The organism is Synechococcus sp. Tobar12-5m-g (assembly GCF_024345415.1).
Classification (GTDB): Bacteria; Cyanobacteriota; Cyanobacteriia; order PCC-6307; family Cyanobiaceae; genus Regnicoccus.
Genome location: NZ_JAGQBB010000018.1, coordinates 1 through 55,286, shown reverse-complemented (window position 1 = coordinate 55,286; position 55,286 = coordinate 1). Strand labels below are relative to the sequence as shown.

Annotated in this window: 58 protein-coding genes (1 of these 58 running past the window's edge); 33 read left to right on the top strand and 25 right to left on the bottom strand. The window is 65.0% G+C overall.

Translation table 11 applies throughout. From position 1 onward, the window contains the following. Positions 1–145, top strand: the 3' end of a protein-coding gene (locus KBY66_RS11550; RefSeq protein ID WP_255089669.1) for a DUF805 domain-containing protein. Its footprint begins 173 nt before the window's first position; only the last 145 of its 318 coding nucleotides appear in the window; the start codon falls outside the window, past its left edge; its stop codon occupies positions 143–145. A 45-nt stretch (positions 146–190) separates the two neighbouring features. Here KBY66_RS11550 and acs read toward each other — a convergent pair whose 3' ends face one another. After that, positions 191–2,155 (bottom strand): acetate--CoA ligase, encoded by a 1,965-nt coding sequence (gene acs, locus KBY66_RS11545; RefSeq protein WP_255089668.1) that lies wholly within the window; start codon positions 2,153–2,155, stop codon positions 191–193. Between the two features lie 373 nt (positions 2,156–2,528). Here acs and KBY66_RS11540 point away from each other — a divergent pair, with 373 nt between their 5' ends. Continuing rightward, positions 2,529–2,789 carry a hypothetical protein gene (locus KBY66_RS11540; RefSeq protein ID WP_255089666.1) on the top strand — a complete coding sequence of 87 codons (261 nt, stop codon included), beginning with the start codon at positions 2,529–2,531 and terminating at the stop codon, positions 2,787–2,789. 18 nt (positions 2,790–2,807) lie between these two features. On the opposite strand, the gene KBY66_RS11535 is transcribed toward KBY66_RS11540, so the two are convergent. From KBY66_RS11535 to KBY66_RS11500, 8 genes are all read right to left on the bottom strand, one after another. Continuing rightward, the gene (locus KBY66_RS11535; protein WP_255089665.1) at positions 2,808–3,272 is read right to left on the bottom strand and encodes an ATP-binding protein; all 465 of its coding nucleotides are present in this window, start codon (positions 3,270–3,272) and stop codon (positions 2,808–2,810) included. 2 nt (positions 3,273–3,274) lie between these two features. After that, on the bottom strand, positions 3,275–4,147 hold the full coding sequence (locus tag KBY66_RS11530; RefSeq protein WP_255089663.1) for a sugar transferase: 873 nt from the start codon (positions 4,145–4,147) through the stop codon (positions 3,275–3,277). Positions 4,148–4,290: 143 nt separating this feature from the next. Next, positions 4,291–4,815, bottom strand: a complete 525-nt coding sequence (locus tag KBY66_RS11525; RefSeq protein ID WP_255089662.1) for a glycosyltransferase — start codon at positions 4,813–4,815, stop codon at positions 4,291–4,293. Then, complete coding sequence (locus KBY66_RS11520; protein ID WP_255089660.1) at positions 4,812–5,297, bottom strand: UDP-N-acetylglucosamine transferase subunit ALG14; 486 nt, start codon at positions 5,295–5,297, stop codon at positions 4,812–4,814. Before KBY66_RS11520 ends, KBY66_RS11525 begins: the two co-directional genes overlap by 4 nt. A 4-nt stretch (positions 5,298–5,301) precedes the next feature. After that, positions 5,302–6,417, bottom strand: coding sequence for a glycosyltransferase family 2 protein (locus KBY66_RS11515; protein ID WP_255089659.1), 1,116 nt, complete (start codon positions 6,415–6,417; stop codon positions 5,302–5,304). Between the two features lie 34 nt (positions 6,418–6,451). Then, the gene (locus KBY66_RS11510; protein ID WP_255089658.1) at positions 6,452–7,429 is read right to left on the bottom strand and encodes a glycosyltransferase family 2 protein; all 978 of its coding nucleotides are present in this window, start codon (positions 7,427–7,429) and stop codon (positions 6,452–6,454) included. A 3-nt stretch (positions 7,430–7,432) separates the two neighbouring features. Next, positions 7,433–8,704 carry a lipopolysaccharide biosynthesis protein gene (locus KBY66_RS11505; RefSeq protein ID WP_255089657.1) on the bottom strand — a complete coding sequence of 424 codons (1,272 nt, stop codon included), beginning with the start codon at positions 8,702–8,704 and terminating at the stop codon, positions 7,433–7,435. Continuing rightward, positions 8,704–9,690: a glycosyltransferase family 4 protein gene (locus KBY66_RS11500; protein ID WP_255089656.1), complete on the bottom strand. Its 987-nt coding sequence runs from the start codon at positions 9,688–9,690 to the stop codon at positions 8,704–8,706. The genes KBY66_RS11505 and KBY66_RS11500 overlap by 1 nt, the downstream gene beginning before the upstream one ends. 343 nt (positions 9,691–10,033) lie before the next feature. Between KBY66_RS11500 and KBY66_RS11495 the strand changes: the two genes are divergently transcribed. The 6 genes from KBY66_RS11495 to KBY66_RS11470 all read left to right on the top strand — a co-directional run bounded on the left by KBY66_RS11495 (position 10,034) and on the right by KBY66_RS11470 (position 18,134). Next, positions 10,034–11,101 carry a polysaccharide biosynthesis/export family protein gene (locus KBY66_RS11495; RefSeq protein WP_255089653.1) on the top strand — a complete coding sequence of 356 codons (1,068 nt, stop codon included), beginning with the start codon at positions 10,034–10,036 and terminating at the stop codon, positions 11,099–11,101. A gap of 104 nt (positions 11,102–11,205) precedes the next feature. Continuing rightward, positions 11,206–12,531: a hypothetical protein gene (locus KBY66_RS11490; protein WP_255089652.1), complete on the top strand. Its 1,326-nt coding sequence runs from the start codon at positions 11,206–11,208 to the stop codon at positions 12,529–12,531. Next, complete coding sequence (locus tag KBY66_RS11485; RefSeq protein ID WP_255089650.1) at positions 12,528–13,886, top strand: O-antigen ligase domain-containing protein; 1,359 nt, start codon at positions 12,528–12,530, stop codon at positions 13,884–13,886. The genes KBY66_RS11490 and KBY66_RS11485 overlap by 4 nt, the downstream gene beginning before the upstream one ends. A 155-nt stretch (positions 13,887–14,041) precedes the next feature. After that, a complete protein-coding gene (locus tag KBY66_RS11480; protein ID WP_255089648.1) occupies positions 14,042–14,305 on the top strand; it encodes a heme NO-binding domain-containing protein in 264 nt (87 codons plus the stop codon). Further along, a complete protein-coding gene (locus KBY66_RS11475; RefSeq protein WP_255089647.1) occupies positions 14,283–16,922 on the top strand; it encodes an ATP-binding protein in 2,640 nt (879 codons plus the stop codon). Before KBY66_RS11480 ends, KBY66_RS11475 begins: the two co-directional genes overlap by 23 nt. Before the next feature lie 39 nt (positions 16,923–16,961). Then, entirely contained in the window at positions 16,962–18,134 is a 1,173-nt protein-coding gene (locus KBY66_RS11470) for a PP2C family protein-serine/threonine phosphatase (RefSeq protein ID WP_255089646.1), read from the top strand. Between the two features lie 24 nt (positions 18,135–18,158). Here the strand turns inward: KBY66_RS11470 and KBY66_RS11465 are convergent, their stop codons facing one another. Beyond that, complete coding sequence (locus KBY66_RS11465; RefSeq protein WP_255089645.1) at positions 18,159–18,491, bottom strand: STAS domain-containing protein; 333 nt, start codon at positions 18,489–18,491, stop codon at positions 18,159–18,161. A 329-nt stretch (positions 18,492–18,820) separates the two neighbouring features. Here KBY66_RS11465 and KBY66_RS11460 point away from each other — a divergent pair, with 329 nt between their 5' ends. From KBY66_RS11460 to KBY66_RS11450, 3 genes are all read left to right on the top strand, one after another. Beyond that, on the top strand, positions 18,821–19,168 hold the full coding sequence (locus tag KBY66_RS11460) for a PAS domain S-box protein (RefSeq protein ID WP_255089644.1): 348 nt from the start codon (positions 18,821–18,823) through the stop codon (positions 19,166–19,168). A 7-nt stretch (positions 19,169–19,175) separates the two neighbouring features. Then, entirely contained in the window at positions 19,176–20,804 is a 1,629-nt protein-coding gene (locus KBY66_RS11455) for a response regulator (RefSeq protein WP_255089643.1), read from the top strand. An 86-nt stretch (positions 20,805–20,890) separates the two neighbouring features. Further along, positions 20,891–22,738 carry an ATP-binding protein gene (locus tag KBY66_RS11450; protein ID WP_255089641.1) on the top strand — a complete coding sequence of 616 codons (1,848 nt, stop codon included), beginning with the start codon at positions 20,891–20,893 and terminating at the stop codon, positions 22,736–22,738. Here KBY66_RS11450 and KBY66_RS11445 read toward each other — a convergent pair. Continuing rightward, on the bottom strand, positions 22,692–23,747 hold the full coding sequence (locus tag KBY66_RS11445) for a sensor domain-containing diguanylate cyclase (protein WP_255089640.1): 1,056 nt from the start codon (positions 23,745–23,747) through the stop codon (positions 22,692–22,694). The genes KBY66_RS11450 and KBY66_RS11445 overlap by 47 nt on opposite strands. A 103-nt stretch (positions 23,748–23,850) precedes the next feature. On the opposite strand from KBY66_RS11445, the gene KBY66_RS11440 reads away from it, so the two are divergent. From KBY66_RS11440 to hypA, 8 genes are all read left to right on the top strand, one after another. Next, positions 23,851–24,501, top strand: a complete 651-nt coding sequence (locus KBY66_RS11440; protein ID WP_255089639.1) for an HAD family hydrolase — start codon at positions 23,851–23,853, stop codon at positions 24,499–24,501. A gap of 185 nt (positions 24,502–24,686) precedes the next feature. Beyond that, complete coding sequence (locus KBY66_RS11435) at positions 24,687–25,214, top strand: NAD(P)H-dependent oxidoreductase subunit E (protein WP_255089637.1); 528 nt, start codon at positions 24,687–24,689, stop codon at positions 25,212–25,214. Then, entirely contained in the window at positions 25,211–26,851 is a 1,641-nt protein-coding gene (locus KBY66_RS11430; RefSeq protein WP_255089636.1) for a NuoF family protein, read from the top strand. Before KBY66_RS11435 ends, KBY66_RS11430 begins: the two co-directional genes overlap by 4 nt. Further along, the gene (gene hoxU, locus KBY66_RS11425) at positions 26,848–27,564 is read left to right on the top strand and encodes a bidirectional hydrogenase complex protein HoxU (RefSeq protein ID WP_255089635.1); all 717 of its coding nucleotides are present in this window, start codon (positions 26,848–26,850) and stop codon (positions 27,562–27,564) included. The genes KBY66_RS11430 and hoxU overlap by 4 nt, the downstream gene beginning before the upstream one ends. Next, positions 27,561–28,106, top strand: a complete 546-nt coding sequence (locus KBY66_RS11420; RefSeq protein WP_255089633.1) for an oxidoreductase — start codon at positions 27,561–27,563, stop codon at positions 28,104–28,106. Before hoxU ends, KBY66_RS11420 begins: the two co-directional genes overlap by 4 nt. A gap of 3 nt (positions 28,107–28,109) precedes the next feature. Continuing rightward, complete coding sequence (locus KBY66_RS11415; protein WP_255089632.1) at positions 28,110–29,543, top strand: Ni/Fe hydrogenase subunit alpha; 1,434 nt, start codon at positions 28,110–28,112, stop codon at positions 29,541–29,543. Next, positions 29,540–30,010: a hydrogenase maturation protease gene (locus KBY66_RS11410; protein WP_255089630.1), complete on the top strand. Its 471-nt coding sequence runs from the start codon at positions 29,540–29,542 to the stop codon at positions 30,008–30,010. Before KBY66_RS11415 ends, KBY66_RS11410 begins: the two co-directional genes overlap by 4 nt. Next, positions 30,003–30,344, top strand: a complete 342-nt coding sequence (gene hypA, locus KBY66_RS11405) for a hydrogenase maturation nickel metallochaperone HypA (RefSeq protein WP_255089629.1) — start codon at positions 30,003–30,005, stop codon at positions 30,342–30,344. The genes KBY66_RS11410 and hypA overlap by 8 nt, the downstream gene beginning before the upstream one ends. A 474-nt stretch (positions 30,345–30,818) precedes the next feature. On the opposite strand, the gene KBY66_RS11400 is transcribed toward hypA, so the two are convergent. Next, a complete protein-coding gene (locus KBY66_RS11400) occupies positions 30,819–32,123 on the bottom strand; it encodes an AmpG family muropeptide MFS transporter (RefSeq protein WP_255089628.1) in 1,305 nt (434 codons plus the stop codon). A gap of 63 nt (positions 32,124–32,186) precedes the next feature. On the opposite strand from KBY66_RS11400, the gene KBY66_RS11395 reads away from it, so the two are divergent. From KBY66_RS11395 to KBY66_RS11370, 6 genes are all read left to right on the top strand, one after another. Beyond that, the gene (locus tag KBY66_RS11395) at positions 32,187–32,312 is read left to right on the top strand and encodes a hypothetical protein (RefSeq protein ID WP_255089626.1); all 126 of its coding nucleotides are present in this window, start codon (positions 32,187–32,189) and stop codon (positions 32,310–32,312) included. A 20-nt stretch (positions 32,313–32,332) separates the two neighbouring features. Then, positions 32,333–33,136: a HEAT repeat domain-containing protein gene (locus KBY66_RS11390; protein WP_255089625.1), complete on the top strand. Its 804-nt coding sequence runs from the start codon at positions 32,333–32,335 to the stop codon at positions 33,134–33,136. A 63-nt stretch (positions 33,137–33,199) separates the two neighbouring features. Then, on the top strand, positions 33,200–33,412 hold the full coding sequence (locus KBY66_RS11385) for a DUF2997 domain-containing protein (protein ID WP_255089624.1): 213 nt from the start codon (positions 33,200–33,202) through the stop codon (positions 33,410–33,412). A 28-nt stretch (positions 33,413–33,440) separates the two neighbouring features. Further along, entirely contained in the window at positions 33,441–33,833 is a 393-nt protein-coding gene (locus KBY66_RS11380) for a DUF1257 domain-containing protein (RefSeq protein WP_255089622.1), read from the top strand. A gap of 7 nt (positions 33,834–33,840) precedes the next feature. Next, complete coding sequence (locus KBY66_RS11375; RefSeq protein ID WP_255089620.1) at positions 33,841–34,221, top strand: ferredoxin; 381 nt, start codon at positions 33,841–33,843, stop codon at positions 34,219–34,221. After that, positions 34,221–35,420, top strand: coding sequence for an aldo/keto reductase (locus tag KBY66_RS11370; RefSeq protein ID WP_255089682.1), 1,200 nt, complete (start codon positions 34,221–34,223; stop codon positions 35,418–35,420). The genes KBY66_RS11375 and KBY66_RS11370 overlap by 1 nt, the downstream gene beginning before the upstream one ends. 19 nt (positions 35,421–35,439) lie before the next feature. On the opposite strand, the gene KBY66_RS11365 is transcribed toward KBY66_RS11370, so the two are convergent. Beyond that, positions 35,440–36,228 (bottom strand): 16S rRNA (guanine(527)-N(7))-methyltransferase RsmG, encoded by a 789-nt coding sequence (locus tag KBY66_RS11365; RefSeq protein WP_255089618.1) that lies wholly within the window; start codon positions 36,226–36,228, stop codon positions 35,440–35,442. A gap of 102 nt (positions 36,229–36,330) precedes the next feature. On the opposite strand from KBY66_RS11365, the gene KBY66_RS11360 reads away from it, so the two are divergent. Both KBY66_RS11360 and KBY66_RS11355 read left to right on the top strand, forming a co-directional pair. Further along, positions 36,331–36,819: a J domain-containing protein gene (locus KBY66_RS11360; protein ID WP_255089617.1), complete on the top strand. Its 489-nt coding sequence runs from the start codon at positions 36,331–36,333 to the stop codon at positions 36,817–36,819. Then, the gene (locus KBY66_RS11355; RefSeq protein WP_255089615.1) at positions 36,761–37,027 is read left to right on the top strand and encodes a DUF3143 domain-containing protein; all 267 of its coding nucleotides are present in this window, start codon (positions 36,761–36,763) and stop codon (positions 37,025–37,027) included. Before KBY66_RS11360 ends, KBY66_RS11355 begins: the two co-directional genes overlap by 59 nt. A 38-nt stretch (positions 37,028–37,065) precedes the next feature. Here KBY66_RS11355 and bioA read toward each other — a convergent pair whose 3' ends face one another. The 6 genes from bioA to KBY66_RS11325 are packed head-to-tail and all read right to left on the bottom strand — an operon-like array spanning position 37,066 to position 41,739. After that, on the bottom strand, positions 37,066–38,331 hold the full coding sequence (gene bioA, locus KBY66_RS11350) for an adenosylmethionine--8-amino-7-oxononanoate transaminase (protein WP_255089614.1): 1,266 nt from the start codon (positions 38,329–38,331) through the stop codon (positions 37,066–37,068). Then, on the bottom strand, positions 38,328–38,486 hold the full coding sequence (locus KBY66_RS11345; RefSeq protein WP_255089613.1) for a hypothetical protein: 159 nt from the start codon (positions 38,484–38,486) through the stop codon (positions 38,328–38,330). Before KBY66_RS11345 ends, bioA begins: the two co-directional genes overlap by 4 nt. Further along, positions 38,483–39,136 carry a dethiobiotin synthase gene (gene bioD / locus KBY66_RS11340; protein ID WP_255089611.1) on the bottom strand — a complete coding sequence of 218 codons (654 nt, stop codon included), beginning with the start codon at positions 39,134–39,136 and terminating at the stop codon, positions 38,483–38,485. Before bioD ends, KBY66_RS11345 begins: the two co-directional genes overlap by 4 nt. Before the next feature lie 16 nt (positions 39,137–39,152). Continuing rightward, the gene (locus tag KBY66_RS11335) at positions 39,153–39,953 is read right to left on the bottom strand and encodes a methyltransferase domain-containing protein (protein WP_255089609.1); all 801 of its coding nucleotides are present in this window, start codon (positions 39,951–39,953) and stop codon (positions 39,153–39,155) included. Beyond that, positions 39,950–40,654 (bottom strand): alpha/beta hydrolase, encoded by a 705-nt coding sequence (locus KBY66_RS11330; protein WP_255089608.1) that lies wholly within the window; start codon positions 40,652–40,654, stop codon positions 39,950–39,952. The genes KBY66_RS11335 and KBY66_RS11330 overlap by 4 nt, the downstream gene beginning before the upstream one ends. Continuing rightward, positions 40,651–41,739 carry an aminotransferase class I/II-fold pyridoxal phosphate-dependent enzyme gene (locus KBY66_RS11325; protein ID WP_255089681.1) on the bottom strand — a complete coding sequence of 363 codons (1,089 nt, stop codon included), beginning with the start codon at positions 41,737–41,739 and terminating at the stop codon, positions 40,651–40,653. Before KBY66_RS11325 ends, KBY66_RS11330 begins: the two co-directional genes overlap by 4 nt. 249 nt (positions 41,740–41,988) lie before the next feature. Here KBY66_RS11325 and KBY66_RS11320 point away from each other — a divergent pair, with 249 nt between their 5' ends. Genes KBY66_RS11320 through KBY66_RS11310 form a run of 3 tightly spaced genes read left to right on the top strand, consistent with a single transcriptional unit; the run spans position 41,989 to position 46,889 of the window. Next, positions 41,989–44,826: a DEAD/DEAH box helicase gene (locus KBY66_RS11320; protein ID WP_399225368.1), complete on the top strand. Its 2,838-nt coding sequence runs from the start codon at positions 41,989–41,991 to the stop codon at positions 44,824–44,826. 48 nt (positions 44,827–44,874) lie between these two features. After that, on the top strand, positions 44,875–46,014 hold the full coding sequence (locus KBY66_RS11315) for an iron-containing alcohol dehydrogenase family protein (protein WP_255089606.1): 1,140 nt from the start codon (positions 44,875–44,877) through the stop codon (positions 46,012–46,014). Next, positions 46,011–46,889, top strand: a complete 879-nt coding sequence (locus KBY66_RS11310; protein ID WP_255089604.1) for an alpha/beta fold hydrolase — start codon at positions 46,011–46,013, stop codon at positions 46,887–46,889. Before KBY66_RS11315 ends, KBY66_RS11310 begins: the two co-directional genes overlap by 4 nt. Positions 46,890–46,932: 43 nt before the next feature. On the opposite strand, the gene KBY66_RS11305 is transcribed toward KBY66_RS11310, so the two are convergent. Continuing rightward, complete coding sequence (locus KBY66_RS11305; protein WP_255089603.1) at positions 46,933–47,850, bottom strand: outer membrane protein; 918 nt, start codon at positions 47,848–47,850, stop codon at positions 46,933–46,935. Between the two features lie 160 nt (positions 47,851–48,010). Here KBY66_RS11305 and KBY66_RS11300 point away from each other — a divergent pair, with 160 nt between their 5' ends. After that, on the top strand, positions 48,011–48,655 hold the full coding sequence (locus KBY66_RS11300; RefSeq protein WP_255089602.1) for a DUF2993 domain-containing protein: 645 nt from the start codon (positions 48,011–48,013) through the stop codon (positions 48,653–48,655). A 12-nt stretch (positions 48,656–48,667) separates the two neighbouring features. Here KBY66_RS11300 and KBY66_RS11295 read toward each other — a convergent pair whose 3' ends face one another. The 3 genes from KBY66_RS11295 to KBY66_RS11285 all read right to left on the bottom strand — a co-directional run bounded on the left by KBY66_RS11295 (position 48,668) and on the right by KBY66_RS11285 (position 51,612). Continuing rightward, complete coding sequence (locus KBY66_RS11295) at positions 48,668–49,513, bottom strand: phosphatidate cytidylyltransferase (protein ID WP_255089601.1); 846 nt, start codon at positions 49,511–49,513, stop codon at positions 48,668–48,670. 35 nt (positions 49,514–49,548) lie between these two features. After that, entirely contained in the window at positions 49,549–50,127 is a 579-nt protein-coding gene (cbiT, locus tag KBY66_RS11290) for a precorrin-6Y C5,15-methyltransferase subunit CbiT (protein ID WP_255089599.1), read from the bottom strand. 93 nt (positions 50,128–50,220) lie between these two features. Continuing rightward, positions 50,221–51,612 (bottom strand): lysine decarboxylase, encoded by a 1,392-nt coding sequence (locus tag KBY66_RS11285; protein WP_255089598.1) that lies wholly within the window; start codon positions 51,610–51,612, stop codon positions 50,221–50,223. 64 nt (positions 51,613–51,676) lie between these two features. On the opposite strand from KBY66_RS11285, the gene KBY66_RS11280 reads away from it, so the two are divergent. Both KBY66_RS11280 and KBY66_RS11275 read left to right on the top strand, forming a co-directional pair. Beyond that, the gene (locus KBY66_RS11280) at positions 51,677–53,383 is read left to right on the top strand and encodes an ABC1 kinase family protein (RefSeq protein ID WP_255089680.1); all 1,707 of its coding nucleotides are present in this window, start codon (positions 51,677–51,679) and stop codon (positions 53,381–53,383) included. A 49-nt stretch (positions 53,384–53,432) separates the two neighbouring features. After that, entirely contained in the window at positions 53,433–53,900 is a 468-nt protein-coding gene (locus KBY66_RS11275) for a hypothetical protein (protein WP_255089597.1), read from the top strand. 12 nt (positions 53,901–53,912) lie between these two features. Here KBY66_RS11275 and KBY66_RS11270 read toward each other — a convergent pair whose 3' ends face one another. Continuing rightward, a complete protein-coding gene (locus KBY66_RS11270) occupies positions 53,913–54,989 on the bottom strand; it encodes a radical SAM/SPASM domain-containing protein (protein WP_255089595.1) in 1,077 nt (358 codons plus the stop codon). Positions 54,990–55,023: 34 nt separating this feature from the next. Next, positions 55,024–55,286: sigma factor-like helix-turn-helix DNA-binding protein (locus KBY66_RS11265; protein WP_315855507.1), on the bottom strand; the 263-nt coding region annotated here is incomplete at its 5' end.

Sequence of the window (55,286 nt, the reverse complement as noted above, 5' to 3'; positions counted from 1 at the left end):
GGCGATTGTGCCGGGGTTGCCTCTTGTCATCCGGCGTCTGCGGGACGCCGGCAAAGCCTGGCCATGGATCTTCATCGGCCTGGTGCCAGTCATCGGTGCGATCTGGTTGATCGTGCTGCTGGTGCTCCCCTCTGTCCCCGGCTGAGCGGCACCAGCGACATCCCAAAGATGGAACCTGAGCCCAGCCGGTTCACACCCGCAGGGCGTCGAGCACGGAGCGGTCTTCCAGGGTGCTGGTGTCACCGCTCACCTCCTCGCCGGCCGCCAGGGCCCGCAGGATGCGGCGCATGATCTTGCCGCTGCGGGTTTTCGGCAGGGCGTCGGTGAAGCGGATCTCATCGGGACGGGCGATCGGGCCGATCTCGCTGCCCACATGCTTCTTCAGTGCGGCGATGAGGGCCTCGTCGCCGTTGCTGCCGGCATTGAGGGTGACGAAGGCAACAATCCCTTCGCCCTTGAGCTCATCGGGCCGGCCCACCACCGCCGCTTCGGAGACGGCCGGATGGCTCACCAGGGCCGATTCGACCTCCATGGTGCCGAGCCGGTGGCCCGAGACGTTGATCACATCGTCGACCCGGCCCATCACCCAGAAATAGCCGTCGGCGTCGCGGCGGGCGCCATCCCCGGCGAAGTAAAGCCAGCTGCCATCAGCGGGGCGAATCTCTTCCCAATAACTCTTGCGGAAGCGCTCAGGGTCGCCGTGCACGGTGCGCAGCATCCCCGGCCAGGGGCGGCGGATGGCGAGGTAGCCCCCCTGGTCGGCGCCCTTGGAGTTGCCGTCATGGTCGACCACGTCGGCGGCAATGCCGGGCAGCGGCAGGGTGCAGGAGCCAGGCTTGGTGGGGGTGGCGCCGGGCAGGGGGCTGATCATCACGCCGCCGGTTTCCGTCTGCCACCAGGTGTCCACCACCGGGCAGCGTCCGCCGCCGATCACCTCCCGGTACCACATCCAGGCCTCGGGATTGATCGGTTCCCCCACGGTGCCGAGGATGCGCACCGAGCCCATGTCGTACTGGTCGGGCACGGCGCGACCGTTTTTCATGAAGGCCCGGATCGCCGTGGGCGCCGTGTAGAAGATCGACACCTTGTGCTTCTCGATCACCTCCCAGAAGGCACCGGGTTTGCTCGGGCGCGGCGCCCCCTCGTACATCACCGTGGTGGCGCCGGCCGATAACGGCCCGTAGACGATGTAGCTGTGGCCGGTGATCCAGCCCACATCGGCGGTGCACCAGTGGATGTCGTCCTCGCGAATGTCGAAGATCCACTGGAAGGTGAGCTGGGCCCAGAGGTTGTAGCCGGCGGTGGTGTGCACCACCCCCTTGGGCTTGCCGGTGGAGCCGGAGGTGTAGAGCACGAACAGCCGGTCTTCGCTGGCCATCGGCTCGGCCGAGCACTCGGAGCTCTGGGCCTCCACCAGCTCGTGCCACCAGTGGTCGCGGCCCGCCGTCATCGCGGTGGGTTCGCCAGTGCGCTTCACCACCAGCACCAGCTCAACGCTGGGGCAGCCCTCGGCCAGGGCCTGATCCACGGCGGGCTTGAGGGCCACGGTCTTGCCCTTGCGGAAGCCGCCATCAGCGGTGATCACCGCCTTGACGGCGCCATCGATGAGGCGATCGCGCAGGGCCTCGGCCGAGAAGCCGCCGAACACCACCGAATGGGGCGCGCCGATGCGGGCACACGCCAACATGGCGATCGCCGCTTCGGGCACCATCGGCATGTAAAGGCCCACCAGGTCTCCCTTGCCGATGCCGAGCGCCTTGAGGGCATTGGCCGCTTTGCACACCTCGGCGTGCAGCTCTCGGTAGGTGAAGGTGCGCACATCACCGGGCTCACCCTCCCAGATCAGGGCCGTCTTTTCGGCGCGGGGGCCGCTCAGGTGGCGGTCCAGGCAGTTGTGGGCCACGTTGGTGGTGCCCCCCTCGAACCAGCGGGCGAAGGGGGGATCGCTCCAATCGAGCACCGTGTGGAACGGCTCGAACCAGTCCAGTTGTTCGCGGGCCTGCTTGCCCCAGAAGGCGTCCGGGTCTGCTTCGGCTTCGGCCACCAGGGCGCGGTAGGCCTCCAGGCTGCTGATGCGGGCGGTGGCGGCCAGGGCGGCAGGGGGCTCGAAGACCCGCGCTTCCTGCAGCACCGATTCGATCGTGGCCTCGCTCATCGCGGTGAAGAAAGGGTTGCCTCATTGTGAACGGAGACGATGCGGGCATCCGCGGATCGTGGTCTTTGTGCAGGAAGCATCTGAAGGCAGGGATCCGCTAGGAATGACACCTTCCCTAGGCCGAGGCTTGTCAAGGACCTGCCTGATCGCCGCACTTGTGTTCGCGGCTGGCGCCGTGCAGAACCATCCCCTTCCAGACGCTCCGCGTCCGACGCTTCCCATCGGGGCTCCCCTGGAACGCGCTCGCGGGACTCTGTTCACCACCCACCGGGACCGGCTTGTTGCGGGATGCTCCTGGAGTTTCTGGTACCTCCGGCACAGCAAGAAGGTTTGGTTCAGGCTCGCCGAACCCAGCGTCTCCGGTCTTCGTCCAGTGTTCACCTACGAGGGGCGGCCGATCCTGCACTCGAGTGAGGTCGCTGCCTCCCAGGGCCGAAGCCACTACTCCGGCCGCTCACCTGTGGTGTGGGGAGATTTCCCCGGTATGGGCCGGGGCCAGGGACCACGCGGTACCCAGGTGTATCTGGAACTGTGGACCCGCTGGACCTGGCTGCATCCGCAGGCCTGCGGCCATCCCGAGCGCTTCGGTATCGACTTCTTCCGCTCCGGTCAGACCTCGTCAGGACCGGGCTGATCTCCACTCCCGGGTGGCTCAGGTGAGCGCCCGCTTCAGCATCAGCTCATTGCCGCCCCCAGGGAGGGGGTCGTAGCGGATCACCCAGCCGAAATCCCGGCGGAGCCTGCTCAGCATGATCAGTCCCCAATGGGCTTCACGTTCGGGCAGTTCCGGCCGGCCATCCCCAAGCGGAGGATCTTCAGCGCCGGTCCAGGCGGCGCTGATGTCGAAGGGAGCGCCGCGATCCCGGATGTGGAGCTTCAAGTGCGCCGGCGTGATCTCCAGTGCCACCTCCACCGGCGGTGGGCAGGCGAGGTGAGCGTGGGCATGGCGTACGGCATTGGAGAATCCCTCCACCAGGGCCGTCTGGGCCTGGATCCATAGCATCGGGTCCATGTCGTGGGGCCTGCTGTGCTCAAACCAGTCGAGCAGGGCCCGAGTCTCCTCCAGGCGGCTGGGGAAACTGGCCTGCCCGCCACTCTCCGGGTGGGGGAGGGCCATTGTCAGGCGGCACCCGAGCGCCTGCTGAACATCACAGCGAGGGTCTTGAGAATGAGCCTGAGGTCGTAGTCGAAGCTCCAATTCTCTTGATAGCGCAGGTCAAGCCGGATCACATCCTCGAAGTCGATCACCCTGGAGCGTCCGTTCACCTGCCACTCGCCAGTGAGTCCGGGCCGAACATCCAGCCGTTGCCAGTTGGGAACGGCGTAGCGATCCACCTCATCCGGCGTGGGAGGCCGTGTGCCCACCAGGCTCATGTCGCCGATCAGCACATTCCAGAACTGGGGGAGTTCGTCAAGGCTGGTGCGGCGCAGGAACCTCCCCACCCGGGTGATGCGTGGGTCGTTGGCGTTCTTGAAGAAGGCCCCGGAGGCCTCATTCCGAACCGTCGTGCGCAGCGCTTCGCTGTTCACCACCATCGAGCGCAGTTTCCAGAGCCTGAAGCGCCGCCCCATCCATCCCAGCCGCACCTGGCAGAAAAAGATCGGCCCGGGACTGTCCAGCCGGATCGCCAGGGCGAGGAACGGAAACAGCACCAGGGTGATCGCTAGCCCCACCAGGGCCCCCATGATGTCCAGAAGGCGTTTGGGCAGCGATCGCACCGAGGGGTGAGTGATGGCGGGCCGCTCCTTGGTGTTCACCGCCTGGGCCGGATTCAGCCCCTCGCTGCCGGCCACCACCGGCAGCGCCTGGTCCAGTCCGATCAGCGAGAGGGCCAGTTTCACCTGGGCGCCGGCGCTCCAGGCCTCCATCGGAATCTTTCGGTCGCGAGCCAGCTTCAGGTTGGGGATCAAGGAGCCCAGGCCGCTGCTGTCGATCAGCTCGGTGCGGCTGAAATCCAGCACGATGCGCCGCGTGTCGGGGTGGCTGGGCAAAAGCTATTCCAGACACTGGCGGAAGGCCACGGCCTCCCCCACAGTGAAACGCCTCGGGAAGCCAAGCAGCAGGACACCCCTATGGACAGTCACCGTGACCCCACCGGGTTGGACGGGGATGCTGCCTGTGGTACTAGGGGCGCTCATCGGGTCATGGGAGGGAGGAACGCCGAGTCGGGAGCTGGGGATACGGCTGGAAAGAGTCGCTCCAGGCGGCTGCAGACGGCCTGGGCGGCCGTCACCGACAGCTCCCCGATCGACACCTTGGTGGGCGCCGCCAGGAAGCGCACCAGATCGGCCGGCCCCCAGGCGATCGGCACACCGATCGACGCGAGGGCCAGGGCGAGTTCGACCTGATGGTCGTCCACGTGCTCCTGGTAGCGCTGGCTGCGGGGCACCAGCAGGAACGGGGTCTCCATGCCGTCGAGCAGCAGCACCGTGCCCTCACCGCAGTGGGCAATCACCAGACGGGCCCTGCGTACCAAGTCCTGGAAGTCATGTTCTTTGAGCAGGCGATAGACCTTCGCCCCCCCCGGTAGATCGGTGCAGGTGCCGTACTGCACAACCACCTCCTCGTCCCCGATCAGATCGTCCTCGAGCAGCTGATCCACCCATCGCATCAGGCGGTTGAAGGGAAACTTCTCTGTGCCAACGGTGACGAGGATCATTGGGTAGACCCCTCGAGCTCGGCAGGACGCAGGTCAGCTGTCGCGCTGATCAGTTCCGCCCGTGGATAACGGGCCTGCAGCTGCGGCCAGTGCACGTAGAGAACATCGAGGAAGGGCAGGGCCAGACGGGCCGAGAGGCTGAGGGTTTCGATGCGGGTGATCGATTCGACGAACACGGTGCGGCAACCCAGGAGCTTGCCAAGGATCAAAAAGGGAACCGCCACACCAGCGCCGGTGGAGAGGATTACGTCCGGCCTGGGACGCCTCAGCACCTGCCAGGAAAGGAGGGCGTTGCGGATCAGGTTGGGCAGATTGCGGTTGGTGGGGCTGAAGGCCCAAGTGACCGACTCCCCCTCCAGACCAGCTCGGGTGGTGGAGGTGTCGAAGGTCACCCAGGTGCGCTGGTGCAGGCTCCAGAAGTGTTGCAGCTGGAAAAGACCCTTGAAATGTCCACCTGAGGAGCAGACGAGCAGAAGCCGCATCGCATCAGCCCTCACGGGATCCAGAACCGGGGCAGGGAACCGTATCCTGCCGGTGCGCATGGAGCCCAAGGGTCAGACGCTGCATCAGCCCTGTGATCCGCATCATGGTGTTCTCCAGAAGCCTATAGACCGCCTGCGGCAGCAGCATGCCTAGATAGGCCGCCGCTAATGTGATGAGGGTGCGCCCCGGCTCTTCCCGCAGCAGCCTCGGGTAGCGGAGCAGTGCCTCGTGGACGAGTTTCGCCCCCTGGCGCGGTTGACGTTCGCGGATGCTGCGACGGGCCAGATAACGCAGCTGGTAGGCCCGGGCCCGGTCACCATGGCGGCTGATCAGTTCGGGCGCATAGCCGGCCGTCTTGTCGAGAACCCGCTGCCAACTGGCGAATTGCTTCTCGATGTTGGCCGAGAGACCCCCGCTGCTCACCCGATAGAGGGTGAGCGCCTCCGGGATGCCCTCGATCCGCCACTTCGTCTGCAGGGCGATGCGCAACCAGCATTCGATGTCTTCCGACTGGCGGAAGCTGTCGTCGAACCAGTAGCTCTCGGTGCTGCCGTAGAGGTTCGCCTCGAAGCGGATCCCGTCGAGCACTTCGCGGCGCATCACCACGCACGACCCGTTGCTGATCGGATTACGGCAGAGAATCAGCTCCGGGGTGATGGCGTGCAGCGGTGGGGTTTGGTAGATGCCCAGCGGCCGGCCGTCGGCATCGATGAAGGCGGATCGGGAATAGCTCACCCCCACCCCTGGCGCGGAGCGGAGATGCTCCACATGCCGCTCGATCTTCTGCGGCAGCCAGAGATCGTCGCTGTCGAGAAAGGCCAGGATGACACCCCGGGCCTGGCGGATCCCGGTGTTGCGTGCCCCGGCCAGCCCCCGGTTGCGCTGCTGGACGATCCGGATTCGGGAATCGTCGTAACTGCGGCAGATGGCAGCCCCCTCATCGGTGGAGCCGTCGTCCACCACCAGGATCTCAAGGTGGCGGTAGGTCTGGGCCAGCACCGACTCCAGGCTGGCCCTCACCGTGGTGGCAGAGTTGTACAGCGGCATCACGACCGCTACCAGGGGCGACCCGGCGGCAGAGCCGCTTGGTGCGGCGGAAGAGTGGTCGGCCCGGGTCATGAAGTTCGGCTCAGAAGTTCTGCTCAAGCGGTCTTCATGGGTTCGCATCCGGGTGCTGCCTCGGGAGGCGGCGTGCCGACGGATAGCAGTTCCTGCAGTTGTGCTCCAGCAGTCTGGCGAAGACCGCAAGAGCCGTCAGTCCTGTTCGGCGGGGCTCCCGGATCAGGAGACGCCAGTCCGATCGAAGGGCCCGCAGCAGAAAGTCGGCCCCGGCGGCTGGATCGTCTTGCAGACGAAGGGAGCGTCTTGCCAGGTAGCGAAGGTGAACGGCCTGGGCTGTTGCGAAGTTGCTCTCGACCAGCCCAGGGGCATAGCAGCGAGCTTTGGAGATCAGCCGAAGCCAGCCCTGCTCCATCCTCTGAAGGCTGGAAGAAAGTCCACCCGACGATGTGCGGTAGTAGGTGAGGACCCGATCAATCGGCGCGATCCGCCAGGCGCCGTAACAGGCGACCCGAAGCAGCCATTCCAGGTCTTCCGAATAACTCATCGCTTCATCGAAGCCCCCCACGGTTTCGAAGACCTCCCGCCGCAGGACCCAGTTCGACGTCGTCGTCGTCGGGTTTTCACAGATGAAGTCCACGGGCCTTAGAGCATGTTGCGGATGGGAAGCGACCAAACCGGTGGGCTTCCCATCAGGGGAAAGGAATCCCACCTTGGCAAAGCTCACCCCCAACTCGGCCTGGCGGGCATGACACTCCACATGGAAACGGAGCTTGTCAGGATGCCAGAGGTCATCGGCATCGAGGAAGGCGATGAGGGGAGAATGGGTCTCTGCCACACCGCGATTACGGGCAGCCGATACTCCCCGGTTCGGCACCGAAAGCAGGCGCAGTCGCGAATCTCTCGCCTGGAGTTCGCGAACCAGGGTCGCTGTGCCATCGGTGGAACCGTCGTCGATGATCAGGGCCTCCCAGTCGGTGCAGGTCTGGGCCTGAACGGAGGCGATGGTCTGGGCCAGGGAAGCGAAGGCATTGAAGGCGGGGATGACGACCGATACGGACGGAACAGACATGGTTCAACTGGCCCAGGAAGCAGGGTGAAGCAGAACGACCCGCCATGCCCAGAGGGCGTAAAGGGGTTGAAGCAGCAGATGGGTGGCCATCACGGCCACGGCAACACCGAAGATGCCGTAGTGAGTTCCGACGAAAACCGAGACCGCCAGGCAAAGGGTGAACCCCAGATTCCAGATGAGATCCACCTGGGGCAGGCCGATGGAGCGGAACAACATGGAAGCCGCATTGGCAAAAGGCCTGGAGAGCGCCGATAGGCAAATGACGATCAGGATGGGCACAGCTCCCCGATCGACCCACTTCTGCCCAAAGACGATAGGGACGTACAGCGGCGCAAGCGACGCTTGAAGTGTCACCAGTGGAATGATCACTTTGGCGATCGTGCTGAGATTCCGCTGAAAGCGCTGTTGGAGCAACAACCGGTCGTGGCTGACGTCACAGAGATCTGAATAAAGCGTCAATCCCATCGCATTCACGGCACTTAAGCTCATGCCAAGGCCGGCATTGAAAGCGAAGTAATAGATGCCCAGCTGGCTAACACCGATAAAGCGACCGATCAGCAGATAATCAATGTTCTCACGCAAAGTATTTAGAAGTTCGACGCCAAGAATACGAGATCCGAATCCTAGTATTCGGCGCCAGTGCAATAGCGTGGGTCGCCAGTTCGGCCGCCAGGGATGAAAGCGGTAGACCATGATGACCCAAATCGGAGCAACAAGAAATTTAGGTAGGATAATGGACCACATTCCAAAACCATTGAGGGCAAAGATTGCGATCAGGATATTGTCCGTCATGACGGAAGCCAATTGGGTCATGCCGAAAACATTCATGCGATTCTCCCTGAGAATCAGCGATGTCTGCACGGATCCAAGTGGATAGATCAGATAGGTCAATCCGATCAAGATGATCGGCCGAATCAGTTCGGACTGTCCATAGAAACTGGCAGCGGCGAAAGAGCCAAGGGTTTGGATGAAAAAAAGCAGGATTCCAAGCAGCCAGTTCAAGGTGAAGGCGGTGTTGCACATCTCCTCAACTTCAGAGGCTGGAGCCTGAACGAGTTTCTCGCCAATGCCGTTCCTGGTGAACACCCGGATGAACTCATGCGTCATCATGACCAGGGCGGCGATCCCGTAATCATTGGGACTCAGCAATCTGGCCAATATGACAGTGGCAAGAAGTCTCGAAATCCGAATGCCGAATTCTGAGAGCCCCATCCAGCCGATGTTCCTCAGGAAGCGGTCTTCCGATCGAAAACGCCTCAGGATGTTGAGACGCATCAAGCCAGCTCCCGCAGAAGACTGTCCCAGGAGCGGCAGAATTGATCCCAGCTGTTGAGACTCGACGCGCGAGCCCTGTCGGCCAGGCGGGAGCGATCATCGGCCGAAAGGGCGATGAGTTGCTGAATGGCCGCCGCCAGTTCTGTGGCCGAAGCGGGCGGCACCGCAAAGCCACATCCTTCGATCTGTTCGCTCAAGCCACCGACGGTGCTGACGATCACCGGGAGACCAGCGGCCCGCACTTCGAGACAGACATTCCCCCACGGTTCCCAGAGGGAAGGAATGGCCATGGCATCACAGTCATGGAGGAAGGCAGGCACGTTGGTGATCGGTCCAAGGAAGGTGATGGCTGGATGGCCCGCGGCCAGGCTGCGGAGTTCGGAATCCAACACCCCATCACCCCCCAGTAATAACTGCACGGAGCCGAGCGGCAGCAGCTGGACCGCCTTGATCAGGGTATCGAAACCCTTCTGTTTCACGAAACGACCGAAGGCCCCGAGACGGAGGGGGGTGTGGGGAGAGCGGCCGATGGGCAGCGCCAGAAACTCGTCCAGGGTACGGCTGAAGGGAATGACACGCAGCCTGGAAGCCCGCAGCAGCTTCGAATCCATCATCCAGCGGGCCTGACCGTATGAAACGGAAACGACACGATCGAAAAGTGAATACCCGAGCCGTAGCATCATTCGGAATCTCAGCCGATTGGGAACCTGGTACGTCTCAAATCCCTGGCAATAGTGATGTTCGACAAGGACACTCGGAATGCCGTTCAGTCTTAACTGATCAGGCAGCCCTCTCCAGGAGCAGGCCGGGTGCCAGATGACCACATCGGGACGCCAGCTGCGAAGGGTTTCCACCGCAAATTCGAGCGGCACCTGCCGGAAGGAAACCCACTGCAACTGGGGCGACTCGGCCAGGCTGAAGAGGGTGGCAGGAATGCCCCCACCCCAGGTTGTCCCGCCAGGTGGAAGCAGATGAAGGGCCTTCATGGGCGGAAGAACAGTGCTCGGCTGAGCATCAACGATGGCCCCCAGGCTGGCAGATCATGGTTGAGCGAGATCAGAAAGGAAGAAGATCTTCCACCCGTTCATGCGTCCATGAGAATAACCTATCGAGGATAGGCCTGTCAGCTTGTGCATGTTGCTGCACTGAACTGAGCATTACTGGAGACTCATCCTCTGGGAAGACTCCCAGGGCTGTGGAATCCCCATGGAGAGCCCTGCAGCGGAGGAGCTGGATCCCTGGTTCTCTCTGACGAAGATGTGAATCACGGATCCTTGCCGGAGTGAGGGGCTACGCTAAATTAGGTTTCACGTTAGACAACCCTGGAAAATGGCAGATCCCGGCAGGAATCTAATGGGAATCATTGGTGGCCTCAGCCTGGCATTGCTTCAGGTCGTTGTCTGCACGCCCTCTGCCAAGGCCTTGCCTTTATCACCGGGAGACCGGATACGGGTCACCATCCTGGACGGCGAAGAATTCAACGGCACATATGATGTAAATATAGATGGAAAGATCGATATTCCCTATCTTCCATCAGTTGAGGTGGTTGGCAAGGAGCCTGATGTCTTGCGCGCTGAACTGCGAAGCATGCTGATCAATGGCGGCTTTTTCCAGCCATCATTTTTGCAACTGAGCGTCAACGTCGTCAGCTGGGCACCGATCAATGTCTTTGTCGCCGGAGATGTCTTTTTCCCAGGACGAGTCTTGATTAATGAAAAGTCAGCAGATCGACCCGACGAAGCTCCAGTCACCGTATCGGGTCAATATCCACCTAATCGTTTTTTATCGGTCGCTCTCAAGTCGTCCGGAGGAGTAATGCCTACAGCTGATGTTTCCACTATTAAGCTGATCAGGGGTGGCAAGGAAAGTTTTCACGACTTCACAGGAATCTTCACTGGACAGCCATTGCAGGATGTCGCCTTGATCGCCGGCGATCAGGTCATCGTACAGGCTACTGAAAAGGTCAACCCCCTGATTGTTCGTCCCTCCCCTATCACCTTGGCGGGAGTCAAGGTATTCCTTTCCAACCTAACTGTTCCTGCCACGGGCAATGCCCCGTCAGGGATCAGTCGTGATGCCACGTCATTCACGTACGGAAACCGATTTTCACAGGCCGTGGTTGCCGCCAACTGTGCCGGAGGAACGCGCTTCACCAATGCGGGCCGAAAGGCGATTCTTGTACGCACTGATGAAAGCACAGGCAAGACAAACTATCTGGAGAGAAAGGTCGATGACCTGCTGATGAACTCCAACAATGATCGTGTCAATCCTTACCTGATGCCCAACGATGCAGTCGCCTGCTACGACTCCATTATTACAACTTTTCGAGATGTGATCAAGTCGATTTCCGACGTGCTGACACCAGCCGCGTTGATCCTTAACGTGTGGAATCCGTGACTAATCCACAACTTCTCTACTCAAAGCTGCGGAAGCAATACGCCAGCCTACCCGATCAGCTTCGGCTCCTCTCTAAGAAGAGATCGAATCGCTATTTCCTTCTAATGTTATTTGCCAATGGATTCATCTGGACTTCTGCGATTCTTTATCTTTTTGTCACCAAGCCAATCTACACCAGCAAGTGGGCATTGATCCTGCCAAGCACGAGCTCGGCCACGAATCTTAATTTACCAGAAATCGGCCAAGCCACCTCCTCCTCTGGTGCAGGAATAAGCGGATCTACCTATGACACCCGAGCGAATTATGAATATATCTTTATGAGCGATCAGGTGATCAGCGAAGCATCCAGGCTCAGCAATGTGGATCCCGCCAAGTTTGGTAAACCGAAAATCAAACTGATCGATAATACAACAATGATGCAGTTTGAAATTACGGGTCGATCGCCCGAAGAAGCTCAGCAGAAGTCGATTGCCCTCTACCGTTCAGCACAGAAGAGACTGAACGAACTGCGCGAAAAGGAAATGAGGGAACGGGAGATTCCAGCGGAGTCGATCCTCATGTCTGTTCAGAACAAGCTGCAGGAAGCTCAGCAGAAAGTCACGAATTTTAAATTCAGCTCAGGTTTGAGTTCATCTGATCAGGTGAGGGATCTCTCTGGGAACATTGAGCAACTGCGACGACAACGTGCGGAAGTATTGGCTAATGAACAGTCGGCAGCTAGGCGCCTTGCCCAGTTGAGCTTAAGCCTCGGGCTCTCGTCTTCCCAAGCCGCTGATGCCTTTCAGCTTCAGGTTGACCAGGTTTTTCAGCAGCATCTCAAAGACTACAGCGAAGCGACCAGTTCGCTTCGACTGCTTACAGGCAAGTTTGGACCACGGAATCCAAGGGTGATAAGGGAAAGTAACAAGCAGAACTCTGCCCTAAAAAACTTGCTGCAAAGAAGCAAGCAGATTCTTGGCAAAGATCTGCCCCTACTTGCTATCAGCAAGCTGGCACTTTCAACGGTGGCCAGCAACTCTGGCCGCGATTCATTGCTGCAGAATCTCGTCAACGTCCAGGCTGACCAGCGCGCCCTTGACGGCCAGGCCATTGCTCTCGAAACACAGATCAAGAGCCTGGAAAAGCGTCTCAGGGGCATTGCCAAACCGCTGTCCACACTGGAAGCGCTGTTGCGGAATGAACAGATCGCCCAGGCGGTCTTCGCCTCAACGCTGGCCAAGCTTGATCTGGGCCAGGGTGATCTGTTTTCGGCTTATCCACTGATTCAGATGGCCGTAGAACCTACGTTGCCCACCAAACCAAGTGCACCGAAAACCAGCTTTGTTCTCGCAGGCGCTGTGGCCGGCTCCATATTCTCGAGCCTCGGTCTCTGGATTCTGTGGATTCGCAAGCCCTGGATTAAGAAGATCTCGGCCCGGATCTCTCCATGAGCGATTCCCTGCAGTCGGCCCATGCGCCGAACGAAAAACGACCGTCTGACAAGATCTGTCCTGAAAACATTCCAGAACATATCGTCTGGTTGGCCATCACCTGGACATACCCCCTCTGGTTGATCGGTGGGCTTTACATTGTTGGCTCCATCCTGGGATGGGTACTTCTTGCGCTTCTGCTGGTTAAAATCCTCGCTCAGGATGCCTCCACCCCCAAAACAGACAGAATCAGCATCTCCTGGGTCATCTGGTTCTGGATCATCGGCATGGTGACCATGGAAGTTGCCCTGTTGGCGGGGCACCTTGACTACAATCTCGGCGTTGACATGATCGTTAAATCCAGCATCGGCTGGGCTAAAGGCTGGGCTGCTCTGGCACTGTATCCCCTGGCTGGAAACCTTCGAATCAGGCCAGAAATCATCATCCGGGCCGTCTGCATCATTGGCTTCCAGACCCTCCTGATTACGCCATTATTGTTGATCACGCCTTATCTGCACCTGCCTGAAATTCTTTACGTATCACCCCTGAAGGCCATCGGTGGACCAGGACCGGAGTTCTTCGATGTGAGGCTTTTTGAAATCGATCCAACCACTGATCAGTTGAGATGGCGGCTGTTTACGCCCTGGGCACCGGCCCTGGGATTTGTTGGAAATATCTACTTCATGCTTTCACTTCAGGAGAAGGACAAGAAATGGAAAGTCTTTGGGTTGGCAGGCGCTATCTTGTTGTGCCTTATATGTAAATCGCGACTTGCTCAGTTGTCTCTGTTTCTGATCCCACTCATTACCATGTTGCTAACCAGCCTTGGCCGTCCCATGGTGTTGATCGGTCTTGGCGTGATCAGTTATCTAAGCGGTCTTTTTGCACCTAGCGTGATCGCATTTCTCGACAACTTCTGGGAGTCCTTCAAATCGGCTCGCGCTGATTCCACCCGGGTACGAATGGCCTTGAAACGCATTGCCATTTATCGCTGGGAAACAGAGGCACCGATGTGGGGTCACGGAGTCGTCGAAAGGGGGAGCCATGTCGTGGAATGGATGCCGATCGGTTCCCATCACACCTGGGCAGGTCTTTTATTTGTTAAGGGGATTGTTGGTTTTCTTGCCTTGGCGGTGCCGATGCTGGCCACAGTAGTTACTCTGATGTGGCGTGCCTCGAATCCCAGATACCGACTTGGCTCCGTGGGCTTCAGCATGATCGTGATCCTATTCCTTTATACATTTGGTGAGAACCTGGAGATTCTTGTCTATCTTTATTGGCCTGGAATGATTATCTTAGGGTTGGCCTTGCAGGAGAAACAGTCTCCGAGGCTGGATGTCATGGTGGAGCCTGGACTCCTGCCACAGCCCCCCTGAGGCCGCATGCACCACTCTGAGTGTGCTTGACACGAGATCCAGGGGGCGAAGCTGGCGGTGAAAGCTGCGGATCAGTCGAAGGATCAGGGACCCTCAGACTCCGGCTGGGGCGATGGGCTGGTGGGATTAGATTCCTGGCAAAGCAGCTTTCGATGATGTACGGACTTGTCGACCGGGCAATCCATCAGATGGTGACCAACCATCACGGCGAAGATACGTGGCAGCGCAACAGGGAGAGAGCTGACCTCCAGGATCTTGACTTCTTCTCCGCATACCAGGCCTATTCCGATGACGTGACCCATCGACTGGTGGCGGCTGCTTCCGACGAACTCGACCTGTCGGGCGATCAGATCATGCATGCCTTCGGCGAATACTGGATCACCCACGCGGCTGTGAATGCAGCCAGGAGTCCAGGATGACTGGGGGGTGGCGCTGATGGCTCCTTCGGTTCAATTGCCTGCTGAGCACTTCGACCGGCTGTTTCCCTTTCATCTCGTTCTCGATGATGGTCTCAGGATCCAGGCTGCCGGCTCGGCCCTTCGCCGCATTCTCCCTGCTGGTGCCTCCCTGCTGGGAGAACCGCTGGACCAGCATTTTCTGCTGCGGCGACCTGAAGTCCCACTTAGCTTTGAAAGCCTGCAGCGATCCATCAACCAGCTGCTGATCCTGGAAGCTCGCTCGCTTCCTCTGCAATTGAAGGGCCAGATCTGCTCGCTGGTGAAACAGGAACTGCTGCTTTTTGTCGGAACACCCTGGGTGGTTCATCTGGAGGATTTGGATTCCCTAGGCCTGAAGATCAACGACTTCCCATTGCAGGACGCCCACGTTGACTATCTCTTTCTGCTTCAGGCCAGGAATGTCGCTCTCGAAGAAAGCCAGATGCTCAACGAGATCCTGATTTTGCAGCGATCTGAGCTGCGTGAATCCACCCAACGGCTGTCTGCCTTGAACGAGGAGCTCGTGGCCGCCAGGCAAGCGGCTGAAGCGGCCAACGCCGCCAAGGACGCCTTCCTGGCCACGATGAGTCATGAGATCAGAACGCCGATGAACGCGATCATCGGCATGGCTGGTCTCCTCCAGGAAGCACAGTTGGATCCGGTCGAGCGGGAGTATGTCGACATCATCAACAGCAGTACGGACTCACTTCTGGCCATCATCAATGACATCCTCGATTTCTCGAAGATCGAATCCGGTGCCATGCATCTGGATGAGCAACGCTTCGACCTCAGGATCTGCATCGAGGAGGCTCTCGATCTGATGGTTTCCCGCGTGATGGCCAAGGATGTGGAATTGATCCTGGAAATCGATGCCGGTCTTCCTACCGCCGTGATTGGCGATCTCACCCGTCTGCGCCAGATCCTCTGGAATCTGCTGAGCAATGCCGTCAAGTTCACGCCCGCCGGCCAGATCGTCGTCTCGGTTTCTGCGAAACCCCTGGGCACTGAATCCGGCCAACCCACTCCCTGCCGCTTTACGTTCCAGGTCTGTGACAGTGGCATCGGCATCCCCCATGAGTTGATTCCCCATCTCTTCGAGCCATTCCATCAGGCCGATCCATCCACGGCTCGGCGCTACGGGGGTACGGGCCTCGGTCTGGCGATCACTCGCCGGCTGTGTGAATTGATGGGGGGCACGATCGAGGTGGTCAGCACGGAAGGTGATGGCAGTGCCTTCACCTTCACCCTGCTGCTGCATCTCGATCCCGCGGCCTCCACGCACTCCCTCACATCAGATCTCCTGCCGCCCGCCCCGGTCGGCGCCACGACTCTGCTGCTGATCCCCAGTCCCGCGCTCCGCAGCAGCCTGGAGCGGCAACTGCGGCAGCTGGGACTCAACGTGAAGGCCCTGGACCCCGCTCAGGAGGGCTGGCTGTTCATGCTCCCCGACCCCGCTGCGGGCAGCCATGTTGTGGTCGTCATCGACGGCCAGCTGCTCGGCAGCTCCCGTGCGCCTGAGCATTCGCCACTTGCGCAGGACCCCGTTCTGAGCCGATTTCCCTGGATCGTTCTTGCTGACAGGAGCCAGGGGTCGGTGCTGGGTCCGCTGCCCGACACGCTTCCGGTGGTGATCAGCAAGCCCGTGAGGTTTGATCAGCTCCGATCGGCCCTGGTTCAGCAGCTGCAGCGCACATCGGATCGATTGGAGTTGAACGGCCCCTCTTCGACGACTCAGGCACCTCATCCCACCGGTATGCCCGCCTCCACTGCCGGCTCCACCGCCACGCACCGCCTCGCCGGCCGTCTTCCGCTCCGCATTCTTGTGGTCGACGACATACCGGTGAACCGCAAGCTGGCCCTCCAGCTGCTCCATCGCCTCGGCTACCGGGCCGACGTTGCCGCTTCCAGTGCAGACGCGGTTCGCGCTGTGCAGGAGAGCCACTACGACGTGATCTTCATGGACGTTCAGATGCCCGACCTTGACGGCTACGAGACCACGCGGGCCATCCGCAGGCTGTCCGCTCCGGTGGTTCAACCCTGGATCATCGCCATGACCGCTCATGTGCGTCCAGAGGACCGGCAGGCCTGTCAGCGTGCCGGCATGGACGACTTTCTCGGCAAGCCGATCGTGCCGGCGGAGCTGACCCACGCCCTGGAGCACTACCAACCCCGCGAGAATCTCAGGCATGTTGACGGTGTGGAGATGGCTACCCTTTCCGGTGCGGAATCCTGTGGGGACGAAGTGGATCCGATCGATGTCGCGGCCTGGGGGGAGTTGCAACAGGTGCTCGGTGACGAGGCCGATGCCATGCTCAGGGAGCTGATTGATCTCTATCTCGATGACGCGATGCGCCTGGTCTCAACGGTCGTGATGGCCCACCAATACCACGATTCGCAAGGGATGATCACGGCCTCCCATTCGCTGCGTTCTCCCAGTGCGAGCCTCGGTGCGCTTCGGCTGGCCTCGCTGTGCGGTCAGGTCGAGGAGGCCCTTCGCTCCGATCCGGGTCAGTGGCCGCAGGACACGGTCGATCACCTGCTTGTTGAGGCCGGAAGGGTGAGTCAGGCCCTGCGTCACCGCCGCCCCGTTGAGCGCTGATTCGCAGCTGCTTTCGCGATTCGCTCCTCCCTCACTCCCATGGACGTTGGTTCCGCCCAGATCACGATCCTGCTGGTGGATGACGACCGCATCCATTCCCGCATACTCGAGGCCCGACTTAAGTCGCAGGGCTATCACATCCTGGTGGTCGATTCGGGTGAGAGCGCTCTGCAGCAGGCACGCCTCAGCCCACCCACGGTGATCCTCTGCGACTGGCTGATGGAGGGCATGGATGGTCTGGAGGTCTGCCGGGCGGTCAAGGCTGATCCGGTCCTGGAGGCGGCCCATTTCATCCTGCTGACTTCACGCTCCCGGGTGGAGGATCGCGTGACCGGGCTGGATTGTGGCGCCGATGATTTCCTCAGCAAGCCGGTCGATCCCGAGGAGTTGCTGGCACGCGTTCGGTCTGGCATTCGCCTCCACCAGGCCAACGAACGCCTCAAGGACCTGGCCGATGAGCTGCAGCGCCAGAAGGCACGCCTGGATCAGGAGCTGGCCGAGGCGGCCAGCTATGTGCGCTCGTTGCTCCCGAAGGCGATCAGTGGTGCTGTGACTGTGGATTCCTGTTTCGTTCCTTCCCATGAGCTGGGCGGCGATTCGTTCGACTACTTCTGGCTCGACGAGGATCACTTCGTGGTTTACCTCGCTGATGCCTCCGGTCATGGACTGGCGGCGGCCTTCCCTTCGATCTCGGTGCACAACCAGCTGCGTTCCCGCTCGCTGCCCGTCGATCTCCGTGAGCCGGCTGCTGTGCTCAAGGCCCTCAACGCCGGCTTTCAGATGGAGCAGCACCAAGGCCGCTACCTGACCCTGTGGTACGGGGTGTATCAACCCTCAACCAGGACACTGCGCTTCGCCAGCGCGGGCCATCCCCCTGCCATGCTCTGGTCCAGAGGCGGCGCGTTCCCCGCTCGCTGGCTTCAAGGACAGGGAATGGGCATTGGTTTGTTCGAAGAGGCGACTTACATCACCGAGAGCCTTCCGGTGGGGGAGGGGGCCTGCTTGCTGGTCTACAGCGATGGGCTCTACGAAGTGCCCCTTCCCGGCGGAACGATGTGGTCGCTGCCCGAATTCATGGATGTGGTGGAGGAGTGCCGAGGCCTTCTGGGGGCCACAGATGGACTGGATCACTTACTGGGTCGGATTCAAGTCATCACGGCAGATGCACCCTTCACGGATGACTACTCGGTGATCCTGGCCCTCCTGTCCTGACCCGTTTCACAGCCCGGGCGGGATTCAGGAATCGGACTGGCGTTGTGACACAAAGGTGAAGCAATCGTGGCTGTTCGCAAAGATAGAGAATACCCGGTCAGTTCCGGTGAGCTCGAGAACGACGCGCAGCTGGCTGTTGAGGCTGCATAGGAACAACTGCTTGCCATGCTCTCTCACCCGTTTGAGCGCGGAGACCAAGGCGCCGAATCCACTGCTGTCCATAAACTCAACATCCTGGCAATCGATCAGGATGTCCCTTGGCTTCTCGGCGAGCACAGACCCGATTCTGTCCCGTAGGTCCCTGCCATTCTGAGCATCGATGAAACCAGTAGGCCTGAGGATGTAGAGATCATTCATTAGTGCGCCTCGTACGTTATTGATCGTACCATTGGTTGAGTGCGAGCTTGTGGCATCTGGCAATCCATACTGATCGGCCCGCACGCAAGGGCGATCAGGGATGGTTCCGCTTTCTTGATACGATCCACTCCTTGGGCCATGCACTGCGGCACCGAGGGCATCGACCCGCTGAGCCGTGCAAGGACCCAACGGCCGCTGCAGGCATGAACCGACACTGAGGCGAGGGTCCCGGGAGCGCGATCGTGGGTTAGGTCCTTGTGCCATGGCCAGCGGGTGGAACCACCCAGCTACAATCGATTAATCTGTTGGCGACATCAGGGATGAAGTCCATGGTCACAATTGAAGAGTTGCGTCAGCAAGCTCTGCCCTTCGTCGCTGCAGATCAGGAAGGGATGATCGAAGAGATCAACGACTTGTTCCAGTCTGTCTATGGATGGACTCTGGAAGACCTGAGGGGCCAGTCGCTTTCCATGATTCTCCCCGCCTCCTTTCAGGATGCTCACCACCTGGGATTCTCTCGCTTTCAGATCATTGGAGAATCCCAGATCCTCAACCATCCCCTGGAGTTGATGACGGTCTGCAAGGATCATCGGGAGATCAACTCAGAACATTTCATCGTGGCTGAACGCCGGGGAGCGAGCTGGGCCTTCGCGGCGACGCTGCGCCCGCTTCCGTGAGCTTCGGATGGCGGATCTGAATCTCGTCACCCAACTCCGAACCACCCTGGGGCGACTGGAGGCGGCGCTGGGAGTCGTTGAGGAAGGCCTTGCCTTCACTGATCTGGATGGGATCGTGGAGTGGACCAATGCGTCCTTCGATCGATTCGTTGGACGATCACGTTTACAGTGCCTGGGGAACTCCTTGACCAAGCTTCTACCCCAACGCTACCAAGCCGGACGCACCGAGCCTGCGGATTGTCTGTTGTTCTGGGCGAGAAGCGGCGCAGGAAAAGTCACATGGGAACTGACTCCCACCCGTCCGCGCAGGGTCATCGAAGTTTGCTGGGCTACGGTCAATATACCGAACAAGCCTTCACTGGTCTTCACTTTCAGGGATCAGAGCGCGATCGTGCAGGCTCAGGATAAGTTGATCGAGGCTCGTGATCAGTTAGAGATACAGGTGGGTGAAAGAACCCACGAGCTGCTGCTGGCACGAGATGTGGCCCAGTCTGCCAGTCAGTCAAAGACAAGATTCCTATCGAGCATGAGCCATGAGATCCGAACCCCATTGAATGCGGTTCTCGGAATGACTGAGCTGTTACTCGATAGCCCCTTGAGTGAGAACCAGAGGGAGATGGTCGATACCATTCACGACAGTGGCGAGCATCTGCTTGGCTTAATCAATGACATCCTCGACATTTCTCAGATCGAGACTGGTCGCCTGAAGCTTAATTCCAGGAAATTCGACCTTCATGCTTTACTCGATGACTGCTTGAGACTGTTTCAGCATCAAGCAGCCATCAGGAGCATCAAGCTGGAGTTTTCCGTCGCGCCAGACATGCCGAGATGGTTGGTTGGGGATGATCTGAAACTGCGTCAAATCCTCTTCAACTTACTTGGAAATGCCTGTAAGTATACAAATCAGGGAACGATCTGTCTCTCGATCGAGCTGGCACCGGCGGTGGGCAGCGAACAGGAGTTACTGTTTCGTGTCACCGATACGGGGATCGGCATTCCCGCCGATGTTCTGCCTTTCATTTTTGAGGAATTCATCCGGCACTCCAATCCAGCACAGACCTCACAGAGTGCCGGTCTCGGCCTTGCCATCTGCTTCCGGCTCTGCAAGCTGATGGGAGGGCATATCTCTGTTGAATCGATCCTTGGGGAAGGGAGCTGCTTTGCGGTGAAGTTACCTTTCGGGTTGACGATTCAGCCTCAGCGCGAGGATGCCAAGGCGCAATCCACAGGCGAATTCGGTGACTTGATCGGGATTCTAGTTGCCGATGATAGCCGCGTCAATCAACGGGTGCTGGAATTGATGCTGGCCAAGTTGGACCTGAAAGCGGAGTTGGTAGGCGACGGTCAGGCGGCCATCGATCGCATCGAGGCTGGCGACATTGATCTGGTCTTCATGGACATCGAAATGCCCAAGCTCGACGGAATGGCGGCGACACGTCGCTTGCGTTCCCAAGGGTATTCTGGGCTTTATGTGATTGCCCTCACAGCCTATTCGTTCAATTCCCATCGCCAGGACTGTCAAGCCGCCGGAATGAATGACTTTCTGTCCAAACCCCTTCGCCACGATGACCTCTGCGCTGCCTTGAGTCGTTTCCGAGAATGGCGTAGACACAGGGCTGCCGGAGAATTGACATGAGGCTTGGCATGCTTAATCCTGCGCACGCCACTGAGGAGGTCTCCATGCCGAAAGGCAAGCTGGTCCGAGAGGCGTGTTGCATGGCCTTGGCAGTCTTTGCAATCGCCAGTACGGCGCTGATCGTCACCTATCGGACGGCCAATCAGTCGCTCCATAGAAACATTCAGGATCGGTTGCGGGATCTTGCCGTGATCACGGCATCGGAAATGAGTCCTGAGCTTCACGGATCGATCACCACCCCAAAGCAGATGGGCAGTGAGGCCTATCGCCGGGCCGCCCAGCCCCTGCTCCAACTGCGGAAGGCGGTACCGGATGTCTATTACGCCTACACGCTCCGGGCCCGTCTGCAGGATCTCCTCTTCGTGCTGGATAGCTCCTACTACATCAGGAACCAGGGTGACGCCACCGTTGTGGCTTCGACAGGGCAGCGCTATGCCGATGCTCCTACTGCTGCCCTGACCGCCGTTCGGACCGGTCGTGTCGCCGTGAGCTCCACTCCCTACACCGACAAGTGGGGAACGTTTCTGAGCAGTTTCGCTCCCTTCCGCGACGAGGATGGCAAGACCATCGCTCTCGTGGGAGTCGACCTGTCCCTGGCCAGCCTCAACCGACAGCTTTTCCCCCTGCGCCTGGCCCTGGGACTGTCTCTTGCGGGGAGTGGCCTCCTCTCCGCTCTGATCGGTTTCCTCCATTGGCGTTCCTTGCAATCGCGCGCAATCGCCCTCGAAGACATCCGGAATGCGCGTGACCTGGCCCGCCAGGCGGCAGCCGAATCGGAGGCGGCCAACCTTGCCAAGAGCATCTTCCTGGCGACGATCAGCCATGAGATCCGCACACCGCTGAATGGGGTGATCGGGCTCACTGACATCCTGCTGAGTAGCCGCCTGACAACCCAGCAGCACTCGTGCTTGCAGACGGTTAAGAACTCAGCCGAATCCCTGCTTCTTCTGCTCAATCAACTTCTCGACTTCTCGACGATCGATAGTGGTAAACTGGTCGTGGAGGTAGCGCCCTGTCGGCTCCGCCCTCTGTTCGAGGATGTGCTGGGCCTTTTCGCCCAGCAGGCTCAATCGAAGGGTTTGCGTACAACACTCGAGATCGATGCCGGCGTTCCCGAGCTCTTGAGCACCGACCCCTTCCGCCTCCGGCAGATCCTCGTGAATCTGGTCAGTAACGCGATCAAGTTCACCTCCAGTGGCGGGGTGGGTGTGGCCGTTTCGGTTCAGCCTTGCCAACCCGATGGGATGGTTCCCCTGATTATCCGCGTTCGTGATTCCGGACCAGGGCTGAGCGAGACCGGGAGGGAGGCCCTGTTCCAGCCCTTCACGCAGGGTGACTCCTCCAGCACCCGTGTCCATGGCGGCACCGGTCTGGGTTTGGCCATCTGCCAGAGCCTCGCGAAGGCCCTGGGCGGCGGGATTCAGTTGGAAAGCGAACTCGGTCAGGGCAGCACCTTCACGGTCACGCTCCCGGTGGAGCTTCTGGAGGATGCCGCCATGACTCGCCTCGCGGCAGCGGCCACTCCCGAGGCGTCCACGTTTGCTGCACAGCATCCCTTGCGCATTCTCCTGGCCGAAGACAATCTTGTGAATGCCCGCGTCTGCGAGCTGATGTTGCAACGGCTCGGCTATGGCGTCAGCGTGGCCCGCGACGGGGAAGAGGCCCTGGTGCAGCAGCGCAGCCTCGATCCTGACATCATCCTGATGGATCTGCGGATGCCCAACCTTGATGGGCTCGAAGCCACGCGCAGAATCCGGCAGGATGGCGGGAGCGATCGTCGTCCGTGGATCGTGGCGGTCACGGCCAACATTCTGGAGAGCGATCGTGTCCAGGCTTTCGAGAGCGGTATGAACGACTTTCTCGGCAAACCCATCCAGGTGGAGACGCTTAGAGCGGCCCTTTCCCGGGCTTATGTCTCGGTTCAGAGAGGCTAGATCGTCGTTTGATGTCGTCCGTCTGGGCCCGTCCCGACAGCCTGGCCTGGTTCAGAGCCGAGTCAGCGCGACGGAACAGATCGATGAACCCACGGTCATCGGGGATGAGAGAGGCGACTCCGCAACTGAGGGTCAGAGGATGACGTGCTCCATCCACTACCCATCCATTCAGAGCGATCCCGGAGCGAATCCGCTCCGCCAGTCCCATGGCCTCCTGGCGTTCCAGACCCGTTAGCAACGCACCGAACTCATCTCCGGCCACCCGCCCCAGCAGGGCGCTCTCCCCCAGCACGGACCGGAGTGTTTCGGTCACCTCGCGAAGCACCCTTTCCCCTTGCCTGTTACCGAAACGCTCGTTCATCGCCGGGAAATCGTCGATGCCGAAGAGCAGAAGCGTCAGCGGCTCAGTCTTCTGGCTGACCCGCAGGAACTCCCGCAGGCCCGCTTCGAAGAAGGGCCGACGGTTCTGGAGGGCCGTGATCGGGCACAAGTAGCTGTTCCGCCGCGCCTCCAGGTGCTGGATCACCAGGCCGGCAAGGTCTGCCAGCAGCTGGTGCTCGCTTCCCGAGAGCCGCCTCGGTTCAGGACTGATCACGCACAGGGTACCGAGGTTGTGACCTTCGCGGGTCTGCAACAACGCGCCCGCATAGAACCGGATGTGGGGGTCGCCACTGACCAGCGGGTTGTCCTTGAAGCGATCGTCATGGAGCGCGTCTTCAACAACCATCAGCTCATCGCTGCAGATGGCATGGGCGCAGAAAGCCACATCCCGGTTCGTCTGCGTTGCGTCAAGGCCGACGCGGGAGAGGAACCACTGCCGGTCGTGGTCGACCAGGGAAATCAGAGCGATCGGCACCCCCAGCATTTGGCTGGCCAGTCGAGTGAGCCGATCGAAGTCGTCGTCCGGGTCCACGTCGAGAATGTGGAGGTCGTCAAGGGCCTGCTGACGTGCCACCTCGTCCTCCGGCACCGGATAGGCGGGGGACTCCGCCGGGGGAAGGGCAGGCATGGCGCTATGGCGAGTGGGGGCCTGGCCGGCCACTGAAAGGCCTTCACCCTAAGGAGTACCTCATGGCAGCTGGCCTGATCCCGCCCACTGAGAGGATGCCGCCATGATCCGCCCGGCCGCCTGCCTGTTCGATCTCGATGGCCTGCTGCTCGACACGGAGCCGCTGCACGGGCGAGCCTGGCGCCAGGCGGCCGATCGGTTCGGTGTGGCCCTGGACGATGCCCAACTTCTGCAGCTCAGGGGCCGCCGCCGCCTCGACAACGCCCGGCAGGTGATCGCCTGGATCGCGGCGGCGGGTGTGGTGGCCCCAACGGCCGAGCAGTTGCTGGCGGTGCAGCAGCCGATCGCCCGACGCTTGCTGCCATCGGCGGCCGCGATGGAGGGGGCGCCCGAGCTGCTGGCCCGCTGCCGCGAGTTGGCGATCCCGATGGCGCTGGTCACCAGCAGCAGCCGGGATGCGGTGGCGCTCAAGTGCGCCCCCCACCCCTGGATAGAGCTGCTGGAGATCCGGGTTCACGGCGATGATCCCGGATTGGTGAGCGGCAAGCCCGCCCCGGACGGATTCAAGCTGGCGGCCCGCCGCCTCGGCGTTGAACCCGCAGGCTGCTGGGCCTTCGAGGATTCCCAGGCCGGCACGGAGGCAGCCCTGGCGGCCGGTTGCCTGGTCTATGTGCTCCTGCCGAAGGGGGAGGGGTGCGAGAACTATCCGCCCCAGGCGCGTTGTCTGCGCTCCCTGCGGGAGGTTCGGCTTTGATGGGCTGAGGCCCTGGTAGAGCGAGCAGCCAAGGGCTTTCCCCAGCACCGTCCAGAACGGGACGAAGTGATCGGGAACCTTGGGCAGCTTGAGGTGGTTCATCGGAACGGATGACGAAGAAATGCCTTCGTCACAGCCCAAACGGCTGTTGCTTCCTACGGTGCAACCACGGGTGGGACCAAGCGATGCCCAGCGCGATTCCCAGCGCAATGCTGTCCAGCGCAACCTTCGAGGCCCTGGAGCCGATGCTGCGCCGGCATCACCGCAGCCCCGACAGCCTGATCGAGATCCTCAACCAGTCCCAGGAGCTCTACGGCTATCTCGGCGACGATCTGCTGCGCCACGTCGCCCGCAGCCTCGAGTTGCCGCTCAGCCGCGTTTATGGCACGGCTTCGTTTTATCACCTGTTCCGTTTCCGCCCGCCGGCGCGGCACAGCTGCGTCGTCTGCAACGGCACGGCCTGTGCGGTGAAGGGGGCGGCCCCCTTGATCGAGGCCCTGGAGCAGGAGTTGCAGATCGATCTGGGCGCCTGCCGGGCCGATGGCTGGGTGAGCCTGGGATCGGTGCGCTGCCTGGGCACCTGCAGCGCCGCGCCGGTGGTGGTGATCGACGGGGAGGTTCGCAAACACCAGACCGTCGGCTCCGTCCTGGCGGCGGTGCGTGGCCTCGATGCAGAGCACGAGCTTGAGCGCGGATCGGAACCACAGCCATGACCACCCACTCTCCGCCCCCCTCCTCCGTTCTGCGGGTGCGCTGCTGCAGCTCCGCCGGCTGCTTGGCCGGCGGCGCCGCCGAGCTGCGGCAGGCGCTGACCACCGCTGTGGCCCGGCGGGAGCTGCAGGAACGCCTGGCCATCACCGGGGTGGGCTGCCTCGGTCCCTGCAGCCAGGGCCCGCTGCTGGCGGTTGATCCCGATGGCGCCCTGTTCGCCGGCGTGACGGCCGCCGATGCCGACGGGCTGATCACGGCCCTGGCCCACCGTTTGCAGGCAGCCTCGTCCGCCGAGCGGGAGGCCCCCCTGGCCTGGACCCCTGCTGCGGGGGAGCAGGTCGACACCGAGCGGCCCTTCTTCACGCGCCAGCGGCGCATCGTTCTGGAGCACTGCGGCCTGATCGACCCGGAGCGGATCGAAGCGGCGATCGAGCGCGGCGCCTACGAGCAGCTGCGCCGCGCCGTGCAGGAGTGCACCCCGGCCGAGGTGGTGGAGACGATCCGCCGCAGCGGCCTGCGCGGCCGGGGTGGTGCGGGCTATCCCACCGGTCTGAAATGGGCGACGGTGGCCAAGATGCCTGGTGAGCGCAAGGTGGTGGTCTGCAACGCCGATGAGGGCGACCCCGGCGCCTTCATGGACCGCAGCGTGCTGGAGGGGGATCCCCACCGCGTGCTGGAGGGCATGGCGATCGCCGCCTACGCAGTGGGGGCCGATCGGGGCTTCATCTACATCCGCGCCGAATACAAGCTGGCGATCGTCAACCTGCGGCGGGCGATCGAGCAGGCCCGTCGCCGCCACCTGCTCGGAGCGGGGCTGTTCGGCTCCCCCTTCGGCTTCACGGTGGAGTTGCGGGTCGGCGCCGGTGCCTATGTCTGCGGCGAGGAAACGGCGTTGATCCACTCGATCGAGGGCCAGCGCGGCACACCGCGGCCGCGCCCCCCCTACCCCGCCGAAGCGGGGGTGTGGGGACTCCCGACCCTGATCAACAACGTGGAAACGTTCGCCAACGTGGTGCCGATCCTGCGGGAGGGCGCCGATTGGTTCGCCGCCATCGGCACGGAGGGCAGCAAGGGCACCAAGGTGTTTTGCCTCACCGGCAATGTCCGCCGTGGCGGGCTGGTGGAAGTGCCGATGGGCACCAGCCTGGCCACGATCGTGGCCGAGATGGGGGAGGGCTGCCCGGATGGAGCCGGGATCAAGGCCGTGCAGACCGGTGGCCCCTCCGGCGGCTGCGTGCCGGCCTCCCTGCTCGACACGTCGGTGGATTACGAGAGCCTGAAGGAGCTGGGCACGATCATGGGCTCCGGCGGCATGGTGGTGATGGACCACTCCACCGACATGGTGGCGATCGCCGCCTTCTTCATGGCCTTCTGCCGGGATGAATCCTGCGGCAAGTGCGTGCCCTGCCGCGCCGGCACCGTGCAGCTGCATGGTTTGCTGCAGAAGCACCTGGGCGGCGACGCCACGGCCGCCGATCTGGCCCAGCTCGAAGCCCTCTGCCACATGGTCGTGGACACCAGCCTCTGCGGTCTGGGCCAGAGCGCTCCCAAACCGGTGCTCAGCACCCTGCGCTTCTTCCGCGACGAGTACGTGGCTCGCTTGAGGCCCCAGCCCACGGCAGCGGCAGCCGGCCGATGAGCGTCCGCACCCTGACCATCGACGGCCGCGACGTGGCGATGGCCACGGGCGCCACCCTGCTGGCGGCGGCCCGGGAGGTGGGGGTGTCCATCCCCACCCTCTGCCACCTGGAGGGGCTGAGCCCGGTGGCCGCCTGCCGGCTCTGCCTGGTGGAGATCGAGGGCAGCGGCAAGCTGCAGCCCGCCTGCCTCACCCCGGTGGCGGAGGGGATGGTGGTGCACACCGACACCCCCAGGCTGCAGGACTACCGGCGCACGCTGATCGAGATGCTCTTCACCGAGGGGAACCACGTCTGCGCGGTGTGCGTGGCCAACGGCCACTGCGAGCTGCAGGACCGGGCCGTGGAGGTGGGTATGGACCATTCCCGGCTGCCCTACCGCCATCCGGATCGTCCCGTCGACCTGACCCATCACCTGTTCGGGCTCGACCACAACCGCTGCATCCTCTGCACCCGCTGCGTGCGGGTCTGTGACGAGGTGGAGGGGGCCCATGTCTGGGATGTGGGCTGGCGCGGCGAGCACTGCCGGATCATCGCCGGGCTGAATCAGCCCTGGGGGGCGGTGGACGCCTGCACTGACTGCGGCAAGTGCGTGCAGGTCTGCCCCACCGGCGCCCTGTTCGACAAGGCCGACACCACCGGCGAGAAGCACGCCGACCCCGCCCGGCTGTGGACGTTGGTGCGGGCCCGCGCCAGGGGGCAGCAGACGCCATGAAGCTGCGCCTTGCCACCGTCTGGCTGGCCGGCTGCTCCGGCTGCCACATGTCGTTCCTCGATCTCGACGAGTGGCTGATCGAGCTGGCCGAGCAGGTTGATGTGGTGTTCAGCCCGGTGGCGTCCGACATCAAGGGCTTCCCCGAGAACGTGGATGTCTGCCTGGTGGAGGGAGGCGTCGCCAACGGCGACAACCTGGAGCTGATCCTTCAGGTGCGCGCGCGCACCCGTTTGCTGGTGTCGTTCGGGGATTGCGCGATCACCGCGAACGTGCCGGGCATGCGCAACAGGCTGGATGGAGCGGAGCCGGTGCTGCGCCGCGGCTACCTGGAGCTGGCCGATGGCAGCGGCCAGCTGCCCCATGCCCCGGGCCTGGTGCCTGATCTGCTGGAGCGGGTGCTGCCGCTGCACGAGGTGGTGCCGGTGGATCTCTACCTGCCAGGCTGCCCGCCTTCGGCCGCGCGCATCCGCGCCTTCCTCGAGCCGCTGCTGCGGGGCGAGCGGCCGGTGATGGAGGGGGCGGCGATGATCCGCTTCGGCTGAGCCATGACCCGCACGATCCTGATCGATCCGGTGACGCGGATCGAGGGCCACGCCAAGATCACCATCCACCTGAACGGGGCCGGCGCCGTGGAGGGTGCCCGCTTCCACGTGGTCGAGTACCGGGGCTTCGAGAAGTTCTGCGAGGGGCGGCCGTTCACCGAGATGGCGGCGATCACCGCCCGCATCTGCGGCATCTGCCCGGTGAGCCACCTGCTGGCCTCGGCCAAGACGGGCGATCGGATCCTGGCGGTGACGATCCCGCCGGCAGCCGAGAAACTGCGGCGGCTGCTGAACCTGGCCCAGATCACCCAGTCCCATGCGCTGTCGTTCTTTCACCTGAGCAGCCCCGATTTCCTGCTGGGCTGGGACAGCGATCCGGCCAAGCGCAACATCTTCGGCCTGATTGCCGCCGACCCGGAGCTGGCCCGCGGCGGCATCCGCCTGCGCCAGTTCGGCCAGGACCTGATCGAGCGCCTGGGGGGCCGCAAGATCCACGCCGCCTGGGCCGTGCCGGGAGGGGTGCGTACCCCCCTGGATCCAGCGGATCGCGAGGCCATCCGTGCGCGTCTGCCGGAAGCCTTCGCCACCACCAACGCGGCGCTGGAACGGTTCAAGGGGCTGCTGGATGGCCCGCTGGCGACGGAGGCCAGCACGTTCGGCTGTTTCCCGTCGCTGTTCATGGGCCTGGTGGGGGCTGATGGCCGCTGGGAGCACTACGACGGCCAGCTGCGCCTGATCGACTCCGACGGCGCCGTGCTGGCCGAGGCGCTGCCACAGCAACAGATCAGCGAGGCGCTGGCGGAGGCGGTGGAACCCTGGACCTACCTGAAATTTCCCTACTACAAGCCGCTGGGGCCAGAAGCGGGCAGCTACCGGGTGGGGCCGCTGGCACGGCTGAACGTGTGCGAGCACATCGGCACCGAGCGGGCCGATGCCGAACTGCTGGAGCTGCGGGAGCGCGGCGGCCGTGTGGTGACCAGCTCCTTCCACTACCACCTGGCCCGCCTGATCGAAATCCTGGCGGCGCTCGAAGCGATCGAGCTGCTGTTGAACGACCCCGAGATCTGCGCAACCCACGTGCGCGCCCACGCCGGGGTGAACGCCTTCGAGGCGGTGGGCGTGAGCGAGGCGCCGCGCGGCACCCTGTTCCACCACTACAAGGTGGATGCCAACGGCCTGATCGAGGCGGTGAACCTGATCATCGCCACCGGCCAGAACAACCGGGCGATGAACCGCACCATCACCCAGATCGCCCGGCAATGGATCCCGCCGGGGGCGGCCGAGATCAGCGAGGGCCTGCTCAACCGGGTGGAGGCGGGCATCCGCTGCTTCGATCCCTGTCTGTCGTGCTCCACCCATGCGGCGGGCCAGATGCCCTTGCATGTGCAGCTGATCGGCCCCGACGGGGGAATGCTGCAGGAGCGGTGGCGGCAGTGAGCGGCGATCTGCTGATCGGCTGGGGCAACGGCCTGCGCCAGGACGATGGCGTGGGACGCGCCATCGCCGCCGAAGTGGAGCGCTGGGAGCTCCCCAGCCTGGCGGTGATCGAACGGACCCAGCTCACACCCGAGCTGGCGCCGCAGCTGGCCGCCGCCCGGCGTGTGCTCTTCGTGGATGCGGAAGCGGAAGCGGCGGCGGGCCCAGGCGGTTGGCGGCTGGAGCCGCTCCTGCCCCCGGAAAGCGGGGGAGCCGATGCGGCGGGCCCTGCTGGGCTGTTCAGCCACCACGCCAGCACGGGCACGCTGCTGCAGCTGGCCGAAACCCTCTATGGCCGCCGTCCGCCGGCCTGGCAACTGCTGGTGGCGGCCCACGGCTGCGGCTTCAGCACGCGGCTCACGCTCGCCACCAGGGCCGTGCTGCCCGAGGTGCTGGCGGCGGTGCGCCGCTGGTGCGGCGATGCATGAACTGGCGCTGATGGAGGAGCTGCACCGCATCGCCCTGGCGGCGGCGACGGCCCAGGGTGCCAACCGGATTCACGCCGTGAAGCTCCGGGTGGGGCGGCTCTCGGGCGTGGACCCCGACGCCCTCGCCTTCGCCTTCGAGGTGGTGATGGCGGGCGGAATCAGCCAAGGGGCAACGCTGGAGCTGGAGGTGGTGCCCACGGTGTGCCGCTGCGGAGGTTGCGGGCAGCGGTTCGAGCCGGTGGATGTGATCTTTGCCTGCCCGTGCTGTGGCGAGCTGTCGGCGGACGTGCTGGGGGGGCGGGAGTTGGAGATGACGGGGTTGGAGGTGTCGTGACGTGGGATGGTGGGTCGTACCTTGGTGATGGGCGGGGAGCACTCCAGGAGAGAAACGGGAAGACTGGATCTCGAAGTATCTGATGGGTTGAATGAACAACCCTGCTTGGTCTCAATACTCTGGATCAAACGAGATAAACCAGTTTCAGCATGCTTGAACGGCTGTAGCCTTATCATCATTATTACTATGTCAACGAGTCGGTCATTTCATGCCCCCGGGGAAATGGTGCCGGTGCCCTGGCGACCCTCAGGACGGCGCCCCTCAACCTGCTCCGGCTGGCTGGATTTCAGCAGATCCGCGCCGGCCTACAGACCGAGTCCCACGACATCAATGAGCTTCTGGTGATGGCGCGGCGAAAGCCGTAGCTAAGCCCTTGCTGACACTTTGAATCAACCCTGGCGTGCTGGCCAACAGCCTCTGTGACAACCCGCTGCCTGCTGACGCTCTCGGTGCAGGCCTTGCCGACCCATCGCCTCAAGTCGGATCGCGCGCGGGATCAAAGGCGCCGATCACCCCTTTGCCGTTCCAGGGAGTGAGTCGCAGCATCAACATAAATGCCGGCAGCGCCGCCGCCACGGTGAACAGGAAGAAGCTGGGCCAGCCCACCTGCTCGGCCACCACCCCCGCCGGCGCCGCCAGCACCGATCGGCTCAGGGCATACACCCCCGAGAGCAGGGCGTACTGGGTGGCGGAGAAGCGTGGGTTGCACAGGCTCATCAGCAGGGCCACGAACACAGCCCCCACCATCCCGCCGGCCAGGTTCTCCAGGCTCACCGCCACCAGCAGCCCCGCCACCCCGCCGCCGAACCGGGCCAGCGCCCAGTAACTCAGGTTGCCGATCGCCCCGGCAACGGCGAACAGCCAGAGCGAGCGGTTCATCCCCAGCCTTGGGAACAGCACGCCCCCCAGCACTGTGCCGGCGATGGTGGCAGCGATGCCCCAGCCGCCCTGCACCGTACCGATCAGCGCCGGCTCGAAGCCCTTCTGGATCAGAAACGGCACCGCCATCAGCCCCAGCAGCCCGTCGGGCCAGCGGTAGAGCAGCACCAGCAGGAGTATCAGCAGGGCCCGGCCGCCGCCGGTGCGGCGCAGAAACTCCTTCGCCGGCCCCACCACCGCCTGGCGCAGGCTCGTCACCGGATGGACGATCGGTGCCAACCGCGGTGCCGCCAGGGTGAACGGCACCACCGCCAGCAGCAGCACGGCGGCCGCTAGAAAGGCCATCGGCCAGCCGAAGCGTCCGGCCAGCATGAAGCCTCCGGCGCCGATCGCCAGCATCGCTCCCCGATAGCCCAGCGAGGCGGCGGCGGCACCGCCACCGCGCTCCCCAGCCGGCAGCAGGTCGGTGCGGTAGGCATCCACGGCGATGTCCTGGGTGGCGCTGACCACCGCCAGCAGCACGGCCATCGCTCCGATCGCCGTGAGGCTGGCCGGATCGGTGCTGGGCCGCAGCAGCGCCATCCCCCCGATCACTGCCACCAGGGTCAGCTGCAGCACCAGCAGCCAGCCCCGCCGCCGATCGGGCCAGGGCAGGGGCCAGCGGTCCAGCAGCGGCGCCCAGACCATCTTGAGGGTGTAGGGCAGCTCCGCCAGCCCCAGCAGTCCAATCAGCCCCAGGGGCACGGCGCTGGCGGTAAGCCAGCCCTGCAACAGCTTGCTGCCCACCATGTAGGGGGTGCCGCTGGCCACCCCCTGGGCCGCCACGGCCACCAGCCGGCGCCACCCTGCTGAATCCAGGCCAGCCTGGGGTGCGGAGCCAGGGAGGGTTTCGGGCGGCAAGGTCCGGCGGCGACTGGCCGAACCCTATGCCTTCAGAATGGCTCCCAAACCTGCAGGCGGTCCGTGTCCTTTCTTCGCTCCACCGTCCTGCCGGCCGCGATCGTGTTGTTGTTCGGCTTCGCGCTGTTCGTGGTGAGTGCCCGGCTCTGGCTGCCCGGCGACATGCTGGCCCCGGCGCCACTCCACTGAGCCGGAGAAGGGAGAAGCCCATGGCGGAGTCCATCCCCCCGTTTTCCTCCAGCCCGGCTGAGCTTGGTTTTGATCCGGAACTGCTGGCCGGCGAGCTGGCCGAGGAATTGGCCGTCGATCCCCTCGATGCCCTCGACGCCACCGAGCCCACCGACGCAGACATTGCCGTTGAATGCGATCTCGGCCTGGAACTGCTTGGCTCAGGCGGCAAGGACGATCGCCTCCAGGGTCTGCGGATTTTCTGTGAACACCGGGATCCCCGCGCCATCCCCCAGCTGCTCCCCTTGTTGGAGGCCAGCTGCCCGATCGTGCGGATGAGCGCCGTCTACGCCCTCGGCCGCAACCCCGATCGGCGGGCCGTGGAGCCGCTGCTCGCTCTGTTGCGGCAGGACAGCAATGGCTATGTGCGCAAGGCGGTGGCCTGGAGCCTGGGCAATTACCCGGACGCGCCTGTGCTGAACCCGTTGATCCGCTCGCTGCAGGTGGACATCGCGGCGGTTCGGCTCTGGGCGGCCGGCTCCCTGGCCGATGCGGGGGGCACCGGCCTGGCCAAGGCGGATCAGGCGGCCGGCCAGCTCCTGGTCAGCCTCCGCATCGACAGCGAGCCGGCGGTGCGCAGCAACTGCGCCTGGTCCCTGGGGAGGCTCTTCGACCATCTGGTGGAACCGCGTCAGCGGGATCTGGTTGAAGCCCTGGTGCTGGTGATGCTTCACGACATCGATGCCACCGTGCGCGATGAGGCGCGGGTGGCCCTCGAGCAGCTTGAAAGCCCCGCCGTTCTCGATCGGATCCAGACCCTGGTGGAAGAAGGCCTGGTCTGCTGAGCAGGACCGGGCCTCGGCAGCCAGTCAGGCCAGCTATTGTTGACATCCACGATTGATCTCGTGATGTCCCAGCACACCATTCGCTTTCGCATTCGGCCCGACGGCCGCGTGGAAGAGGTGGTGGAAGGGGTCCAAGGGACGGGCTGCTCGCAGCTCACCGAGCGGATCGAAGCCCGGCTTGGCACTGTCCAGCAGCGCCGCAACACGGCGGAAGCGTTCCAATCCGAGCCTCAGGTCGTGGTTCCAGCCCTGCATCTCCAGCAGTCCAGCTCCTGAATTCCGTTCGCTCTTCGCCTCGCATCCGATGTCCCACTTCAGCACTGTCAAAACCGAACTTCGCGACCGTGGGGCCCTGCTCGATGCCCTCCGCGACCTCGGGCATGAGCCCGAGCTGGGTGAGCGTCCGGTTCGGGGCTATCGCGGTCAGACGGTGATGGCCCAGCTGGCCCTGCCCCAGGCCCAGGGCGGGGATATCGGCTTCCGCTGGAATCAGGAGAGCGGCAGCTACGAACTGGTCACCGACCTGGACCTCTGGAAACAGCCGGTTCCGGTCGAGCGCTTTCTTGCCCAGCTCACCCAGCGGTACGCCCTGCACACCATCCTCTCGGCCTCGGCCCAGGAAGGCTTTCAGCTCAGCGCCCAGACCCAGCACAACGACGGAAGCATTGAACTGGTGGTCACCCGCTGGGACGGCTGAGCCGCCGATGGACCCATCCCTGGCCTACACCACACCGGTTCGGGCCGATCCCCGGCCCACCGGCTCGGAACCCCTGCTGGGCGGCAGCCTGCGGGAGCAGGCGGTGTGGGTCGATGAAGCCGTCTGCATCGGCTGCCGCTACTGCGCCCACGTGGCCTCCAACACCTTTCTGGTCGAGCCGCTCTGGGGCCGCTCCCGCGCCATCCGCCAGGACGGTGACAGCACCGAAACGATCCAGGAGGCGATCGACACCTGTCCGGTGGACTGCATCCATTGGGTGGCCTATGAAGACGTGGGGGCCCTGCAGGAGCGCCTGCAGACCCAGGAACTCCAGCCACTTGGCCTGCCCTCCCCCTCCCGGCTGAAGCGCACCCTGCCCCGCCGGTGATCCTGCCGACCCGGCGGTTCGGGCGCACGGGCCTGGCCATGCCCCTGCTCTCTCTGGGCGGCATGCGTTATCAGCAGAGTTGGAGTGACGTGCCCGCCGATCAGATCACCGCCGCGAGCCAGGCGACGGTGCGAGCCACCCTGGAGCGGGCCACTGCCGCCGGCCTGCACCACATCGAAACGGCCCGCTACTACGGCAGCTCCGAACGTCAGCTGGGCTGGCTGCTTCCCCAGGTCGCCGATCCGCGGCGGATCCTCCAGACCAAGGTTCCCCCCAACCCGGATTCAGCCCTGTTCGAGGCCGAACTGGAGCGCAGCTTCGAGAGGCTGGCGGTGGAGCGGATCGACCTGCTGGCCATCCATGGCCTGAACCTGGCGGAGCATCTGGAGCAGACCCTGCGGCCGGGCGGCTGCCTGGCGGTGGTGCGCCGCTGGCAGGCGCAGGGTCGCATCGGCCACGTGGGCTTCTCCACCCACGCGCCGCTTCCCCTGATCCTTGAGGCGATCGCATCCGACGCCTTCGATTACATCAACCTGCACTGGTACTTCATTCGGCAGCAGAACCGCCCGGCGATCGAGGCCGCCCGCGCCCATGACATGGGCGTGTTCGTGATCAGCCCCACCGACAAGGGCGGCCATCTGCACACTCCATCGGCACGCATCAGGGAGCTCTGCGCGCCGCTCCATCCGATTGTCTTCAACGACCTGTACTGCCTGACGGCACCGGGCATCCACACGATCAGCGTCGGGGCGGCGAACCCGGCCGATCTGGACCTGCACCTGGAGGCCGTGGCCCTGCTGCCCCAGGCCACCAGGTTGTTGCCGCCGATTCTCAAGCGGTTGGAGCGCGCCAGGGTTCAGAGCCTGGGGGAACCCTGGCTCAGCAGCTGGCAGCAGGGGTTGCCGGAGTGGCATCACACCCCAGGCGGCATCAACCTGCCGGTACTGCTCTGGCTCCACAACCTGCTGGAAGCCTGGGATCTGGAGGGCTATGGCCGGGCCCGCTATGGCCTGCTGGGCCAGGGCGACCACTGGTTCCCCGGGGCCAACGCCGATGCCCTCGACGACACGGTCAGCGAGGCCGACCTGCTCAAGGTGCTGGGGGGGAGCCCGTGGGCGGAGCGGATCCCTGACCTGCTGCGTCGCCTGCGCCAGCGGCTGGGGGGCGCAGCCTCCCAGAGACTGATGGCGGCCGACTGAGCGGCCCTGGCCGACGTTCTCAGGCCGCCCCCAGCGGCAGCTTGGCGGGCACCCCTACCGGCCGGGGATAGGCGGGCGGACAGGCGGCCAGGGGTTTGAGCACCACGGCATGGCGCACCCCCCGGCCAGTGGGAAGTTCCCGTCGCTCCACCCGCTCAACGGCACCCAGCAGTGGCCGCAGGGCCCGCTCCAGGGCCTGCTGATCCCCGGGCTCCCACTGGCCGCGGTAGAGCAGGGCTCTGCCGTCCGAGGGCCGCACCAGGGGCAGCAGGTACTCCGCCACCACCGGCGCGGCCGCGACCGCCCGTGCCAGGGCCCAGTCGAAGCGGCCGCGGCAGGCAGGATTTCGGCCGGTGCTCTCGACCCGCTCGCAGCGGACCGTGACCCGATGGCCCAGGCCAAGGTCCTGGGCCATTGCCCGCACGGCTTCGGCCTTGCGGCCCACGGAATCCACCAGGGTGATGTGCGCCTCGGGCAGGGCGATCGCCAGGGCCAGGCCGGGGAACCCACCGCCGGTTCCCACATCGATCAGGGAGTGGGCGGTGGGAGGCTGCCGCAGCAGCGGCTGCCAGGGCCACAGGCTGTCGAGCAGCTGGGCGATCCAGTAATCGTTTCCCTCCACCAGGCGGCTGAGGTTGAGGCGACCGTTCCAGTGGCGCAACGCCTCCTGGAGGGCCCGGAACTGGGCCAGCTGTCCGGGGGCCGGCCACCAGCCCAGGTCCTGCCAGACCGCCTCCGCCTGCCCCTGGGATGGTTCGGTTCCGATCCGGTCATCCGGTCCGATGGTGAAGTCCGGCTCAGCAGCCATCCACGCTGTCATTGAGGTCTGGGATCTCTAGGATCTCGCAACGTCCGTGCGTGGTTGGTGGCAGGTTGCGAAACGGCATCGACGGGCCCGAATCACTACCAATTGCTGCGCCTCCCCCCAACGGCCTCGGCCCAGGATCTGCGGCAGGCCTTTCGTTCGCTCAGCAAGCTGTACCACCCGGACACCACGCTCCTTCCGGCGCCGCAGGCCGAGGAGCAGTTCCGGCAGCTGCAGTTGGCTTACCTCACCCTCAACGACCCCGAGCGCCGCAGGGCCTACGACAGCCAGCTCCAGGCGGTGCCGCTCCAGCCCGCTCCGGTGCGGAGGCTGGAGCGCAGCCTGTCAGTGCGCCGGGCGCTCTCGGGCGGGGAATGGTTTGCCCTGGTGCTGCTGGGCGTGGCCCTGGTACTCAGCCTGGTGCTGGGGCTGAGCCTGGCCTGGTGGCGTGGTCTGGAGCTGGTCACGCCTCCGACGAGCTGGCTCGACGCCCCAGCCGTGCAGACTGCTGGTACCTCAGGAGCCGAAACCGGGCATGAACGCCCTGCCCCCTCAGCAGACCCCGCTCTACAACCATCCCTTGCCGTCTCTTGAGCAGTGGCTGGTCGAACTCGGCGCAGCCAGGGACAAGGCCGATCCCTGCCGCTGGGATCTGCATCAAGCCTTCTGGAGTGCCCTGATCGAGCTGGACATCGAGGAGCTCAAGGTGAGCTGGCACCAGGAGGGCCGCACCACAGTGCGGCTGTTCTCCTACGGGCTCTCCAGGGCAGATGTGGAAGCTGCCATCTTCGCCGGCCCCTGAGCCGGATTGGTTGGACTACCGATTGGTTGGACTTCTGGTCAGAGCTGATCCAACCCGGCACGAATCACGCCATAGCAACGTTCCAGCTGGGCCTCGCTCAGGCAGAGCGGTGGCAGCAGGTAGACCACCTGGCCGAGGGGCCTGATGAACACGCCTTGGCTGAGGGCAAGGCGCTGCAGCTGCCGGCCTGCGCTGTTGAGGTAGCCCGGCGCGTCCACCACCAGATCGAAGGCGGCGATGGTGCCCATGAGCCGCGGCCGGCAGACTCGGGGGTGGCGGGCCAGCTCGGCGAGGTGGGGGCGATGGCGCGCCTCGAAGCCCTGATGGCGATCGGGGGTGGCGCCGAGCAGGGCCAGGCTGGCGTTGGCGGCGGCGCAGCCGAGGGGGTTCGCCGTGAAACTGTGGCCGTGATACAGGGTGTGGTCCGGGTTGTCGCTGATGAATCCCCGGTAGAGCGCCTCGCTGGCCAGGGTCACCCCCATCGGCAGAAAGCCGCCGGTGAGGCCCTTCGAGAGGGCGACCAGGTCTGGTTGGAGGCCGGCCCCCTGGCAGGCGAACAGGGAGCCGGTGCGGCCGAAGCCGGTCATCACCTCATCGGCGATCAACAGGGCACCGGCCTGCCGCACCCGCTCCTGAACCTGCCGCAGGAACTCAGGGCGCACCATCGCCATACCGCTGGCTCCCTGCACCAGCGGCTCCAGGATCACCGCGGCGGTCGGCACAGCCAGCAGAGCTTCGAGGTGGTTCAGGGCCACGGCCTCCTTCGCCTCCACGTCCCCGTCGTTCCACCAGGTGGAGGGCCAGGGAGCCCGGGCCACCGGGCAGAGCAGGGGCTCGAACGGGGCGGAGAAGAGCCCGCGTTCGCCCAGGGCCATGGCGCCGAAGGTGTCGCCGTGATAGGCCCCCTCGAAGGCGATCATCTGACGCCGGGGGCTGCCCTGGTTCCGCCACCACTGCCAGGCGATCTTGAGGGCCACCTCCACGGCGGTGGAGCCGTCATCGGAGAAGAACAGCCTCTCCAGCCCGCTGGCAGCACTGAGGCGCTCCGCCAGTCGCTCGGCCTGGGGATGGCGGAAGTTGGCGAAGATCACCTGCTCCAGTTCCATGGCCTGGGCGGCGATCGCCGCGGCGATGCTGGGCTCGCCGTGGCCATGCAGGGTGACCCACCAGCTGCTGATCGCGTCGATCAACTGGCGGCCATCGGCCAGCTCCAGCAGGGCGCCCTGGCCCCGCAGCACCTGCAGCGGGGGATCGCTGCGGGCCACCTGGGTGGTGGGATGCCAGAGGTTGGGATGCCAGGTCAAGGGCGGCAGCGCTTCTCGAGCCGGGCGGCCTCGGAGGCGAGGGGGCCGCAGTTCACCCAACGCACCAGCGTGATTTCGAGATCGGTGAACACCACCAGGATCACCCCGCAGATCAGGGCGACGACGGCGCTGACCACCAGGTTGGAGCGTGTCATTGGCCCAGGCTACGGGCCAGGCCATCGGCCAGGCCTGAGCCCTGCCAGGCGATGGCGAGGGTCCGGGCCGTGAGCTCGGGCAGGGGGGGCAGACAGGCCAGCACCGGGGCGTCGGTGAGGGTGGCCAGGGTGCCGGGGTTGTCGGCATGGGGCGGCCCGTTCAGCACCAGGCCGAGCAGGGGAATCTGGCGCCGACGCAGGGCCTCCACCGACAGCAGGGTGTGGTTCAAGGTGCCCAGGCCGCTGCGAGCCACCAGCAGCACCGGCAAGCCCCAGCGGCGGATCTGCTCGATCTGGAGCAGGTCGCGTCGCAGGGGCACCAGCAGCCCCCCCGCCGTTTCCACCACCAGGGGGCCATCCCCGCCGGGAAGCGTCAACCGATCCGGATCAAGCGGCCGTTCCTCCAGTTCGGCGGCCCAGTGGGGAGAAACCGGGTGGGTGTAGCGGTAGGCCTCGGGCAGGATCCGCGCTTCGGCCTCCGCAGCGCTCAGCCCCAGCATCCGGCGCACCCGGACGCTGTCCCCGCCACCGTCGAGTCCGCACTGGACCGGCTTCCAGTAGCGCGCGCCCAGGCCCAGCACCAACAGGGCGCTCAGCACCGTCTTGCCCACATCGGTGTCGGTGCCGCAGACCACGAGCTGCGGGCTCATCGCGGTTGTCCTCGGGTCATGGCGGCGGTTTCCGGCCCAGCAGCAGCAGCATCTCCCAACGCAGGAGCTTGCCGCCACCCCCCAGGCCGGGCTGGCTGGGCCAGTGGGCCTCAAGCCGCCGCCATTCCCCCGGCCTGAGCGGTGGGCTGGGGCTGGCCCCCGCCCCCAGGTCCCGCATCCGGCGCAGGAAGGAAAGCCCGGATTCAGCGTGTTGGCTGAAGCGGAGCCGCTCGGCCCGGTGCAGGTCGAGATGCTGCTCGGCGGCTGCCACCAGGGCGCTGGCCTCCGGCAGGGGCAGGGCGGTGCAGGCCACCCCGGCGCGCGCAGCGGCCTGGCGCCATTGCGGAAAGCTGCCGGCGGTGGGCAGGGCCAGGGCCAGCCAGCCGTCGGGTCGCAGTTCCTGGCACCAGTGCTCCATTTGCTCCACGGGATGATTCAGCCAGTGCAGGGCAAAACTCGAAGCCAGCAGGGATGCCTGCTGCAGCTCGGGAGGCAGACCCTGGTTCAGGTCCCAGATCAGGCTCGCAGGGGGCGTGGCTGCCATCGCCAGGGCAGCGGCCCCTTCCTGGCTCAGCAGGGCCGGGCAGGCATCAAGGCGGAGCAGGTCCAATTCCGGCCGTTGCTGGGCGATGGCGCGGCTGAGCAGGCCCGTTCCCGACCCCAGATCGGCGCAGGGTCCCTCCAGCAGCGGCAAGCTGCAGCAGTGGTGGGCCAGGCGCCAGGCCACGGAACGCTGCAGGGCCGCCCCCTGCTCATAGCTGGAGACGCGGCGCTCGAAGCCGCCCCGCACCAGCTCCAGGGAGGGACTCGAGATCATCGCTCAGCCTCCAGCCAATCCAGAACCGGCTCCACCAGGTTGGCGCTCAGCAGGCTGTGGCCAGCCGCTTCGATCCTCCAATGTTCGGCTGCCGGCAGGGCCTGCACCAACTGCCCCCGTGCCAGCGGGGCAACGATCCGGTCGGCGCCGGCTTCCACGATCAGCACCCTGGCGCCGGCTGGAAAGCCCGGCGGCAAGCCGGAGGTGCCCTCCAGCCGGAGAAGATCCTGCCGGAGGCGTTCCACCGCGCTTGCCGGCAGCGGCCCCTGGCCGGGACCTGGCGGCAGCAGGCCAGCCGGGTCCGGGGCGGCCGCCTCGCGCAGAAAGTCCGCAAGCATCGCCTCGCCATCCCCGGCTTCGAGTCGGGCCGCCATGCCCTGCAGGGCCGCCCGCCAGGGGCGCCCGGCGGCACCCTTCGGAACGAAACGGCCGAAACTGGCCAGAAGCACCACCGCATCGGCCCGCTCCAGCACGGCCGCCGGCAGCAGATGCAGGCCGAGGGAGTGGACGATCACGGCGCGGCGGCCCGGGCCCGGCGGCCAGGCGGGGGAGCGGGGTGCCAGGGTCCCGTAGCCACGCTCGCCGCTCTGCCAGTGCCAGCCCCGCTCCTGGGCGCTGGCCTGCCAGGGCTGCCAGGCGAGGCTGTCGCCGCCCCAGCCGTGCATGGCGATCACGTGCCAAGTGGGTGTTGGGTCCGTCATGCCACCGACGGGGCAGGGGGTGGGCCAAGGGCCACCAGGAGTCGGCTCAGGCTGCCTGGGGGGAGGTCACGGCGCAGCACCAACCGCAACCGGGCGCCGCCGGCCGGCACGGTGGGGGGGCGGATCGCCACGCTCAGCAAGCCGCCGTGCTCCAGCTGCCGCTGAAGGGCCATGGCGGCGGCCTCGCCCCCCACGGGCAGGGGCAGGATCGGGCCCGTCCCGGCAGGGCGGCACCAGCCCGCCTGCTCCAAGCGATCACGCCATCGCATCGCACGGAACTGCAGGCCCAGGCCCATCGCCGGATCGGCCTCGATCAGGTCGAGGGCCGCCAGGGCGGCGGCGGCCAGGGGCGGGGCCAGGGCGGTGGAGTAGCGAAAGGCGCCGGAGCTCTGCAGCAACCAGTCCCCCACCGGCCCATCCCCGGTCAGAAAGGCGCCGCCGCTCCCGAAGGCCTTACCAAAGGTGCCGCTGATCAGGCTGATCCCCTTGAGGCCAAAGGCCAGGCCCCGGCCGCCGGGGCCCAGCACCCCGAGGGCGTGGGCCTCGTCGACGAGCAACAGGGCCCCATGCGCTTGGCAGAGGGCAGCGATAGCAGTGAGGTCGGGGCTGGTGCCCTCCATGCTGAACAGGCTCTCGGTGATCACCAGCAACCGGCGCCTGGGATCCTGCCGGCGCTGGCGTTGCAGCCGCCGTTCCAGATCGGTGCTGTCGTTGTGGCGGAAGCGCTCCAGCGCGGCGCCGCTGGCCTGCACCCCCACCAGCAGGGAGTGGTGGATCAGCCGGTCGGCGAGCACCAGGCTGCGCCGATCGGCCAGGGCCACCACCGCCGCCAGGTTGGCCTGAAAGCCACTGGGGAAGAGCAACACCGTGTGCCGTCCCAGCCAGGCGGCCAGGCGCTCCTCCAGCTCGGCGTGCACAGGCCGACTTCCACTGATCAACCGCGAGGCGCCCGCTCCAACCCCAACCGCCTCGATCGCAGCCCGGGCCGCCGCCCGCACCCGGGCGTGGCCGCCCAGACCGAGGTAGTCGTTGCTGGCCAGATCGAGAAGAACGGCGGCACCGGCCGGATCCGTGGCCCTGAGCATCCCGGGACCGCAGGGGCTGAAGCCCCGCAGCCCGCGCCGGCGCTCCTTAGGAAGCCGGGCGAGGGCCTGGCTCAGGGGTGCGAGGGGATCGATGGGTTTGAGGGGATCGATGGGTTCGAGGGGATCCCCACTGACGCGGTGGGCCGCCATGCGCCGCTGGCCCCAGGACTCCCCCACTCTGCCCAATCGGCGCGCAACCCATAGGATTCGACCATGCTCACCGCCGGTCCAGACGCTCTTCCCACCGCGATGGCCGGTGCGAACGCCGTGGCGCCAGTTGATGACCCTCAACCAGATGATGCCCCTCTAACCGATGCGGAGCCACCCGAAGGCGGGACCGTGTCGGCCGTGCTTCCTTTGGAGGCGTTGTTTCCATTCCCGCTCGATCCGTTCCAGCTCGAAGCGATCGACGCCCTCAACCAGGGCCATTCGGTGGTGGTGAGCGCCCCCACCGGCTCGGGCAAGACCCTGGTGGGCGAATACGCCATTCACCGCGCCCTGGCCCATGGCCAGAAGGTGTTCTACACCACGCCGCTCAAGGCACTCTCCAACCAGAAGCTGCGTGATTTCCGCGAGCAGTTCGGCGCCGAGAAGGTGGGGCTGATGACCGGTGATCTCAGCGTCAACCGCGAGGCGCCGATCGTGGTGATGACCACCGAGATCTTCCGCAACATGCTCTACGCGGAGGCGGATCGGGGCGACGATCCTCTTGCCGGCGTGGAAGCGGTGGTGCTCGATGAGTGCCACTACATGAACGACAGCCAGCGGGGCACGGTCTGGGAGGAGTCGATCATCCATTGCCCGCCGCCCGTGCAGCTCGTGGCGCTCTCGGCCACGGTGGCCAATGCGGGCCAGCTCACCGACTGGATCGAGCGGGTGCACGGCCCCACCACTCTGGTGTTGAGCGACCACCGGCCCGTTCCGCTGGACTTCAGCTTCTGCAGTGCCAAGGGTCTCCATCCCCTGCTCAATGACGAGGGCACCGGGCTCCATCCCAACTGCAAGGTGTGGCGGGCTCCCAAGGGCGACCGTCGCAAGGGCAAGAGCCCGAAGCCGCCCCAGCCGGAGGCGGCGCCGCTGCCCTTCGTGGTGGCCCAGCTGGCGGAGCGGGACATGCTGCCGGCCATCTATTTCATCTTTTCCCGCCGGGCCTGTGACAAGGCGGTTCGTGACCTCGGCCGCATCTGCCTGGTGAACGAGCAGGAGCAGGCGGTGATCCGGGCCAGCCTCGACGCCTTCGTGGCGGCCACGCCTGAGGCCGTGCGGGAAGGGGGCCATGCCGATGCCCTGCTGCGAGGCATCGCCGCCCACCATGCCGGTGTGCTGCCTGCCTGGAAGGAGCTGATCGAGGGGCTGTTCCAGCAGGGGCTGGTGAAGGTGGTGTTCGCCACAGAAACCCTGGCGGCGGGCATCAACATGCCGGCCCGCACCACGGTGATCTCGGCCCTTTCCAAGCGCACCGAGCGGGGCCACCGGCCGCTGATGGGCAGCGAGTTCCTGCAGATGGCCGGCCGGGCCGGCCGCCGCGGCCTCGATGTGCAGGGCTACGTGGTGACGGTGCAGAGCCGATTCGAGGGGGTGCGGGAAGCGGGGCAACTGGCCACCAGCCCCGCCGATCCCCTGGTGAGCCAGTTCACGCCCAGCTACGGCATGGTGCTGAACCTGCTGCAGCGCTACGAGCTGCCCAAGGCGAAACAACTGGTGGAGCGCAGCTTCGGCCGCTATCTCGCCACCCTCGACCTGCTCGAGGATGAAACCCGCATCGCCGAGTTGCGCTGCCAGCTGGACACCCTCACCGGACCGGCGGCCGATGTGCCCTGGGACGATTTCGAGGTCTACGAGAAGCAGAGGGAGCGGCTGCGGGAAGAGCGGCGCTTGCTGCGGATCCTCCAGCAACAGGCCGAGGAAACCCTGGCCCATGAGCTCACCCTGGCCCTGCAGTTCGCCAGCGAGGGAAGCCTGGTGAGCCTCAAGGCGCCCCAGCTCAAGGGGCGGGTCACCCCGGCGGTGATCGTCGAGAAGCTTCCGGGCCCGGGCCAGTTCCCCCTGTTGCTCTGCCTCACCGATGAGAACCTCTGGATCCTGGTGCCCTGCCAGGGGGTGGTGAGCCTGCATGCCGAGCTCAGCTGCCTGCAGGTGGCTCAGCTCTCGGCGCCCGAGCTTCGCCATCCCGGCGAGCTGCGCCATGGCGATCAGCTCAGTGGCGGCCTGGCTCTGGCGGTGGGCTCGATGGCCAGCCGCCATGACATGGTCACCCCCCAGTACGACCTGGCCGGCGAGGTGCGGGGCCAGGCCGAGCTGGTGCGGCAGCTGGAAGAGGAGCTGGAGCTGCATCCGGCCCACCGCTGGGGGGACCGCCGCCAACTCAAGAAGCAACGGCGGCGCATGGAGGAGCTGGATCTGGAGATCGAGGAGCGTCAGCGGCTGCTGCACCACCGCTCCAACCGCCACTGGGACACGTTTCTTTCGCTGATCGAGATCCTGCGCTTCTTCGGTGCCCTCGATGGTCCCCAGGGGCTGGAGCCCACCGAGGTGGGCCGCACCGTGGCTGCCCTGCGCGGCGACAACGAGCTCTGGCTGGGCCTGGCCCTGATGAGCGGCCACCTCGATGGCCTCGATCCGGCCGAACTGGCCGCCGTGTTCGAGGCGATCAGCACCGAGGTGAACCGGCCGGATCTCTGGAGTGGCTTCCCGCCGCCCGCCAGGGCGGAGGAGGCCTTGCACGATCTGGGCGGCCTGCGGCGAGAGCTGCTGCGGCAGCAGGAAAGTGCTGGGGTGGTGGTGCCGGCCTGGTGGGAGCCGGAGCTGATGGGTCTGGTTCAGGCCTGGGCCAAGGGCACCGGCTGGAGCGATCTGATCGCCAACACCTCCCTCGATGAGGGCGATGTGGTGCGGATCCTGCGCCGCACCGTGGATCTGCTGGCCCAGGTGCCCTACGCCGAAGCGATCAGTGAACGGCTGCGGTCCACAGCCCGAGCGGCCCTCAAGGCGATCAACCGCTTTCCCGTGTGCGAGGTGCAGGATCTACTGGCGATGACGAGCGAAGCAACAAGCCATCAGCCGCAGGAGATCACCCCCCATTCTTGATCGCCGGCCTTTTCAAGCGCCTGGTTGCGGAGCTTTTAGACTCAAACGATGAGCAGCACGGTCAACCTGCACGCCATCGCCCCCGCCCAGGTGCTGCGGGGGGCCGGGGCCTGGCAGGAGTCCTTGCCAAGGATATCGGCTCTTTGCCAACGCCCCTTGGTGCTGGGCCGCAGTTCCAACACCGCCGCCTTGCGCGACAGGCTCCTGGCCGATCTGCGCCGCGGGGGACTGGCGCCGCTGGCTGGGGAGCTGCGCTTCGATTGTTGCGAGGCGGACCTCACCCGGTTGGCCGCAGAGGCTGCTGCAGGCGCAGGCACCGATGCCGTGGTTGCGATCGGTGGGGGCAAGGTGCTCGATGCCGGCAAGCTGCTGGCCCATCGCCTGGGTCTCGCCTGCATCACCGTTCCCACCAGTGCGGCCACCTGTGCCGGCTGGACCGCCCTGGCCAATCTGTACTCCCCCCAGGGCGCCTTTCAAGGGGATGTGGCCCTGGATCGCTGCCCCGATCTGCTGGTCTTCGACCATGGACTGGTGCGTCAGGCGCCGGCCCGCACCCTGGCCAGTGGGATCGCCGATGCCATGGCCAAGTGGTACGAAGCGTCGGTGAGCAGCGGCGGCAGCGGCGATGGGCTGGTCCAGCAGGCGGTCCAGCAGGCCCGGGTGCTCCGCGATCAGCTCCTGCTCGATGGGGTGGAGGCGATGGCTGCGCCCAGCAGCGAAGCCTGGGTGCGGGTTGCCGAAGCCTCCGCCCTCACGGCCGGACTGATCGGCGGTGTCGGCGGGGCCGGCTGCCGCACCGTTGCCGCCCATGCCGTCCACAACGGCCTCACCCAGTTGGCCGCCTGCCATGGGGCCCTCCACGGGGAGAAGGTGGGCTTCGGTGTGCTGGTGCAGCTGAGGCTGGAGGAACTGCTGCGTGCCAACCATCTAGCCGCCCAGGCCCGGCGCCAGCTGATCGCCTTGTTTCGCTCGCTGGCGCTGCCGGTCAACCTCGACGATCTTGGTCTGGCGGCCTCCAGCCTGGGCGAGTTGCGGCAGGTCTGCGCCTTTGCCTGCCGGCCTGGCTCCGACCTGCACCGCCTGCCCTTCCCCGTCAGTGAAACCGACCTGCTGGCTGCCCTGGTGAGCACAATGGCAGGAGTGCCGGTTCCCCCAGCGCTCTCCCCGTCCCGCGAGTCCGGTTCTTGAGCGGCGAAAACGGAACTGAGAGGCGCTCGGGCCGGCAACTGCTGGAGTGGGCGTCGCAATCCCTGCGAGATCGCCAGGGGCGGGAGCTGGCCGCCAGCGTGCAGTGGTGGGACCTGCTGGGCTACCCCGACCCATGGCCGGTGGCCGTGCTCGGCAGGGGGGAACCGCTGCTGCTTCTGCATGGCTTTGACAGCTCCCTGCTGGAGTTCCGGCGGCTGGCCCCGTTGCTGGCCGGGCGGGCCCAGCTGTTCATCCCCGATCTGTTCGGGTTTGGCTTCGGTCCCCGTCGCCTCGATGCGGCCTACAGCCCGGCCGGGGTGCTCGACCACCTCGCGGCCCTGCTGGAGGTCATCGCCAGCCGCAACGACCGGCCCGTGGGTGTGGTCGGAGCCTCGATGGGCGGTTCGGTGGCGATGGAACTTGCCCGACGCTTTCCCTGCCGGATCAACCGCCTGCTGCTGCTCTCTCCCGCTGGGCTGACCGGCCAGCCGATGCCCCTGCCACCGCTGCTGGATCGCCTGGGGGTGTGGTTCCTGGGCCTGGCGGCGGTGCGCCGCGGCCTCTGCCGCCAGGCCTTCGCCGATCCCGCCACCGATGTGGGGCCAGCAGAGGAGGAAATCGCCTCCTTGCATCTGCGGGTGCCCCTCTGGGGCGCTTCCTTGGCTCGGTTCGCCCGCAGCGGCGGCTTCGCTGGCTGTGGCTCCCCCTTGCCTTCCCAGCCGATCACCGTGCTGTGGGGGGAGAACGATCGCATTCTCAGGGCTTCCCAAAAAAAAGCGGCGGTCGCCCTGCTCGGCGACCGCCTGAACCTGCTCCCCAACTGTGGGCATCTGCCCCATCTCGATCAGGTGGAGCGGGTAGCCGCCGCCTGGTGAGTGGCCGCCCTGCCGGGCACAACGCCGCCGCGTCGAAGCTCGATCACCAGAGGCCGCGGATGGGTTCTACGGGCTGGGGAGCTGGCTGAGGTGTGAACACCTCGGGAGCGGGCCGGGGGGCGGGAGCAGGTACGGGTTGTTCCACAACCACCACCGGACGGGATCCGAAGCGATAGCGTAAGCCCAACTTGGCTCCGAAGTCGTTGTAGGAGTCGTAGCGGACGTTGCTGGTGCTGAAGCCCTCGGTACCGGAATAGGTGCCTTCAGCGTAGACGTCGAAGTTGTAGCTGGCGGCATAGCTCACGCCCACCTTGGCCTGCCAGCCGAACAGCCCCCTGTTGCTGCTACCGGTGCGGAATCCACCCACGCTGAAGCTGGGCGTGCTGAGGTTGGTGTAGCCGAGCCCACCACCGATGTAGGGGGTCCATCGTCCGGTGGGAATGATGTCCCAGTAGGCACTGGCGAAGATGTCGTTCTTGTTGATGATGCCCGAGGCTCCCGGATTGAAGTCGCTCACGGAAATCTCGTTAAGGCTGGCTGCGGTATAGCCATAGGTCAGTTCGGCACGGATCGCACCGAAGTCGTAGCCGAGGCCGCCATCAACGGAGAAGCCACCGCCGAACTGCAAGTCGCCATTGAGGTTGTCGTCGAAGTTGCGAGTGCGGAAACCTACATCAGAAGGCCAGGCAGCGCCCGCACCCACCGTGAGGTACCAGCCAGGTGCCTGCTCGAACTCGCCGGAGGCGTTCACCTCGATCGCCTGGGCCTGGGCGACCGGGGTTTGGGGGGCAGTCGGGGCGACCAGGGGTTCACCGGCGGCCAAGGTGAGGTCCGCTGCTTTTCCTTCTGTCGGTAATGATCCGGTGGCGGGGGCTTCGACAGCCCTGGCGGGGGTGATGAGGGTGGCACTGCCGAGGGCCGTTACGGTTGCTCCGGCCAGCAACAAGCGTTTGAAATTCATTTCGATGACCGATCAACTCTTTGATCCTAGCCAACAGAGATGGGCGTGAAACTCAAGAGTTAAGTCAGCTGGCGAACTGTCTGATTTTCTTCCGGTTGAATCTGTTAAAAGTTTCTGCGTTTTCTGACAATGCTGATCTCAAAATGATTAGAGTCTCACGATGACGGGCTCGGACCCAGCCGCCAGTGGTGGAGGACCGCTGCTGCAGTTGATCGCAGCGGGTCTCCAGCTCTGGATCCGCAGCCAGTGCGAAGCGGTGGAGAGCCTGGATCTGCAACTGCACGGCACGGCCCTGCAGATGCTGCGCGGCCAGCTGCAGGGCCTCACCCTGATGGCCCGCCGGGTGGTGTACCAGGACCTCCAGATCGAGCAGGTGCAGCTGAGCAGCGGAGCGTTGCAGGTCAGGGTCGGCAAGCTGCTCAGGGGTCAGTCGTTCCAGCTTGACCATCCTCTCCAGGTGCAAGGCCAGGTGGCCTTCACCGCCGACGGCCTGACCGGCTCACTGGCGCGGCCGCGCTGGCAGGGTCTGGCCGACACCCTTGGCGAGCAACTGCTGGGGCTGACCCCCCTGAAGGAGCTGCGCATCGTCGGAGATGCGCTGATCTTCGCGGCCCAGGCGGCAGGGGAAAGCCGGTTGATGGAGCTGGAAACCTGTCCCAGGGCTGTGGATGGCAGCCTCGGCCTCCTGTCCCCCGAAGGCGAACTGAGACTCCGTCTGCCGATGGATGGGGCTATCCACATCACCACGGCCAAACTCGAGGGGGGCATGCTTCAGCTCCATGGCGAAGCAAGGGTGACGCCCTGACCTCCCTCCCCTTCAGCTCACCAGGGGCAGCACCAAGGTCAGGTAATAGAACACCACCGCCGGGGTGAACAGATAGCTGTCAATGCGATCCAGGATGCCCCCATGGCCGGGGATGGCGTCGCCGGAGTCTTTAACGCCCGCATCCCGCTTCATCATCGATTCGGTGAGGTCCCCCACCAGGGCGAACACGGACACCAAACCGCCGAGCACCCCTCCCACGGCCCAGCCCCAGGGCCAGCCCAGCAGGACCCCGCCGAGGCCCCCCACCAGCAGGGAGCAGGCCAGCCCGCCCAGGGCGCCCTCGACGGTCTTGGCCGGTGAGATCGGCGAAAGCGGATGCCGTCCCAGGCGGCGACCGATCACATAGGAGCCGATGTCGGTGGCGACCACCAGCAGGCAGGCCAGCAGGGTGAGCACCATGCCTGGGCTGAACGGCCAGTCAGCGGTCCCCAGCTGGGGTGCCAGGGAGCTGGCGGTGAGGTCCCGCAGCCGCAGCCAATGGCTGGGCAGGAACCCCAGATAGAACAGGCCAAAGATGGAAGCGGCGATGTCGGCGATCGTGCCGGTGACCGGCTGCAGCAGCAGCCAGGCGCAGATGGCCGCACCCGACACCGGCAGCACGGCCGCCGCCAGCGCCGCGGCCGTGCCGCCGCCGCTGGCCCATTGGGTGGCGATCAGCAGCAGCTGACAGACCACCAGGGTGGTTTTTGTGGCGGGCCTGATGCCCTTGAACTGGGCAAGCCGAAAGAATTCCAGCAGGGCCAGGTGCACGATCACCCCGACCGCCAGGGTGAACCACCAGCCGCCCAGGCCCACCACCACCAGGCCGAAGCCCCCGGCCGCCAGACCGCTGGCCACCCGTGGCTGAGAGGTGGGCGCTCGGCTGGGTTCGTTCACCCGTGACGCTCGGCCGCGATCAGGAAGAGGGGTTCCGCCGCCGCCAACCGGGCCTGGCTGCCCCGGCGCTGCATCCTGTGCACCGTGGCCTGCACCACCTGCAGGTCCAGGGCCTCCAACTGACCCAGGGTGTTGGTGGCATCCACCAGGCCCTCCAGGTTCGCGGTACTGATCACCAGGCGGCCGCCGGGTTGGAGTGCGCTCCAGACGGCGTTCAACACGGTGGGCAAGGGGCGGCCCACCTCCAGCAGCACCCGGTCGGGTCGGGCCGGCAACAGGTGGAGGTCGTCGGGGGCCTGGCCGGCGTGGATGTGGAGATTGCCGATCGCGAAGCGCCGCCGATTCTTCTCCAGCAGCTCGATCGCCTCAGGATCCCGCTCCAGGGTGTGAACTGTGCCAGAAGGCATCAGCCGGGCGATTTCAAGGGCCAGGGCCCCGGTTCCCCCGCCCACGTCCCACACCACGGAATCCCTGCGGGGCCGCAGGTGCGCCAGCAGCATCACCCGCAGCTCCAACGGCGTCGGGCTGAATCCCGGTGCATCCTCGAAGGCGCCATCCGGCAGCCCTGGGGTCACGAAGTCCCATTCGAAGCTTGTTCCAGTCTTGGGACCACTTGACCAAGATCCAGAACTGCCGCCCTGCCCGGAAGCGCCCATTCGCAGCGCCAATCAGGCCACAACCTTCAAGCTATCAGCGATCTGATCGGGCCAGAGCTGCCGCTGCCGCGCCAGCCAGGCGGCCCGGGGTGGGTCGATCCGCTCGCCTGGGATCAGCAGGGGGATGCCCGGCGGATACGGGCAGATCGGCTCTGCCGCCAGCCGACCCGCCGCATCGGCCAGGGGCACAGCCTCGCTGGGCGCCCGCCACGCCTGTCCGACCGGTAGTTCCGGCTCGGCAACCAGGGGCAGAGGAGGCGGCTGAAAAGCCGGCAGGGCGGCCCCCCCGAGGGCGGCATCGAGTTGGCGCAAGCGGCGGCTCAGGCGCCAGGCCAAGGCGGGCGGCGGAACCAGGCCGAGGCAAAAGGTGAGGCAGCCGGGTTCCGGCAGTTCGGCGATCACGCCCCGCTCGATCAGCCAGGTGTCGGCCGCCAGGCCACTGATGCCGAGGGCCGCGGTGTTCAGCACCAGCCTCAGCGGATCCTGGTTGGCCACCAGCGGCACTCCCTCGGTGCTCAGTCGCTGGCGCAGCCGGGTCCCGATCCCAAGGGCGCGTTGCAGTTGCCGGGCGCCCCGGCGGCTGTGAAGGTGGGTGAGGGCCGCCGCCGCCGACGCCAGCAGCAAGGCGCTGGGGCTGGAGGTCTGCAACCAGAGCAGCCCCCGCTGCACGGCCTCGGCGTCGACCCGCTCACCTTGCTGCAGCAGAACGGCGCTCTGGCCCAGCCCACCGGCGGCCTTGTGCATCGACTGCACCACCAGGTCGGCTCCAGCCGCCAGGGCCGGGGCCGGCAGCAGACCTCTGGGCGGGGCGAAGGCGCCGAAATGGGCCCCATGGGCCTCATCGACCAGCACCGGCAGGCCCCGGCGGTGCACCAGCTCGATCAGCCCGCCCAGTTCACCGGCCAGCCCCTGGTAGGTCGGCCGGATGAGCACCACCGCCGCAAGGGGGCCGGCCTGCTCCAGAACCCGCTCCAGCCAGGCGGCCGTGGGCGGCAACCACAGACCGGTGGCGGCATCGAAGGGCAGATTGAACAGCACGGGCCTCAGCTGGCCCAGCACGCAGGCGTGCAGCAGGCTGCGGTGCAGGTTGCGCGGCAACAGGACCCGCGAGCCTGGCGGAGCCAGGCCCAGCAGGCCGGCCTGCAGCAAGCCACTGGCGCCATTCACCCCGAACCAGCAGCGGTCGGCGCCACAGAGCTGCGCCGCCTCGCCTTGGGCCTGGGCCACGGCCCCGTGGGGCTCCAGCGGCCCGCCGATGCCGGGAAGCTCGGGCAGGTCCCAGGAAGCGGGGGGGGCTGCCAGCAGCTGACGCAGCACCGGAGGCAGACCCCGTCCGCGGCCATGGGCCGGCAGGTGCAAGGCCAGGCCTGGTCCCGGGGCGCGCAGGGCTTGCAGCAGGCGCATGGCCGAGGCGGGAATCTCTTTAGAGTCTGGTCGCTTGACCTGTGGCAGCTCGGGAGTTTCCACCATCACCACCAGTGTTTCGGCCCCGTCGGCCCGCGTCGCCACCCCTGATGGGGAGCCCACCCTTCGCTACGACCCGCGGGCCGATCGCCGTTGGCTGTTGTTGCGGCCCTGGATCCTGATCGCCCGCTTCGTGGTTGTGGTCTGGCAACTGCTGGGTCTGGCGGTCCTGCTGGCGGTGCAGGGCGACAGCCAGGATCCGGCCGTGCAGCAACGGCTGGGCCAGCGCATCCTCACCACCCTCTCCGACCTGGGTCCCTGTTTCATCAAGGTGGGCCAGGCCCTTTCCACCCGCCCCGACCTGGTGCGCCGCGACTGGCTCGACCAGCTCAGCCAGCTCCAGGACAACCTCCCCCCCTTCCCCCACGCCGTGGCCCTGGCGGTGATCGAGGCGGAACTGGGGGCGCCGGCCGATCAGCTGTTCGAGCACTTTCCCGCCTATCCGGTGGCGGCAGCCAGCCTCGGCCAGGTATACAAAGCGGAAATCGCTGGCGGCCACTGGGTGGCAGTCAAGGTGCAGCGCCCGAACCTGGTTTTCCAGCTGCGACGGGATCTGGTGCTGATCCGCCTGATCGGGGTGGTCAGCGCCCCCTTCCTGCCGCTCAACCTCGGCTTCGGCCTCGGTGACATCATCGATGAGTTCGGCCGCAGCCTGTTCGAGGAAATTGACTACCTGCGCGAAGCCGACAACGCCGACCGCTTCGCCGCCCTGTTCGCCGCCAACCCCGCCGTCACCGTTCCATCCGTGGAGCGTCTGCTCTCCAGCCGCCGGGTGCTCACCACCACCTGGATCAACGGCATCAAGCTTCAGGACAGGCAGGAGCTGGAGGCCCATCACCTGGAGCCCGACGCCCTGATCCGCACCGGCGTGATGGCCGGGTTGCAGCAACTGCTGGAGTTCGGCTACTTCCATGCCGATCCCCATCCCGGCAACCTCTTCGCCCTGCCCGGCAAGACCGGTCCAATGGGGCATGTGGCCTATGTCGACTTCGGCATGATGGATTCGATCAGCGATGCCGATCGGCTCACCCTGACAGCGGCGGTGGTCCATCTTATCAATCGGGATTTCGAATCTCTGGCGCGAGACTTCCAGACCCTTGGTTTTCTGAGCAGAACCGCCGACCTCACCCCGATCGTGCCGGCCCTGGAGACGGTGCTGGGTGGACAGTTGGGCGAGAACGTCGGGTCGTTCAACTTCAAGGCGATCACCGACCGCTTCTCCGAGCTGATGTTCGATTACCCCTTCCGGGTGCCGGCCCGCTTCGCCCTGATCATTCGGGCGGTGGTGAGCCAGGAAGGCCTGGCGCTGCGGCTCGATCCCAGCTTCCGGATCATCCGGGTCGCCTACCCCTACGTGGCCCGGCGGCTGCTGGCGGGGGACACGGAGGAGCTACGCGAGAAGCTCCTTGAGGTGTTGTTCGATCGCCAGGGCCGCCTGCAGCTGGAGCGGCTGGAGAACCTGCTCGGGGTGGTCGAACAGGATGAGGCCAACGCCGACCTGCTGCCGGTGGCAGGTGCCGGCCTGCGCCTGCTGCTGGGCCGCCGCGGCGCCAGCCTGAGGCAGCGGCTGCTGCTGATGCTGGTTCGCGACAACCACCTGCACACCGACGATCTCCAGGCCCTGCTCCGGCTTCTGCGGCGCACTTTCTCGCCCCGCAAGCTGGCTGGCGACCTGCTGCAGCGCCTCAACCCCCTGGCCTCGGCCGCCTGAGGGCGGCGAAGCGATCGCTAGGGTCGCAGCCTCCACCGCCAGCCATCCCGTGACCTCCGAGCCGATCGACCTGAGCGAAGCATCCGGGCTGTTGGCTGGCGGCGGCTTCGGCGATCTCGACGCCCAGGAGATCCTGTTGCAGTACGTCCCGTTGGGACAACCGCCGTTTTTCCTGGCGGGCGTTGGCCTGCTGGTCAGCCTGCTTTGCGGACTGACCTTCTCCAGGCTGGTCCAGAACCGGTTGGATGGCTGGAAACAGGATCGGCTGGCCCTGCTGCCGCTCGGCTGCCTGGAAACCACTTCCTCCTATGGGGGAGTGATCCTCGGGGTGACGCTGTTCATCGGCGGCAGCCTGCAGGTGTTCGGCTTCGGTGGTGGCACCGCCCTGCTGGTGGCGCTGTTGCTGTCGCTGCTGACCGGTGGGGGTCTGTGGATGCAGCTGGAGCGGCTGATGGGCCAGGTGCAGGACGGCAGCTTCAGGGCCGTGGACTTCGACAACTTCGACCAGTTCTTTTAGGCGGGTCGGTCGTCAGGGGTTCTTGCGAATCCCCGAGAGAATGATTGCCTCCAGCCATTTCCGAGCAACCCAGGAGATGCGGAGGAGGCCGATTCCATTCCGTCCCAGTTTTGCTCCTAGGCGAATCAGCCAGGACTCTTTGGCTTCCTTCAATTGAAGGAAGCTTCCATGCTGCAGCATGGCCTGGTACTTATCGCAGGTCGCGCAGGGAATGTCTGGACGCGTTGGCACCTTCCCGAGAAGCATTTCCCGGGCATAGCGGATTCGGGTGTTGTTGAGTGCTTTCTGAAGAGGCTGGCCATAGGCGTTGCCGTAATCACCCCATGTATTCACGCAACAGCCAAGGATGCGACCGTCCCAGTTGATCTGTGGAGACTGGAAGAGTTGTTTGCAGATCTGCTCGCTCATGTAGTCGCGATTTGTTGTTGCAAGGTACTCGCTCTTGCTGGAAAAACCGCTGTTCACCTCTTTCCGTAGCTTGTCGGGATCCTTCAGCGGGGAGAATTGCTCATCCCAGGTGAGTTTCACGTAAAACTCCATTCCCAGTTCGGCTGCAAGGGTACGTGCCCTGGGAATCTCCTGCTGGTTGTGGCCGAAGGCGACGAACTGCCACAGCAGAATGGGGAACTGAGTTCGGTGAACCCTCTTGTGGTGGTTGATCGAGCGAATGTTGGCGATGACTCGATCAAAATCTCCATTGATTCGATATTGGCTATAGGTTTCCTGACTGGCACCATCGATAGAGCAGGTGATCTGCCGAACCCTGTATTTCACAATCGCTTCAAGGGCTTCTGGTTTGACGGTGTTGAGATTGGCGCCGTTGCTGATCGTGATGATCACATTGTGACGGTAGGCGACCTCCAGCATGAGGGGCAGCTGGGGATTAAGGAGGGACTCCCCCCAGTTGGAGAGCTCCACATGAAGAACATCCGGATTGTTCTCGATCAGATCTCGAAACTGATCCAAGCTCACAAAGCCAGATCCCAACTCGGTGTCAATCTTGCCCTGGGCCGTTGGGCAGGAAGGGCACTTGAGCTGGCAGTGCGTGGAAACATCCAGCCTGATCGAGTAAGGGGTGATCGCAGTCATGGCGAAAAGCCCCTTATTTCAACGATTCAGATGCTCAAGCTACTAGGTAACCCTCAAGCCTGCGGGACTGGGAGCGGATGCCGTCAAGGGCGCGGCGCTCCAGGTTGCGGGTCTTGTCGCGGCTCATGCCCAGGGTGCGGGCAATCGTGGTGAGGCTCATCGGTTCTTCGACATCGATGCCGTAGCGCATCTTCAGCACATCCCGCTGGAGGTCCGGCAGTTGCTCCAGCAGCGCCCGCATGTCGCCCCGCAGGCACTCGCTGTCCACGTTCTCCTCCGGCAGCGTCCCGTCCCCCT

Coding starts and splice junctions, on each gene's coding strand:
- acs (WP_255089668.1), bottom strand. CDS start 2,155: ATGAGCGAGGCCACGATCGAATCGGTGCTGCAGGAAGCGCGGGTCTTC.
- KBY66_RS11535 (WP_255089665.1), bottom strand. CDS start 3,272: ATGGCCCTCCCCCACCCGGAGAGTGGCGGGCAGGCCAGTTTCCCCAGC.
- KBY66_RS11525 (WP_255089662.1), bottom strand. CDS start 4,815: ATGATCCTCGTCACCGTTGGCACAGAGAAGTTTCCCTTCAACCGCCTG.
- KBY66_RS11520 (WP_255089660.1), bottom strand. CDS start 5,297: ATGCGGCTTCTGCTCGTCTGCTCCTCAGGTGGACATTTCAAGGGTCTT.
- KBY66_RS11515 (WP_255089659.1), bottom strand. CDS start 6,417: ATGACCCGGGCCGACCACTCTTCCGCCGCACCAAGCGGCTCTGCCGCC.
- KBY66_RS11510 (WP_255089658.1), bottom strand. CDS start 7,429: ATGTCTGTTCCGTCCGTATCGGTCGTCATCCCCGCCTTCAATGCCTTC.
- KBY66_RS11505 (WP_255089657.1), bottom strand. CDS start 8,704: ATGCGTCTCAACATCCTGAGGCGTTTTCGATCGGAAGACCGCTTCCTG.
- KBY66_RS11500 (WP_255089656.1), bottom strand. CDS start 9,690: ATGAAGGCCCTTCATCTGCTTCCACCTGGCGGGACAACCTGGGGTGGG.
- KBY66_RS11495 (WP_255089653.1), top strand. CDS start 10,034: ATGGCAGATCCCGGCAGGAATCTAATGGGAATCATTGGTGGCCTCAGC.
- KBY66_RS11490 (WP_255089652.1), top strand. CDS start 11,206: ATGTTATTTGCCAATGGATTCATCTGGACTTCTGCGATTCTTTATCTT.
- KBY66_RS11485 (WP_255089650.1), top strand. CDS start 12,528: ATGAGCGATTCCCTGCAGTCGGCCCATGCGCCGAACGAAAAACGACCG.
- KBY66_RS11480 (WP_255089648.1), top strand. CDS start 14,042: ATGTACGGACTTGTCGACCGGGCAATCCATCAGATGGTGACCAACCAT.
- KBY66_RS11475 (WP_255089647.1), top strand. CDS start 14,283: ATGCAGCCAGGAGTCCAGGATGACTGGGGGGTGGCGCTGATGGCTCCT.
- KBY66_RS11470 (WP_255089646.1), top strand. CDS start 16,962: ATGGACGTTGGTTCCGCCCAGATCACGATCCTGCTGGTGGATGACGAC.
- KBY66_RS11465 (WP_255089645.1), bottom strand. CDS start 18,491: ATGAATGATCTCTACATCCTCAGGCCTACTGGTTTCATCGATGCTCAG.
- KBY66_RS11460 (WP_255089644.1), top strand. CDS start 18,821: ATGGTCACAATTGAAGAGTTGCGTCAGCAAGCTCTGCCCTTCGTCGCT.
- KBY66_RS11455 (WP_255089643.1), top strand. CDS start 19,176: ATGGCGGATCTGAATCTCGTCACCCAACTCCGAACCACCCTGGGGCGA.
- KBY66_RS11445 (WP_255089640.1), bottom strand. CDS start 23,747: ATGCCTGCCCTTCCCCCGGCGGAGTCCCCCGCCTATCCGGTGCCGGAG.
- KBY66_RS11440 (WP_255089639.1), top strand. CDS start 23,851: ATGATCCGCCCGGCCGCCTGCCTGTTCGATCTCGATGGCCTGCTGCTC.
- KBY66_RS11435 (WP_255089637.1), top strand. CDS start 24,687: ATGCCCAGCGCGATTCCCAGCGCAATGCTGTCCAGCGCAACCTTCGAG.
- KBY66_RS11430 (WP_255089636.1), top strand. CDS start 25,211: ATGACCACCCACTCTCCGCCCCCCTCCTCCGTTCTGCGGGTGCGCTGC.
- hoxU (WP_255089635.1), top strand. CDS start 26,848: ATGAGCGTCCGCACCCTGACCATCGACGGCCGCGACGTGGCGATGGCC.
- KBY66_RS11420 (WP_255089633.1), top strand. CDS start 27,561: ATGAAGCTGCGCCTTGCCACCGTCTGGCTGGCCGGCTGCTCCGGCTGC.
- KBY66_RS11415 (WP_255089632.1), top strand. CDS start 28,110: ATGACCCGCACGATCCTGATCGATCCGGTGACGCGGATCGAGGGCCAC.
- hypA (WP_255089629.1), top strand. CDS start 30,003: ATGCATGAACTGGCGCTGATGGAGGAGCTGCACCGCATCGCCCTGGCG.
- KBY66_RS11390 (WP_255089625.1), top strand. CDS start 32,333: ATGGCGGAGTCCATCCCCCCGTTTTCCTCCAGCCCGGCTGAGCTTGGT.
- KBY66_RS11385 (WP_255089624.1), top strand. CDS start 33,200: ATGTCCCAGCACACCATTCGCTTTCGCATTCGGCCCGACGGCCGCGTG.
- KBY66_RS11380 (WP_255089622.1), top strand. CDS start 33,441: ATGTCCCACTTCAGCACTGTCAAAACCGAACTTCGCGACCGTGGGGCC.
- KBY66_RS11375 (WP_255089620.1), top strand. CDS start 33,841: ATGGACCCATCCCTGGCCTACACCACACCGGTTCGGGCCGATCCCCGG.
- KBY66_RS11365 (WP_255089618.1), bottom strand. CDS start 36,228: ATGGCTGCTGAGCCGGACTTCACCATCGGACCGGATGACCGGATCGGA.
- KBY66_RS11355 (WP_255089615.1), top strand. CDS start 36,761: ATGAACGCCCTGCCCCCTCAGCAGACCCCGCTCTACAACCATCCCTTG.
- KBY66_RS11345 (WP_255089613.1), bottom strand. CDS start 38,486: ATGACACGCTCCAACCTGGTGGTCAGCGCCGTCGTCGCCCTGATCTGC.
- bioD (WP_255089611.1), bottom strand. CDS start 39,136: ATGAGCCCGCAGCTCGTGGTCTGCGGCACCGACACCGATGTGGGCAAG.
- KBY66_RS11335 (WP_255089609.1), bottom strand. CDS start 39,953: ATGATCTCGAGTCCCTCCCTGGAGCTGGTGCGGGGCGGCTTCGAGCGC.
- KBY66_RS11330 (WP_255089608.1), bottom strand. CDS start 40,654: ATGACGGACCCAACACCCACTTGGCACGTGATCGCCATGCACGGCTGG.
- KBY66_RS11325 (WP_255089681.1), bottom strand. CDS start 41,739: ATGCTCAGGGCCACGGATCCGGCCGGTGCCGCCGTTCTTCTCGATCTG.
- KBY66_RS11320 (WP_399225368.1), top strand. CDS start 41,989: ATGGCCGGTGCGAACGCCGTGGCGCCAGTTGATGACCCTCAACCAGAT.
- KBY66_RS11315 (WP_255089606.1), top strand. CDS start 44,875: ATGAGCAGCACGGTCAACCTGCACGCCATCGCCCCCGCCCAGGTGCTG.
- KBY66_RS11305 (WP_255089603.1), bottom strand. CDS start 47,850: ATGAATTTCAAACGCTTGTTGCTGGCCGGAGCAACCGTAACGGCCCTC.
- KBY66_RS11300 (WP_255089602.1), top strand. CDS start 48,011: ATGACGGGCTCGGACCCAGCCGCCAGTGGTGGAGGACCGCTGCTGCAG.
- KBY66_RS11285 (WP_255089598.1), bottom strand. CDS start 51,612: ATGCGCCTGCTGCAAGCCCTGCGCGCCCCGGGACCAGGCCTGGCCTTG.
- KBY66_RS11270 (WP_255089595.1), bottom strand. CDS start 54,989: ATGACTGCGATCACCCCTTACTCGATCAGGCTGGATGTTTCCACGCAC.